50 protein-coding genes and 4 tRNA genes (1 of these 54 running past the window's edge) are annotated in these 57,671 nt (G+C 59.2%); 18 read left to right on the plus strand and 36 right to left on the minus strand.

Annotation, left to right across the window (positions count from 1 at the left end):
- The 5 genes from rplB to rpsJ all read right to left on the minus strand — a co-directional run.
- Positions 1–534: 50S ribosomal protein L2 (gene rplB / locus ABRP84_RS08245; protein WP_349853298.1), on the minus strand; the 534-nt coding region annotated here is incomplete at its 3' end.
- 35 nt (positions 535–569) lie between these two features.
- Complete coding sequence (gene rplW / locus ABRP84_RS08250) at positions 570–872, minus strand: 50S ribosomal protein L23 (protein WP_005276934.1); 303 nt, start codon at positions 870–872, stop codon at positions 570–572.
- Positions 872–1,525, minus strand: a complete 654-nt coding sequence (rplD, locus tag ABRP84_RS08255) for a 50S ribosomal protein L4 (protein ID WP_005281229.1) — start codon at positions 1,523–1,525, stop codon at positions 872–874. The genes rplW and rplD overlap by 1 nt, the downstream gene beginning before the upstream one ends.
- Entirely contained in the window at positions 1,522–2,178 is a 657-nt protein-coding gene (rplC, locus tag ABRP84_RS08260; protein ID WP_349853299.1) for a 50S ribosomal protein L3, read from the minus strand. The genes rplD and rplC overlap by 4 nt, the downstream gene beginning before the upstream one ends.
- A gap of 23 nt (positions 2,179–2,201) precedes the next feature.
- On the minus strand, positions 2,202–2,507 hold the full coding sequence (gene rpsJ / locus ABRP84_RS08265) for a 30S ribosomal protein S10 (RefSeq protein WP_003848085.1): 306 nt from the start codon (positions 2,505–2,507) through the stop codon (positions 2,202–2,204).
- Positions 2,508–3,218: 711 nt separating this feature from the next.
- On the opposite strand from rpsJ, the gene ABRP84_RS08270 reads away from it, so the two are divergent.
- The 6 genes from ABRP84_RS08270 to amaP are packed head-to-tail and all read left to right on the plus strand — an operon-like array spanning position 3,219 to position 6,505.
- Positions 3,219–3,698 carry an Asp23/Gls24 family envelope stress response protein gene (locus ABRP84_RS08270; protein WP_005276899.1) on the plus strand — a complete coding sequence of 160 codons (480 nt, stop codon included), beginning with the start codon at positions 3,219–3,221 and terminating at the stop codon, positions 3,696–3,698.
- A gap of 5 nt (positions 3,699–3,703) precedes the next feature.
- Positions 3,704–4,051 (plus strand): Rossmann-fold NAD(P)-binding domain-containing protein, encoded by a 348-nt coding sequence (locus ABRP84_RS08275; protein WP_023025177.1) that lies wholly within the window; start codon positions 3,704–3,706, stop codon positions 4,049–4,051.
- Positions 4,052–4,053: 2 nt separating this feature from the next.
- On the plus strand, positions 4,054–4,248 hold the full coding sequence (locus ABRP84_RS08280) for a hypothetical protein (protein WP_023025176.1): 195 nt from the start codon (positions 4,054–4,056) through the stop codon (positions 4,246–4,248).
- The gene (locus tag ABRP84_RS08285; protein ID WP_349853300.1) at positions 4,248–5,378 is read left to right on the plus strand and encodes an Asp23/Gls24 family envelope stress response protein; all 1,131 of its coding nucleotides are present in this window, start codon (positions 4,248–4,250) and stop codon (positions 5,376–5,378) included. Before ABRP84_RS08280 ends, ABRP84_RS08285 begins: the two co-directional genes overlap by 1 nt.
- Positions 5,371–5,937, plus strand: coding sequence for a DUF6286 domain-containing protein (locus ABRP84_RS08290; protein WP_023025174.1), 567 nt, complete (start codon positions 5,371–5,373; stop codon positions 5,935–5,937). The genes ABRP84_RS08285 and ABRP84_RS08290 overlap by 8 nt, the downstream gene beginning before the upstream one ends.
- Positions 5,930–6,505 carry an alkaline shock response membrane anchor protein AmaP gene (amaP, locus tag ABRP84_RS08295; RefSeq protein WP_023025173.1) on the plus strand — a complete coding sequence of 192 codons (576 nt, stop codon included), beginning with the start codon at positions 5,930–5,932 and terminating at the stop codon, positions 6,503–6,505. Before ABRP84_RS08290 ends, amaP begins: the two co-directional genes overlap by 8 nt.
- Here the strand turns inward: amaP and ABRP84_RS08300 are convergent.
- Positions 6,494–7,192, minus strand: a complete 699-nt coding sequence (locus ABRP84_RS08300) for a hypothetical protein (RefSeq protein ID WP_349853301.1) — start codon at positions 7,190–7,192, stop codon at positions 6,494–6,496. The genes amaP and ABRP84_RS08300 overlap by 12 nt on opposite strands.
- 347 nt (positions 7,193–7,539) lie before the next feature.
- Here ABRP84_RS08300 and ABRP84_RS08305 point away from each other — a divergent pair, with 347 nt between their 5' ends.
- The 4 genes from ABRP84_RS08305 (at position 7,540) to ABRP84_RS08320 (ending at position 13,244) form a co-directional block, all read left to right on the plus strand.
- On the plus strand, positions 7,540–8,523 hold the full coding sequence (locus tag ABRP84_RS08305; protein ID WP_005276890.1) for an ABC transporter permease: 984 nt from the start codon (positions 7,540–7,542) through the stop codon (positions 8,521–8,523).
- A complete protein-coding gene (locus ABRP84_RS08310) occupies positions 8,524–9,516 on the plus strand; it encodes an ABC transporter permease (RefSeq protein ID WP_349853302.1) in 993 nt (330 codons plus the stop codon).
- Complete coding sequence (locus ABRP84_RS08315) at positions 9,513–11,396, plus strand: ABC transporter ATP-binding protein (RefSeq protein ID WP_349853303.1); 1,884 nt, start codon at positions 9,513–9,515, stop codon at positions 11,394–11,396. The genes ABRP84_RS08310 and ABRP84_RS08315 overlap by 4 nt, the downstream gene beginning before the upstream one ends.
- 147 nt (positions 11,397–11,543) lie before the next feature.
- A complete protein-coding gene (locus tag ABRP84_RS08320; RefSeq protein WP_349853305.1) occupies positions 11,544–13,244 on the plus strand; it encodes an ABC transporter family substrate-binding protein in 1,701 nt (566 codons plus the stop codon).
- Positions 13,245–13,605: 361 nt separating this feature from the next.
- Here the strand turns inward: ABRP84_RS08320 and tuf are convergent, their stop codons facing one another.
- From tuf to rplJ, 14 genes are all read right to left on the minus strand, one after another.
- Positions 13,606–14,796 (minus strand): elongation factor Tu, encoded by a 1,191-nt coding sequence (gene tuf / locus ABRP84_RS08325; protein WP_023025170.1) that lies wholly within the window; start codon positions 14,794–14,796, stop codon positions 13,606–13,608.
- A gap of 389 nt (positions 14,797–15,185) precedes the next feature.
- Entirely contained in the window at positions 15,186–17,315 is a 2,130-nt protein-coding gene (fusA, locus tag ABRP84_RS08330) for an elongation factor G (RefSeq protein WP_023016729.1), read from the minus strand.
- Positions 17,316–17,634: 319 nt separating this feature from the next.
- On the minus strand, positions 17,635–18,102 hold the full coding sequence (gene rpsG / locus ABRP84_RS08335) for a 30S ribosomal protein S7 (protein ID WP_023025169.1): 468 nt from the start codon (positions 18,100–18,102) through the stop codon (positions 17,635–17,637).
- Between the two features lie 6 nt (positions 18,103–18,108).
- Positions 18,109–18,480 carry a 30S ribosomal protein S12 gene (gene rpsL, locus ABRP84_RS08340; RefSeq protein ID WP_005276879.1) on the minus strand — a complete coding sequence of 124 codons (372 nt, stop codon included), beginning with the start codon at positions 18,478–18,480 and terminating at the stop codon, positions 18,109–18,111.
- Positions 18,481–18,743: 263 nt separating this feature from the next.
- A complete protein-coding gene (locus ABRP84_RS08345; RefSeq protein WP_349853307.1) occupies positions 18,744–19,295 on the minus strand; it encodes a nucleoside/nucleotide kinase family protein in 552 nt (183 codons plus the stop codon).
- A 26-nt stretch (positions 19,296–19,321) separates the two neighbouring features.
- Positions 19,322–20,092: an energy-coupling factor transporter transmembrane component T family protein gene (locus ABRP84_RS08350; RefSeq protein WP_349853309.1), complete on the minus strand. Its 771-nt coding sequence runs from the start codon at positions 20,090–20,092 to the stop codon at positions 19,322–19,324.
- A complete protein-coding gene (locus ABRP84_RS08355; RefSeq protein WP_349853311.1) occupies positions 20,085–21,512 on the minus strand; it encodes an ABC transporter ATP-binding protein in 1,428 nt (475 codons plus the stop codon). Before ABRP84_RS08355 ends, ABRP84_RS08350 begins: the two co-directional genes overlap by 8 nt.
- 13 nt (positions 21,513–21,525) lie before the next feature.
- On the minus strand, positions 21,526–22,140 hold the full coding sequence (locus tag ABRP84_RS08360) for an ECF transporter S component (protein ID WP_023025165.1): 615 nt from the start codon (positions 22,138–22,140) through the stop codon (positions 21,526–21,528).
- A gap of 362 nt (positions 22,141–22,502) precedes the next feature.
- The gene (locus ABRP84_RS08365; RefSeq protein WP_349853313.1) at positions 22,503–26,498 is read right to left on the minus strand and encodes a DNA-directed RNA polymerase subunit beta'; all 3,996 of its coding nucleotides are present in this window, start codon (positions 26,496–26,498) and stop codon (positions 22,503–22,505) included.
- Between the two features lie 132 nt (positions 26,499–26,630).
- Positions 26,631–30,125 carry a DNA-directed RNA polymerase subunit beta gene (gene rpoB, locus ABRP84_RS08370; protein WP_005276870.1) on the minus strand — a complete coding sequence of 1,165 codons (3,495 nt, stop codon included), beginning with the start codon at positions 30,123–30,125 and terminating at the stop codon, positions 26,631–26,633.
- Between the two features lie 375 nt (positions 30,126–30,500).
- A complete protein-coding gene (gene pgfA / locus ABRP84_RS08375; RefSeq protein ID WP_349853315.1) occupies positions 30,501–31,514 on the minus strand; it encodes a cell envelope lipid trafficking protein PgfA in 1,014 nt (337 codons plus the stop codon).
- A 76-nt stretch (positions 31,515–31,590) separates the two neighbouring features.
- Complete coding sequence (locus tag ABRP84_RS08380; RefSeq protein ID WP_349853316.1) at positions 31,591–31,941, minus strand: HigA family addiction module antitoxin; 351 nt, start codon at positions 31,939–31,941, stop codon at positions 31,591–31,593.
- Between the two features lie 126 nt (positions 31,942–32,067).
- Positions 32,068–32,457, minus strand: coding sequence for a 50S ribosomal protein L7/L12 (rplL, locus tag ABRP84_RS08385; RefSeq protein WP_023025160.1), 390 nt, complete (start codon positions 32,455–32,457; stop codon positions 32,068–32,070).
- 88 nt (positions 32,458–32,545) lie between these two features.
- The gene (gene rplJ, locus ABRP84_RS08390) at positions 32,546–33,067 is read right to left on the minus strand and encodes a 50S ribosomal protein L10 (protein ID WP_349853317.1); all 522 of its coding nucleotides are present in this window, start codon (positions 33,065–33,067) and stop codon (positions 32,546–32,548) included.
- A 286-nt stretch (positions 33,068–33,353) separates the two neighbouring features.
- On the opposite strand from rplJ, the gene ABRP84_RS08395 reads away from it, so the two are divergent.
- Positions 33,354–34,694, plus strand: a complete 1,341-nt coding sequence (locus ABRP84_RS08395) for a cryptochrome/photolyase family protein (protein ID WP_349853318.1) — start codon at positions 33,354–33,356, stop codon at positions 34,692–34,694.
- Positions 34,695–34,804: 110 nt separating this feature from the next.
- Here ABRP84_RS08395 and rplA read toward each other — a convergent pair whose 3' ends face one another.
- The 7 genes from rplA to ABRP84_RS08430 form a co-directional block, all read right to left on the minus strand.
- Positions 34,805–35,509 (minus strand): 50S ribosomal protein L1, encoded by a 705-nt coding sequence (rplA, locus tag ABRP84_RS08400; protein ID WP_349853320.1) that lies wholly within the window; start codon positions 35,507–35,509, stop codon positions 34,805–34,807.
- Positions 35,510–35,577: 68 nt separating this feature from the next.
- Entirely contained in the window at positions 35,578–36,021 is a 444-nt protein-coding gene (gene rplK, locus ABRP84_RS08405; protein WP_023016714.1) for a 50S ribosomal protein L11, read from the minus strand.
- A gap of 170 nt (positions 36,022–36,191) precedes the next feature.
- Entirely contained in the window at positions 36,192–37,112 is a 921-nt protein-coding gene (gene nusG, locus ABRP84_RS08410) for a transcription termination/antitermination protein NusG (protein ID WP_023025156.1), read from the minus strand.
- 129 nt (positions 37,113–37,241) lie between these two features.
- A complete protein-coding gene (gene secE / locus ABRP84_RS08415) occupies positions 37,242–37,574 on the minus strand; it encodes a preprotein translocase subunit SecE (protein WP_284869936.1) in 333 nt (110 codons plus the stop codon).
- Positions 37,575–37,746: 172 nt separating this feature from the next.
- Positions 37,747–37,819: transfer RNA gene (locus ABRP84_RS08420), tRNA-Trp, on the minus strand.
- A 137-nt stretch (positions 37,820–37,956) separates the two neighbouring features.
- Positions 37,957–38,028 (minus strand) — tRNA-Met (locus ABRP84_RS08425).
- Between the two features lie 48 nt (positions 38,029–38,076).
- Positions 38,077–38,152: transfer RNA gene (locus ABRP84_RS08430), tRNA-Thr, on the minus strand.
- Between the two features lie 175 nt (positions 38,153–38,327).
- On the opposite strand from ABRP84_RS08430, the gene ABRP84_RS08435 reads away from it, so the two are divergent.
- From ABRP84_RS08435 to ABRP84_RS08455, 5 genes are all read left to right on the plus strand, one after another.
- Positions 38,328–39,284: a sugar-binding transcriptional regulator gene (locus ABRP84_RS08435; RefSeq protein WP_349853322.1), complete on the plus strand. Its 957-nt coding sequence runs from the start codon at positions 38,328–38,330 to the stop codon at positions 39,282–39,284.
- A gap of 92 nt (positions 39,285–39,376) precedes the next feature.
- Positions 39,377–40,102, plus strand: coding sequence for a purine-nucleoside phosphorylase (deoD, locus tag ABRP84_RS08440; RefSeq protein ID WP_023025153.1), 726 nt, complete (start codon positions 39,377–39,379; stop codon positions 40,100–40,102).
- 28 nt (positions 40,103–40,130) lie between these two features.
- Positions 40,131–41,486: an MFS transporter gene (locus ABRP84_RS08445; protein WP_349853324.1), complete on the plus strand. Its 1,356-nt coding sequence runs from the start codon at positions 40,131–40,133 to the stop codon at positions 41,484–41,486.
- Positions 41,487–41,497: 11 nt separating this feature from the next.
- A complete protein-coding gene (deoC, locus tag ABRP84_RS08450; RefSeq protein ID WP_349853326.1) occupies positions 41,498–42,157 on the plus strand; it encodes a deoxyribose-phosphate aldolase in 660 nt (219 codons plus the stop codon).
- Between the two features lie 3 nt (positions 42,158–42,160).
- On the plus strand, positions 42,161–43,738 hold the full coding sequence (locus ABRP84_RS08455; RefSeq protein WP_349853328.1) for a phospho-sugar mutase: 1,578 nt from the start codon (positions 42,161–42,163) through the stop codon (positions 43,736–43,738).
- A gap of 87 nt (positions 43,739–43,825) precedes the next feature.
- On the opposite strand, the gene ABRP84_RS08460 is transcribed toward ABRP84_RS08455, so the two are convergent.
- The 3 genes from ABRP84_RS08460 to ABRP84_RS08470 all read right to left on the minus strand — a co-directional run bounded on the left by ABRP84_RS08460 (position 43,826) and on the right by ABRP84_RS08470 (position 46,933).
- A complete protein-coding gene (locus ABRP84_RS08460; protein WP_349853329.1) occupies positions 43,826–45,466 on the minus strand; it encodes a hypothetical protein in 1,641 nt (546 codons plus the stop codon).
- Positions 45,467–45,737: 271 nt separating this feature from the next.
- Positions 45,738–45,819, minus strand: a tRNA-Tyr gene (locus ABRP84_RS08465).
- Positions 45,820–45,928: 109 nt separating this feature from the next.
- Positions 45,929–46,933, minus strand: coding sequence for a polyprenyl synthetase family protein (locus ABRP84_RS08470; protein WP_005281118.1), 1,005 nt, complete (start codon positions 46,931–46,933; stop codon positions 45,929–45,931).
- Positions 46,934–47,031: 98 nt separating this feature from the next.
- Here ABRP84_RS08470 and ABRP84_RS08475 point away from each other — a divergent pair, with 98 nt between their 5' ends.
- On the plus strand, positions 47,032–48,300 hold the full coding sequence (locus tag ABRP84_RS08475; RefSeq protein WP_349853330.1) for a geranylgeranyl reductase family protein: 1,269 nt from the start codon (positions 47,032–47,034) through the stop codon (positions 48,298–48,300).
- Positions 48,301–48,318: 18 nt separating this feature from the next.
- Here ABRP84_RS08475 and ABRP84_RS08480 read toward each other — a convergent pair whose 3' ends face one another.
- From ABRP84_RS08480 to ABRP84_RS08505, 6 genes are all read right to left on the minus strand, one after another.
- Positions 48,319–49,023, minus strand: coding sequence for a demethylmenaquinone methyltransferase (locus ABRP84_RS08480; RefSeq protein ID WP_349853331.1), 705 nt, complete (start codon positions 49,021–49,023; stop codon positions 48,319–48,321).
- An 11-nt stretch (positions 49,024–49,034) separates the two neighbouring features.
- On the minus strand, positions 49,035–50,234 hold the full coding sequence (locus ABRP84_RS08485) for a glycosyltransferase family 4 protein (protein WP_349853332.1): 1,200 nt from the start codon (positions 50,232–50,234) through the stop codon (positions 49,035–49,037).
- Between the two features lie 60 nt (positions 50,235–50,294).
- Entirely contained in the window at positions 50,295–50,744 is a 450-nt protein-coding gene (locus ABRP84_RS08490; protein WP_349853334.1) for a DUF3592 domain-containing protein, read from the minus strand.
- Entirely contained in the window at positions 50,745–52,367 is a 1,623-nt protein-coding gene (gene menD / locus ABRP84_RS08495) for a 2-succinyl-5-enolpyruvyl-6-hydroxy-3-cyclohexene-1-carboxylic-acid synthase (RefSeq protein WP_349853335.1), read from the minus strand. It abuts the gene before it with no gap.
- Positions 52,368–52,476: 109 nt separating this feature from the next.
- Positions 52,477–53,226 (minus strand): hypothetical protein, encoded by a 750-nt coding sequence (locus ABRP84_RS08500; RefSeq protein ID WP_349853336.1) that lies wholly within the window; start codon positions 53,224–53,226, stop codon positions 52,477–52,479.
- 76 nt (positions 53,227–53,302) lie between these two features.
- A complete protein-coding gene (locus ABRP84_RS08505) occupies positions 53,303–55,717 on the minus strand; it encodes an excinuclease ABC subunit UvrA (protein WP_349853337.1) in 2,415 nt (804 codons plus the stop codon).
- A 275-nt stretch (positions 55,718–55,992) separates the two neighbouring features.
- On the opposite strand from ABRP84_RS08505, the gene ABRP84_RS08510 reads away from it, so the two are divergent.
- Positions 55,993–57,671, plus strand: the 5' portion of a protein-coding gene (locus ABRP84_RS08510) for an FAD/NAD(P)-binding protein (protein ID WP_349853338.1). The gene runs 301 nt beyond the window's last position; 1,679 of the gene's 1,980 nt are visible here — the first part of the coding sequence; the start codon lies at positions 55,993–55,995; the stop codon falls past the right edge of the window.

Consider the following 57,671-nt stretch of genomic DNA (forward strand, 5'->3'; position numbering starts at 1 on the left):
CGGCATACGCAGAACGGCGTACTTGCCTTCCTTACCCAGCAGTTGGATGGAAGCACCAGCAGAACGAGCCAGCTTAGCGCCAGCGCCCGGCTTGAGCTCAACAGCGTGGATGATCGAACCGGTCGGGATGTTGCGCAGCGGCAGGTTGTTGCCCACCTTGATATCTGCGTTCGCGCCGGACTCGACAACAGCACCCTGCTTCAGGCCCTTCGGCGCAATGATGTAGCGCTTCTCGCCATCTACGTAGTGCAGCAATGCAATGTTTGCGGTGCGGTTCGGGTCGTACTCGATGTGAGCGACCTTTGCCGGAATGCCGTCCTTGTCGTTACGACGGAAGTCGATCAGACGGTAACGGCGCTTGTGTCCACCGCCGATGTGGCGGGTGGTGATGCGGCCGTAGTTATTACGACCACCGGTTTTGCTCAGCGGGCGCAGCAGGGACTTCTCCGGAGTCGAGCGAGTGATCTCGTCGAACTCAGATACGGAGGATGCGCGGCGACCCGGAGTTGTCGGCTTGTACTTACGAATAGCCATAATTCTTCCTTTTCCTTTCGGCTCTCCGGTGGCGCTTAAGCGCCTGCGCCGAAGACGTCGATGGAGTCGCTGCCTTCACGGAGCGTCACGTATGCGCGCTTGGTGGACTTACGCTGACCGAAGCCGGTGCGGGTGCGCTTGCGCTTACCTGCACGGTTTACGGTATTCACGGAGTCGACCTTCACGTCAAAGATCTGCTCGACGGCATCTTTAATCTGGGACTTGTTGGAGTCTGGGGAGACGAAGAACGTGTAGACGTTCTGCTCCATCAGACCGTAGGACTTCTCAGATACAACCGGGGCGATGATGACATCGCGCGGGTTAGAAATCTTAGCCATTAGTTCTCCTCCTTATCCGCGCCGGTAGCGCGAGTGATGAAGGTGTGTAGCGCCTCAACGGAGAACACAACGTCATCGGAGTAGAGAACGTCGTAGGTGTTGAGCTGACCGGCGTCCAAGATCTGAACGTTCGGCAGGTTATTAGCGCTACGACGGGCGTTGATGTCCTCGCGGCCGATAACCAGCAGCACGTTGTCGCGCTCGGTCAGGGACTCGAGGAAAGCCTTGGCCGCCTTGGTGGACGGCTTCTGGCCAGGAACCAACTCTTCGATGACATGGATGCGCTCGTTGCGAGCACGGTCAGACAACGCACCGAAGAGAGCAGCCTTGATCATCTTCTTAGGGGTGCGCTGTGCGTAGCTACGTGGCTGCGGGCCGTGGACGGTGCCACCGCCGGTGTAGTGCGGCGCACGGATGGAACCCTGGCGCGCACGACCGGTGCCCTTCTGGCGGAAAGGCTTGCGACCACCACCGCGGACGTCGCCGCGGGTCTTGGTGGCGTGGGTGCCCTGACGAGCAGCAGCAAGCTGTGCGTTGACTACCTGGTGCATCAGAGCAACGGATGCCTCGGTGTCAAAGATTTCAGCCGGCAGGTCCACGGAGCCATTGGTCTTACCTTCGGAGGTGTGGACGTCTAGCTTGAGGTTGCTCATGCGTGTGCACCGCCCTTCACTGCGGTCTTAACGGTGACGAGGCCACCGCGCGCACCAGGGATAGCACCCTTGATGAGCAGCAGGTTGGACTCGACATCGACTTTCTGAATCTTCAGGTTTTGGGTCGTCACGCGGTCGTGGCCCATGCGGCCAGCCATGCGCTTGCCCTTGAAGACGCGGCCCGGGGTAGCAGCGCCACCGATACCACCAACGCGGCGGTGAGCGGCCTGGTTACCGTGAGCTGCGCCCTGACCCTGGAAGCCGTGGCGCTTCATAGCACCAGCGTAGCCGTGGCCCTTAGTCTGGCCGGTGACGTCAACGAAAGTGATGTCTTCGAAGATGTCTACCTTGACCTCTTGGCCAACCTCGTATGCGGAGGTGTCGTCCATGCGGATTTCCGCAACGTGACGACGCGGGGTTACGCCAGCCTTTTTGAAGTGACCAGACTCAGGCTTGTTTGCCTTGCGTGGGTCAATCTCGCCAAAGGCGATTTGGATGGCGCTGTAGCCATCGATTTCGGGGGTGCGAATCTGGGTGACAACGCATGGCCCTGCTTCAACGACGGTAACCGGAACAACGCGGTTTTCGTCGTCGAAGACCTGGGTCATGCCGAGCTTCTTGCCCAGAATGCCCTTGATCTCGTTTTCACTCATTATTAGTTCTCCACCAAAGTCGCTTACTGGATGTTCACGTCGACGCTTGCCGGAAGATCGATGCGCATCAAAGCATCAACGGTCTTCGGGGTCGGGTCGAGAATATCGATCAGGCGCTTGTGCGTGCGCATCTCGAAGTGCTCGCGAGAGTCCTTGTACTTGTGCGGAGAACGAATAACTGCGTACACGTTCTTCTCGGTTGGGAGCGGCACTGGGCCAACTACACGAGCACCCGTACGGGTAACGGTCTCGACGATCTTCTTTGCAGAAGCGTCGATTGCCTCGTGGTCATAGGCCTTCAGCCGAATGCGGATCTTTTGTCCCGCCACGCTTATCCTCTTCCTCGCTTCCCCACTTTCACATTCCCGGCGTTTCCGGGGCGTGAAGCGGTGGGAAATTGCTTCTCGATTTCTCTATAACGTTGTCCGGGCTTGGGGCCTGACACAACGCCAGTGGTCTGACTGTCATGACAACCAAGAGATACAGCACATGGCAAATGCCAGTCTGCAGTGCTCCTGACGGGGCACAAGACCCGTAGTCAAAGTATTGTGAAGAGGACGGTTTTCACGCATTACACGTGGAGAGTGTCCTATTCGCTAACTGCCGCTGTTTATTTGCCATGCCCCTTCTCCGGTCCATCGTCTCGGGGTGTCTCTGCTCTAGCGCGGACCTAGCCCGATCGGATGACCTTCCAGTCTGTGTTTCAGGAAACTCCTGATCCACGGTGACAACGAAGGTGTCATGTTCGCTTTACCAGCTCAGCGTCTCGCCGATATGCACCGTGTCTAAGACGGTGCGTTACCGGTTCGCGCTGCCCTGTTAAAGCAACCTATGTATTTAAGCACGATGGGCTGGTGTTTTTCAAACCATCCCAGCAATAGTGCCAATAATCACGTTTTGGTAAATATTGTTGTCCCAGACCCCACGTGTGGTTAAGCGGTAGGTACGCTCAAGGAAGGATTTTGAACCGCTGGTTCTTGGTCCTTCAATTTCATATTGCGACCATGCAAGTCAATATTTAAGGAAAGGCCTTAAAGACCATGTCTGAGAACAACACTCCTGCAAAGCACTCTGAGAACAACGTTGCCGCTTCTGAAGAGCGCGAGGTAAACAACAACCTGGAGACTCAGTACGGCACCACCACCATTGATGACGTCGTTGTTTCCAAGATCGCTGGCATTGCAGCCCGCGAAGTTTCCGGCGTTGACTCCCTCGGTGGCGGCGGCGCTCGCATGATGGGCACCATCCGCGAGTCCTTCGGTGCATCCGAGGACGTACGCCAGGGTGTTGACGTAGAGGTAGAAAACGGCTCCGCAAAGATCGAGATCGCCATCACCGCTGAGTACGGTGTTGCTATCCACGAGCTGGCTGAGGCAATCCGCCGCAACATCATGAACGCTGTCGAGCGCATGACCGGCCTGACCGTAGAACGCGTTGATGTTGTTGTTCACAACGTCAAGCTGCCGAAGGAAGACTCCGAGTCTGAAGAGCAGGCTGCACTGAACCAGGGCCAGGCATAAGAACAATGCCTGAACCCCGAGCACAATTTGAGCTCGAGGTAAGCCACGCTCACGCAATTGCGGAAGCGGTGCAAAAGCTCAACGGTGTCGCGGGCCTTGACGGCGGACCCTACGGCTCGGTGAGCCTACTCTTCCCGGGCGAAAGGGTTACCGGCATGCGCCGGCCCGATCCCCGCGACGATCGCCACCTGCAAATCAACGTCCGTGTTGATATCAGTGCGCAGCCTGATCTGTACCGCCTAGCGGAAGAAATCCGCTCGGCCGCCCGCAAGGCATGTACGGAGCTGGAACGCGTCGACGTTGAGTTTTCTGACGCCGTAGATGGCTTATCCGCTGCTCCCTCGAAGGATTAGATATGAAGAATTACACCACATTGGGCATTGTTATCGGCCTACTACTTGCCTTCTTTTTGTACTTAGGTTGGGGTTGGACGCTGCTCGCCGTGCTGCTTGCTGCCGTCGGTGGCCTCTTGGGCTCCCACTTTGATGGCCGCATCGACCTCAGCGCTGTGTGGAATGGCCTCATTGGCAAGGAGAAAGGCCAAGGCTAATGTCAGAAGGTTCCACTAAGGGCCACACGCGTTTCTCGCTGCGGACCATGGAACGAATCGTGACCGCCGCAATTGCTAGCGTGCCTGGCACAAAAGATTTAGATGCCAAGCTTGCTGGCATTGGCGGACGCGGTTATCCACGGGTTTCGGTACAGATGGATCCAGAGCGTGAAGTCGCTGCCGTGAGCGCGACCATCGCTGTGGTGTGGCCGTCTCCGGTTACCGCAGTCGCGGAAAGTACGCGTGCCGCCATTTCAGAGGCTATTGCTGCCCATACCGGCTATTCCACCACCCGCGTTAATGTCACCGTCGGTGAGTCGGTTCCGGATACCCGGGTTACCGCAGAACAGCTTGCGCAGCGTCCTGCCGCTTCAGCTTTTACCCCGGAGGTCAGTCCTTCTACCGTGACCCAACCCGTTACTCAGGACTCGGTCGAAGTGCGAAGCATCGAGACTCCGGAAGAAGCCCCGGTTCGCAACGTCGACACCCCGCAAGAGGCGGAAATCCGCGAAATTTCTTCTGGAAAGGAAGTTGCTGTTCGCGGAGTATCGACACCCTCTGGTGACACGCCAGTGCGCTCCGTCGATACGCCGCGAGAAGCATCGGTGCGCAGCATTTCCGCTGCTCTTCCAGACCACCAGCTGCTAGAAATTAGCGCTCCAGAAGATCACGAACCGCGTCGCATCGTCGAACCACGCCCAGAGCAGGTACGCAGCGTTCGCGCTCCGCGCCCTGGCAGGTTGCTTCCGAGCGGACAGGTACGCCCCTTTGTCAAAAAGGCAAAGGTCTCTGTTCCCCGTCCGCAGCCTTTGCGCAAAATCGAGATCGACAATTCAGAACAGAAAAAGCGCGTTCGCATTGCCCGCCCGGCTCCCCTGCGCAAGGTGCAGCCACCGCGCCCGCAGCCGCTGCGCAAGATCGAGATCGACAATTCCCGAAGCGAGCAACGCGTGCGGACCGTTAGGCCCGCGTCCCTGCGCAAGGTTCAGGCCCCGCGTCAGGAACCGCTAAAGCGCATTGAGGTATCGCCAGCTAGCCAGCGCCCGTTGCACGTCTATGCGCCACGGCCTGAGCCGCTGCGTGCCATTTCCATTACCCCGTACCACGAGCAAGGAGGCAATAATGGCTGAAATGAATTTGCCTGAGCATTTCGGGCAGCGGCCCAAGGCGTCTCCTGCAGTGCGCACGTGGACCGTAATTCTGGGTTTCGTTCTGCTTGCCATTGGCATTGTGGGTGTCCGCGAAACCTGGCTTGTCGGAGCAGATGCCAATGCCCAATCGTGGGTTCAGCCGGTCCTTGATCTTATTGCCACCGAGCAATTAGAGACGTGGATGATCTGGGCTGGCGTGGCTTCCATCGTGGTTGGTCTCATCTTTGTATTCGCTGCGGTAAAGACCCGTCGCAATACCCACACCCAGGTCGCTTCCGAGTCCGCTTCCATGTGGATGCGGCCAGTCGATGTCGCGCGATTGAGCTCTGCTGCAGCACGCCGTGTTCCGGGAGTTGCTTCCGCGCAGACTTCGGCGGATACCAAGAGCGCGAAGGTCACCGTTAATGGCGATGAGCAAGACGCCGATTTGCCTGGGCGCGTGGAAAAGGCTGTCACCCGCGCTTTAGAGGTCCTTGCAGACCCACCCAAGGTCACCGTAGCCGTAGAGAAGATTCCGGAGATGGATAATCATGTCTAAAAAGCTTGCTACCTTTGACCGAATCCTCCTGGGCTTGCTTGGAATTATCCTCATCGCGCTAGGTGTATGGCCGATCCTCATTAACTTCAATGTGGAATTTGCTGAGTACTTGGCCGAGTGGGTAGACCACGATACGTGGCGCACTTTGGGCGATAATAATTGGTGGGTCTGGGTCTTGGCTGGCGCCTCTGCCCTGCTGCTCATCATTGGCTTGTGGCTCATCGTCGTGAACCTGCGTCACCGCCGCTTTAATAATGTGGAATCCGCAGCCTCCAATGAACAAGGAGCAATCTCTGCATCCATGAACGCCATCGCCACCGCGGTGGCCAAGGATCTGGACTCGCTCGATGGAGTGGAACGCGTAGACCGCTTGGTTGCATACGACCGCGCCCGCCCAACGCTGCAGTACACGGTGGTTGCTAACCCAGATACCCCGCTGGAGAGACTGACTGATGCTGTGGAGACCAATGAACGCGACTTCCGGGAGGCTTTCCCAAACGCTGACTTGGATACCAGCTATAAGCTGCACTTCACCAAGGTTAAGCCGATGAAGGATTTAGCTGAATAAGGGGTTTGGGGTCTCAGCAACAAGGACCTCAACCACCTTGCCCAATCGCGCATAATCGCCGCCCTCGAGGAGTACTTCCAGCTCCTCGCCGGGGCGGCATTTTTCTATCCTTTTCCACGCATAATCGCGGGCAACCACCCGCCGATTCTCCTTCTGAAAGAGATGCAGTCCGTGGTCTAGAACTGCAATCGCACTCTCGAAACGGAGGATATAAACAAAGTCTCCCAACTCGTAGCGCTTAAGCCCGCTGAGTTCTGGTAGCTGTTCAGACAGCCGCATGATGCTGGAGACGATCCCAAGGCGGTGTTCAAAGCCTTCAGCGTCCGTAACCACGAAGGGCCGGCCGGGCCCCGTTGGCCGAATCGCACTATATGACCACACCACCGGCTGCGTATTAGCGCGGCGAACAATGATACGGGAAGCATCGGCGGTGATGCGGCAGATGGGGGCATCGCTAAGCACGAGCCACTCACCTGTGCCCACGCGACCTTCCTCGAGGGGCAATAACGGCGGGTGAACTTCGGCCTGCCTCTCAAGTTCCGCGACCAACTCCGCGTCGCTCACGCCCCAGCCGATGCCCCGGTTGGCTAATAAGGCAAAAAGCGTAGGCAGGCTCAGATCAGGCTGCCCCTCCCACGCCTTGCGCAGCGCTGCCAAGGTCGGGTCAATGCGAGTGGGATCTTCCATAAGTGACTAGCCTACCGAGCCCTTCTGCCCTAATACAGCCACGGGGGAACACCCCGCATTGGTTGATTGGTTACCCCCGTTGTCACTTATTTTCAGGTAAGCAATTCTTATAGCTTTTGAACAATTCAGGTTTTTAAACTTGCAGCTGAATCCCATTTTTCTTTTTAGGACCCTAAACAACTACACTGTAAAAATACCTGTCGTTTGATTGGCGATGTACATCACGGGGTTACGTTAATTGTGCGCTCGCTTATATCTTATTAGATTGGTCACATACAACGACTCCATCGTTGGCTTCATATTTATTCGCACTGTTTCCTGCTTAACCGCGCACGGAGAATTTCCCCATGACAAAGTATTTGATCAAAAAGATCTTGGGCTGGTTACTCATGATCTTTTTAGCCACTAACTTGGCTTATTTCTTGGCGGCCTCGTTTTTGGACCCGCGTTCGAACTACACCGAGCGCCGTCCACCACTTTCAGATGAGGAAATCAACAACCTCCTCGAGCCCTATAACCTCAGCCCAGAAACCCCGCTCCTGGAGCGCTGGTGGACTTGGCTGACCAATATCCTCACGAAGTGGGACTGGGGACAATCTCCGGTCGGTGAGATGGTTAACGAAGAGATCAGCTACCGCATCTGGGTATCCGCACAGCTGCTCTTGCTGGCCACCATCCTGTCCATCGTCATCGGTGTGGCCGTTGGTGTATACACCGCCTCCCGCCAGTACAAGACCGGTGACCGCGTGTGGCAGGGAATTTCCATCATTGCAATGAATACCCACGTGGTTGTTGCCTCCATCGCCGTCGTCTGGGCCGCCCTGGAGATCAACGATTTGACCGGCAAGAAGATTTTCTACGTCGTCGGCTCTAAGTCCTTGGGGGTCGAGGGATTCTTCCCCAAGCTCCTGGACTCCGCGCAGCACCTCGTCTTGCCCACGATTTCCCTGGTGATCATCAGCTACGCCAGCTACCACATGACTCAGCGCACGCTGCTGCTCGATAACCTCGATGCGGATTATGTCCGCACCGCACGTGCAAAGGGACTTACCCGCCAGCAGGCCATCCGCAAGCACGCGCTGCGCACCTCCATCATTCCGGTGGCAACGTCCGTCGCCTTCTCTGTGCCCGGCATCTTCACCGGTGCCGTGATGACGGAGCGCATCTTCGGCTGGAACGGTATGGGCCAGTACTTCATCCAGACCATCAGTAAGAACGACATCAATGGCGCGGTAGCCGTGGCGGCATTCGGTGCCGCAATGACGGCCGTGTCCGCCGTCTTGGCAGACCTCGTTGTTGTCGCCTTGGATCCACGAGTAAGGGTGAGCTAAATGACAAATCCCAAAGAACCAAAGATGTCCAAGAAACAGGCCCGTGGCGAGGTTTCTACGCGCACCGAGGTCGTCTCCGAGGATCCTTTAAGCAATGAGGAAGCCGAGCGCATGGCCACGCTGCCGGAGGTTCCCCGCGGTACTTCCCGGTACAAGCTGTACGTCCGCCGCTTCTTCCGCAACAAGCTAGCCACCGTCGGTGTTTTCATCCTGGGCTTTCTCATCTTCGCCGCCCTTTTTGGCAATTTCTTTGCCCAGTGGGACTACACGGAACCGGACTTCCTCGCCCTGTCTGAGCCACCGAGCTCCGAGCACTGGTTCGGTACCAACGATTCCGGCAATGACCTCTATGCCCAAACCATCCACGGTCTTGGCAGGTCCCTGACTATCGCCATCGTGGTGTCCTTTGCCACGTTGGTCATTTCGGCATTCATCGGCTGTGGCGCGGCACTGTGGGGCGGTTTTGCAGAAAAGGCCGTTCTCGCCGTTATTCACTTCCTACTTTCCATCCCGACCTTCCTGCTCATCGCCCTTGTGGTGGCAGACTCCGGCGGTGACTGGAAGCTTTTGATGATCGTCCTTATCGCCTTCGGCTGGATGTACCAGGCCCGCGTGATTTGGTCCCTGGCTCTTACCGTTCGCGAGCAGGATTATGTCCGCGCCGCAAGCTACATGGGCGTATCCAAGATGCGTACCATCGTCCGCCACGTCATTCCTAATATTGGTTCGCTGCTTATCATCCAGTTCGTCTTCGGCGTGGTGGGTACCGTGGGCTCTGAGACCGCACTGTCCTTCCTGGGCTTGGGCGTAAAGCTTCCCGATGTCTCCCTCGGTACCTTGCTGCAGGGCGGCACCGCCTCCTTGCAATCTGCCCCGTGGCAGTTCTACTTCCCCGCCGCTACCTTGACGCTGCTGACCGTCTCCATGGCATTTATTGGCGATGACCTGCGCGACGCACTCGACCCCAACTCCAATTCCGGAGGTAAACTATGACTTCGCCTATCTTGTCCGTCAATGACTTACGCGTCAGCTTCCCCTCTGAAGCGGGTACCGTCTCTGCGGTGCGTGGTGTCAGCTTTGACCTGCACCCCGGCCGCACCCTGGGCATCGTCGGCGAATCCGGCTCCGGTAAGTCCGTGACTTCCATGTCCATCATGGGTCTGCTGCCGGAATACGCCAAGGTTGAAGGCTCCGTGAAATTCGATGGCCGCGAGCTCCTCGGGCTTTCTGATAAGGAAATGTCCCGCATCCGCGGCAATGGCATCGGCATGATCTTCCAGGATCCGCTCTCCGCGCTGACTCCAGTCTTCGATATTGGGTCCCAGCTGGTAGAGGCTATCCAGGCCCACCAGGACATCGGCAAGAAAAAGGCCCTGAAGCAAGCCACCGAGCTACTAGATCTGGTGGGCATCCCCGAGCCGCACCTGCGCCTAAAGTCCTTCCCGCACGAATTTTCCGGCGGTATGCGCCAGCGCGTGGTCATCGCGATTGCTATTGCAAATAACCCGCGCGTGCTCATCGCCGATGAGCCGACGACGGCCCTCGACGTCACCATCCAGGCCCAAATCCTGGACGTCATCCGGGTGGCGCAGCGCGAAACCGGCGCCGCCACCATCATGATTACCCACGATATGGGCGTGGTGGCAGAAACCGCCGATGATGTCATGGTCATGTACGCCGGCCAACCGGTAGAACACGGCGACGTCGACACCATTTTTTCTAACCCCCGCATGCCCTATACCGTAGGCCTGCTCGGTTCCACGCCGCGCCCTGATTCCTCGGCCTCGGAGCCCCTGACCCCCATCGAGGGCAACCCTCCGGTCTTGGTGAACTTGAAGGATCGCTGCCAATTCGCTCCGCGCTGCCCCGTAGCGCAGGAGGCTTGCCTGACCGGCGAGCCGGAGCTGCTTCCACTCAAGGACGAATCCGTATCCCACCGCAGCGCCTGCCTGCGTGCGCCGGAAATTCACAACCGCAAGATCGACGGTGAGCTGATGTTCAAGCCGCCGCAGCTTGCCGATGACGTCTTGGCCGACGTTCCCCGCGAGGATCGCAAGACCACCCTCGCCGTGAACGATCTGCGCAAGCAGTTCCCGCTAACCAAGGGCGCTCTAATTAAGCGCAAGGTGGGGACCGTGAAGGCCGTAGACGGCCTCACCTTCGATATCCGGGAGGGCGAGTGCATGGCCATCGTTGGCGAGTCTGGCTGTGGTAAGACCACCACGTTGCTGGAGATCATGGATCTGGACCCAGAAAAAGGGGCCGTTGTGCTCAACGGCAAGGACGCCAATGGCATGAGCGGCTCCGAGCGCCGCGAGGCCCGCAAAGACATCCAGATCGTCTTCCAGGATCCGATGAGCTCGCTCAACCCACGCCTGACCGTGCGCGAGGTCATTGCGGAACCGCTCAACTCGCTGGGCTTTGATGGCGATGTTGATGCCCGCGTGAATGAGCTCATGGGCCTAGTCGGCCTCGACTCCTCGCAGTTGGACCGCTTCCCTAGCCACTTCTCCGGCGGCCAGCGCCAGCGCATCGGCTTGGCACGCGCCCTAGCCACGCGCCCTTCGGTCCTCGTGCTGGATGAGCCAGTCTCCGCCTTGGACGTGTCCATCCAAGCGGGTGTCATTAACCTCCTCGAGGACCTCAAGCGAAAGCTGGGCCTGTCCTATCTCTTCGTCGCCCACGATCTTTCCGTCGTGCGCCACCTTTCGGACCGCGTTGCGGTGATGTACAAGGGCCAGTTCGTCGAGTCCGGCTCGACGGATGAGATTTTCGATAACCCGCAGGATGACTACACCAAGAAGCTTCTGGATGCCATCCCGAATCCGGATCCCAAGGTTGCCCGCGCACGCAGGGAAAAGTCCCGAGCATAGCCCTCCCATAGCCCCGCACCCTTTCCAGAAAGTGATTGCGGACACAAATATAAATATTGTAAAGTACGCCACATAGTTGCAGTGGGCGGTTACCAAATCGACCGTCTATGCCAACTTCGTCTTCACCTCACGCAAGGAGTAATCCCCATGAAAAAGTTCGGTCGCTTCCGCATAGCAACGGTTGCCACTCTCTCCGCCACCGCACTCGCCCTCACCGCATGCTCGGGTTCTGGTGACGGTGGCGACTCCTCCAACAAGGCTGTCGGCGGTCTCGAGATCGACGTCAAGCCCACCGGTGACTACAACGAGAAAGAACGCGATGAGATTAAGGACGGCGGTGAGCTCACCCTCTCCCTTTCCGAGCTAACTGAGCAGCAGAACCAGTTCCACGCCAACATGACCACGGATACCAGCACCGTATGGAGCTGGTATAACCCGCAAATGGCGCTCTATGACGGCGAGGGTCACTACACCCCAAACCCTGCCTACCTGGATTCGGTAGACGAATCTACCGAAGGCGACAAGACCGTCGTGACCTACGACATCAACGATGACGCCACCTTCAACGATGGCACCCCCATTGACTGGACCGCTTTCGAGAACACCTGGCGCTTCAACAATGGCAAGGACATGGACGTCCAGGTCAACTCCACCGACGGTTACGAGCTGATCGAATCCGTGGAGAAGGGTGAGAACGATAAGGAAGCCGTGGTCACCTTCGAGGGTCCATATCCATGGTGGCAGGGACTGTTTAACGACATCCTGCACCCCGCGATTGATACCGCCGAGAAGTTTGACAAGGAGTACCTGGGCAAGCTCAACCCGCAGTACGGTGCGGGCCCATTCAAGGTCGAAAACTCCGATTTCCGCGGCGGCACCGTGTCCTTCGTTCCTAACGAGAAGTGGTGGGGCGATGAGCCGAAGCTGGACAAGGTCAGCTACCGCGTGATGGAGGACCAGGCAACCATCAACGCTTTCCAGGCTGGCGAAATCGACGCCGCCGGCGTGGGTACCAAGAATAACCTCACCATCGCCGCAGACATGGGCGATTCCATCGACGTCCGCGCAGCCACCCGCCCGGCTAGCATCCTGTTCACTTTGAACTCCAAGGCCCCACAGTTGGCTGATAAGGATGTTCGCCACGCAGTATTTGCAGCCATCGACCGCGACCAGCTCGCAGAAATCCGTTATAACGGCCTTGGCTATGAAGAGGAAATGCCTGGCTCCCTGACGCTTTACCCAACCCAGGAAGATTACAAGGACAACCTTTCTGAGGTACTCGAGTACGACGTTGAAGAAGCCAAGAGCCTGCTGGAGGACGCCGGCTACTCTCAAGGCGATGACGGTTACTACGCCAAGGACGGCGAGAAGCTTTCGCTTCGCTACGTGCTTATCGGCGATGACGAGGTCGACAAGTCCACCGCTGCTGCTGTCCAGAAGATGCTGAAGGACGCAGGCATCGAGCTGAAGATTGAGGAGCGCCCAAGCTCTGACTTCTCCAAGATCGCCAGCGAGCGCGACTTTGACCTCTTCCTCTCCGGTATCGCCGCAAGTGACCCATTCGGCCCAGCATTCTTTGGTCAGACCTACGCCAGCGACTCCACCCTCAACATGTCCGGCACTGGTACCGAGGAATTCGACAAGAAGATCGAAAAGATGCAGAAGCTGCCGACCCGCGATGAGCAGATCAAGCGCATCAATGAGCTCGAATCCGAGGCTTTCTCAGAGTATGGCATGCTTCCGTACGCCAACGGCCCACAGATGGTCGGTCTGAAGAAGGGCATCGCCAACATGGGCGCCCCCGGATTCGCCGTCGTTCCTAAGGAAAACATCGGCTGGGAGAAATAATAACTACTTCCCTCACTAGATAAAGGCCTTCCCTGCCCGCAGGCACGGAAGGCTTTTTCCGTTTTGGGGCTCGCCTCCGACTAAGCCAGTTAGCCAAGCGACATAAGATACCGCCCAGACCGAGCCGGATCTGGAACTATCACCTCGCTCGTCTCCTGCACAGCATTCTCGCCACCGACGAAGGCTTAAAGGCATAATGCAAGTTGTAAATGGTCCAACCAGCTTCGAGCTACAGCACCCACCCGCTCGAGTGCCGGCTGACACCGCGCGGGGAACGCGTCTAGGGATCAAAAAAGTCCGCCACACCGACATGCGGTGCAGCGGACTCTTAAAGCTCTACTGAGCGGTTACGAAGCCTCGATTAGTCGAGAACCTTGGTAACGCGGCCAGCGCCGACGGTGCGGGAACCCTCGCGGATAGCGAAGCGCAGGCCCTCGTCCATAGCAACAGGCTGGATGAGCTCAACGGACATCTCAACGTTGTCGCCAGGCATAACCATCTCGGTGCCCTCAGGCAGGTTCACAACACCGGTAACGTCGGTGGTGCGGAAGTAGAACTGAGGACGGTAGTTGTTCATGAACGGGGTGTGGCGGCCGCCCTCGTCCTTCTTCAGGACGTAGACGGAACCCTCGAACTTGGTGTGAGGAGTGTAAGCGCCAGGCTTGATAACAACCTGGCCACGCTCAACGTCCTCACGCTTGGTACCACGCAAAAGCAGACCACAGTTGTCGCCAGCCTCGGTGTAGTCCATCATCTTGCGGAACATCTCGATACCGGTAACGGTGGTGTTCTGGGACTTCTCCTGGATACCGATGATCTCAACGTCCTCGTTGACGTTCAGACGACCGCGCTCAACACGGCCGGTAACAACGGTGCCGCGGCCGGTAATGGTGAAGATGTCCTCGATAGGCATCAGGAACGGCTGGTCGGTAGCGCGTTCCGGGTCTGGGATGGAGTTATCGCAGGCCTCCATCAGGTCAACGATGGACTGCACCCACTTCTCGTCACCCTCGAGTGCCTTCAGAGCGGAGATGTGAACGATAGGAGCTTCCTCATCGTAGTCCTGCTCTGCGAGCAGCTCGGAGATTTCCATCTCCACGAGCTCGATGATTTCCTCATCGTCAACCATGTCGCACTTGTTCAGTGCAACGAGGATGTAAGGAACGCCAACCTGGCGAGCAAGCAGAACGTGCTCGCGGGTCTGCGGCATCGGGCCATCGGTTGCAGCAACAACCAAGATAGCGCCGTCCATCTGAGCTGCGCCGGTAATCATGTTCTTGATGTAGTCGGCGTGGCCCGGGGCGTCAACGTGTGCGTAGTGACGCTTCGGGGTGGAGTACTCCACGTGGGAGATGTTAATGGTAATACCGCGCTCCTTCTCCTCAGGAGCCTTGTCGATCATGTCGAACGCGAATGCCTGGTTCTCCTCAGGGTACTGGTCAGCCAGAACCTTGGTGATCGCTGCGGTGGTGGTGGTCTTGCCGTGGTCGACGTGTCCGATGGTGCCGATGTTCACATGCGGCTTCGTACGCTCGAACTTCTCCTTTGCCACTGTATGTCCTCCTGGACTATATGGTGGCTACGACCTTCGCAGCCACGTGGTTGACAGTTGTCATTGGCACCTGACCCATTGTCTGGGACAAAGCGCTAATGACGCTTTCTTTACGTGCCAGTTACACGATCCTAGATTTATCCCGCGGTTTTTTCAAACCGCCATTATAGGAGGTAACCCCGCGTATTTTCGCGGCCATTTCCCTCAACAAGAGTCTCAAATAAAGGATCCTGGGAGGGTAACGGCCGGCTCAATTCACAACCAATGGTTTTAGCTGCAAACTCAGCCCGCCGCTACCCGGCCCAGTTGCCGCATTTAGCGGTGAGGCTGGCATCTACTGGCAGAGACTACCAGCCCTTAGCCACCGCTTAATGGGCGGGGCGTCGTTATTAGTTAGCGCCGCCGGTGCGCTCTTCGATGATCTCCTGTGCCACGGAGGAAGGAACCTCAGCGTAGGAGTCGAAGACCATGGTGAAGTTAGCGCGGCCTGCGGTGGAAGAACGCAGGTCACCGATGTAGCCGAACATTTCAGACAGCGGAACCTTAGCCTTGACAACCTTGGCGCCGGAACGGTCTTCCATGGCGAAGACCTGGCCACGACGGGAGGAGATATCACCGTTAACGGTGCCCATGTACTCCTCAGGGGTAACAACCTCAACGGCCATCATTGGCTCCAGCAGAACCGGCTTTGCCTTGGCCATAGCTTCCTTGAATACCTGGGAGCCGGCCAGCTTGAAAGCCATCTCGGAGGAGTCAACGTCGTGGTAAGCGCCGTCTTCCAGCGTTGCCTTGATGTTGACCATCGGGAAGCCAGCCAGGTAGCCGTACTGCATTGCATCCTGGATACCAGCATCGACGGAAGGGATGTATTCCTTCGGCACGCGGCCACCGGTCACGGCGTTCTCGAAGGCGTAGGTTGCAGACTCGCCCTCTTCCAAGGTCTCTGGGTCCGGGTTGTACGGCTCGATGGTGCAGATAACCTTTGCGAACTGGCCGGAACCACCGGTCTGCTTCTTGTGGGTGTAGTCGATGGACTCCACCTTGCGGCGAATGGTCTCGCGGTAAGCAACCTGTGGGTTACCGATGTTCGCCTCGACCTTGAACTCGCGCTTCATGCGGTCAACAAGAACGTCGAGGTGGAGCTCGCCCATACCGCCGATAACGGTTTGGCCGGTCTCATCGTCCAACTCAACGGTGAAGGTTGGGTCCTCGGCAGCGAGCTTCTGGATGGCGTTACCCAGCTTCTCCTGGTCGGCCTTGGTCTTCGGCTCGATGGAGACCTTGATAACCGGGTCCGGGAAGTCCATGGACTCAAGAATGATCTGGTCATTCTTGTCACACAGGGTGTCACCGGTGGTGGTTTCCTTCAGACCAACAACGGCGTAGATGTTGCCGGCGTCAGCCTGCTCCACCGGGTTCTCCTTGTTGGCGTGCATCTGGAAGAGCTTACCGATGCGCTCCTTCTTGCCCTTGGTGGAGTTCATGACCTCGGTACCAGGGGTGACCTGGCCGGAGTAAACGCGCACGAAGTTGAGCTGACCGAAGAATGGGTGAGCTGCAATCTTGAAGGACAGTGCGGAGAAGGAAGACTCAACGGAAGGCTTACGGGTAAGCTGCTGGTCCTCATCGCCCACAGCGTGGCCGATAACCTCGCCCACGTCGAGCGGGTTAGGCAGGAAGTCCACAACAGCATCCAGCAGCGGCTGGACACCCTTGTTGCGGTAAGCGGTACCACAGTAGACCGGGTAAATCTCAGAGTTGATGGTCAGCTTGCGGATACCGGCCTTCAGCTCGTCAATGGAGAGCTCTTCGCCGCCGAAGTACTTCTCCATGAGTTCTTCGTCAGACTCTGCAACGGCCTCAACCAGCTGCTCGCGGTACTGCTCAGCCTTTTCCTTGAGGTCCTCAGGGATCTCCTCGTAGGTTGGCTCAGCACCGGTCTCGACCTTGCCGCGCCAGGTGATGGCCTGCATGTTCAGCAGGTCAACAACGCCGTCGAAGTCATCCTCAGCGCCGATAGGCAGCTGCATAACGAGCGGCTTAGCACCCAAGCGCTCAACGATGGTGTCAACGGTGTAGTAGAAGTCTGCGCCCAGCTTGTCCATCTTGTTGACGAAGCAAATGCGCGGAACGTCATACTTGGCAGCCTGGCGCCACACCTGCTCGGACTGCGGCTCCACACCTTCCTTACCGTCGAAGACGGCGACGGCGCCATCGAGGACGCGCAGGGAGCGCTCAACCTCAACGGTGAAGTCAACGTGACCCGGGGTGTCAATGATGTTGATCTGGTTGTTGTTCCAGAAACAGGTCACGGCAGCCGAGGTAATGGTGATGCCGCGTTCCTTTTCCTGTGCCATCCAGTCAGTGGTGGATGCACCGTCGTGCGTCTCGCCCACCTTACGGTTGATACCGGTGTAGAAGAGAATACGCTCGGTGGTGGTCGTCTTACCAGCATCGATGTGGGCCATGATGCCAATGTTGCGGACCTTGTTCAGATCCTTGAGCACTTCTTGTGCCACGTTTATACCCCAACTTAATAGTCGTCGACGCCGTGACCAGAAACCTGGCTAAGACGCCTGCATGGATAAGTTCTTGAAAAGTTTGCCATTGTGTGGCCGTGCTAGGTGCCCAGCGGCTCCTAGACTTCCATCGCTTCAGTGTACTGGACACAAAGCGAATGCGCTGGACTGGGCCAGCTGTGCTGGACTAAATCACACCACGCGCCACCAAAATGGCCTAAGCAAGAGATATGAAGTTTTAATTCGCCGCCGGGAAACCCGGAAATCAGCGCGAAACTCGTTTCTCGTTGCTTAGGCCATTGATGAAGGTGCTTAAAAATTACCAGCGGTAGTGAGCGAAGGCGCGGTTAGCCTCAGCCATCTTGTGGGTATCCTCACGGCGCTTCACGGAAGCACCGAGGCCGTTGGAGGCATCCAGGATCTCGTTGGAGAGACGCTCGATCATGGAGTTCTCGCGACGCTGGCGGGTGAAGGTCACCATCCAGCGCAGTGCCAGGGTGTTGGCACGGTCTGGGCGGACCTCAACCGGCACCTGGTAGGTAGCGCCACCCACACGGCGGGAGCGAACCTCGAGGTCCGGGCGGATGTTGCCCAGGGCCTTTTCCAGGGTGCCAACCGGGTCGGTGCCGGTCTTCTCACGGCAAGCCTCAAGCGCGCCGTAGACGATGCGCTCTGCGGTGGACTTCTTGCCATCCTGGAGAATCTTGTTGACGAGCATGGTTACCTGCTCGGAGTTGTATACCGGGTCCTTTACTACAGGACGCTTCGGAGCAGCATTCTTACGCATTGTTTATTACTGTCCCTTCTTTGCGCCGTAACGGGAACGAGCCTGCTTACGGTCCTTGACGCCCTGGGCATCCAGGGAGCCGCGGATGATCTTGTAACGAACACCTGGAAGGTCCTTCACACGGCCGCCGCGAACGAGGACCATGGAGTGCTCCTGCAGGTTGTGGCCCTCACCTGGGATGTAGGCCGAAACCTCGATACCGCTGGTAAGGCGCACACGGGCAACCTTACGAAGAGCGGAGTTCGGCTTCTTCGGGGTGGTGGTGTACACGCGGGTGCACACGCCACGACGCTGCGGGGAACCCTTCAGCGCAGCGGTAGAGACCTCTTTGCGCTTGGTCTGGCGGCCCTTGCGGACCAGCTGTTGAATAGTTGGCATTAAACAGTCTTTCTGTCGAATTGCACCACTTCTTAAGAAGGGAACCAAACATGCAAAAATAGGCGCTCTTTCCCGGGGCGCTGCCGCATGTCCAGAACTCTTCCCAAGGCGGGTGCCTTGTTAAGGATCAGACTTTTCACCATGTTCTTTGCGCGCCATATTCACACAGGGTGCGCGGTACATAGTGAACTAGAGATAAGACTAGCAAAGCCAGCGCTACGAACACAAAACAGCTAGGCCATCCTGCCGGCTGCGCGGAAGGGTTACTCCCACTCCCACGTCAGGTCTGGCTCTGCAGCCTTGTCGGAAAAGTAGGATTTCTCCTGCTCTTCCCAGGTGGTAAACCACTTCTCATAGGCCGGCTCGCGCGCAATCGCGCGCTCATAGCGCTGCTCGCGGGGGCCATCGATGCACACGGTCACCACCGCGCCGCGCTTTTTCGCGGCCGCAATGTTGTCAGCGGTGACGGAGCCAACGCCCTCGACGATGAGATCATCGCGCACATCGAGGCTGGCCCAGTCACCGGGGCAGTTGGCTTCCCAATCCCAGCGCCAATAGCCGGGATTCATGGTGCGCAAGACCTGTTCGCCCACCATCTCGGAGCCCTTTTCCAGGCCATGCCAGCCGGGATAGAATTCATCAAGGTGAACCACCCGCCAATTGGTACGATCTGCCAAGGCGGCGGAGGTCCAGGTTTTGCCGGAGCCCGAGGGACCATCGATAAGCACCGTGACGGGTTTAAACGCACGCTTTCGCGAGGCTGCTAGCTTAACGATGTCCTCCAAGAGGCGCTCTTGTTCGGCATCAATGTCCATAGTGCTTGAATCACTGCTTTCGCGGATTAAAGGCCAAAGAATCTCCAGGCCCCAGTAAGTACCGAAGTTACCACCGGTACACAAGCAAGGGCGAGGCCGCAGACCATCACCCACCCATCGTGGGCGTGCAGCCTGGATTCTCGGGCCCAGGTCCGCTCCCCTCCTCCGGGTGGGGTGCGCCCGAAACCGCGTGCTTCCATCGCGGTCGCAAGCTTGCCGCCGCGGCGCAGGGCAATGACCAACAGACCAAAGGACATCGTAAGCAAGTGCTTGAAGCGCCCTTCATCCGTGAGCCCGCGGGCCCTGCGCGCCATGCCGAGCGATTGCCAATCGGATTTCAGGAGCGTCATCATCCGCACGCCGGCCACGGCGCCGATAACGAAGCGGGAGGGAAGGCGGAGGATCTGCGAGAGGGCATCGCCAAGCTCGGTGGGATCGATATCGCGTGCGAGCACCACCGTTGGTAGTGCGACCGCAAGCACACGCAGCGTGATCGCAATGGCCAAGGTGAGCGAATTTTCCGTCACCGTAATCAGCCACCAGCTGAAGTACTCCTCTCCCCCGGGCGCGCCATAGAGCAGCATGGAAATCCCCGATAGCGGGGCGATAAGGAATAAGAACCAACCGGCCTTCCACAAGCGCACCCAGGAGACGCCACATAACGGCGCCAAGATGAGTGTCAGGCTTAGCGATATCGCCGCCGAAACCCAGTCGATGGAGGCAAGCAGCGGCGTAACCCAGACGAACATCAAGAAGATACGGGTTAGCGGGTTGACGTTGCGCAAGAGATTAGGCACCGCGCACCTCCACCTGGTAATCGCCCAAGGACGCCATGAACAGCGGGTCATGGGTAATGGACGCAATCGTCGTGCCTTCATCGGCCAATTGGCGCAACAAGCCCACCAATTCCACGAAGGTGCCGGGATCCTGGCCAAAGGTCGGCTCGTCCAATAGCAGCACCTCCGGCGCGGTCACCAGAGCCGTTGCTACCGAAAGCCGGCGCTTTTCGCCGCCGGATAGCGTAAACGGATTGGCCTTGAGCAAGTGCCCCAAGCGCAGCGATTCCACCAACTGGGCGATGCGTTTCTCTGGGGGATCGACGCGCATGACCTTGGGCGCGACCCGCAATTCCTCGTCCACGCTGCGGGAGACAAATTGGTGTTCGGGATTTTGGAAGACGAAGCCAATGCGGTCCGCCAATTCGCGGGATTTCCACCGGGAAGGAGGGCCCTTCACACCGCGGCGGATGAAGTCAGCGACCCCGATTTCCCCGGACTCGGCCGGAAGTAGCCCCGCCATCGTCATCAGCCACGTGGATTTTCCCACGCCATTGCGCCCGGTAATGACGGTCGAGGCCCCCGCCGGCAGGGAGATGGATCGCGGCGGCCCATAGCGGGTTACCAAATCCTTGCTCCACAGCGCCGCGTTGGACTCATCGAGGGCATCGCTTGCCCGTGACCGCGCCTGCGGGAGACCGGTGACCTGGCGCTTGCGGGCGACGTCAGCAAAGGGGGCATCAGAGATAATGCGCCCATCCTTCAGCTCTACTGCGCGGTCCAGCACGCTTTCCCACGCCGCATGCTGATGCTCGACCACCACCAAAGTGGCACCCGTGTGCTTCACCAGCTTGCCGACGGCCCGCACCACGTCCTGCGCCCCTTCCGGATCCAGGTTGGCGGTGGGCTCGTCCAATAGGACCACGCCCGCGCCCATGGCGATGACCCCGGCAAGCGCCAGGCGTTGCTTCTGCCCGCCGGAGAGGTGCTCGGTAGGAAAATCCAGGTCCACGTAGGGGCCAACCAGCTCCTGAGCCTGTTGCACCCTGCGCCAGATCTCCTCGCGCGGATATGCCAGGTTCTCGCAGCCAAAGGCGATATCGTCGCCCACGCGCGCGGAGATGACCTGCGAATCCGGATCCTGCAGAACCAACCCCACCGGAATGGTCCGACCCGGCTCTTCGACCGTGCCCGCAGAATCCTCCAAGGTAATCTCGCCGGTGCGCGTGCCTTCCTCATCGGAACCCAAGACACCTGCCATCGCCGCCAATAGCGTCGACTTTCCGGAACCGGAATCCCCGCACAGCAAGACTTTCTCACCGGGTTCGATGACGAGGTCTATGTCCTGCAGCGCCGGTTGGGAGCGCCCAGCGTGGGTCCAGCCGTAGCCGCGGGCCGCAATTTTTGTGGCGTTTCCTGCTAAGCGTGAAAAATCAGTCACAGCGGTCTAAGCCCTAAGCGCGCTGTTCGCGGCCTACTGCAAAGCGGTCAAGGGCACCGGTCTTTGCCAATGCCTTCACCACATAAAAGCCCAGGGCTCCGGCCAAGATAGCACCGGAAATGGTCAACGTGACCAAGTAGATCATATTGAACTCGAAGGACTTCGCGAGGTTACCGGAGGTAAACAGCTCTAGGACAAAGGCGCCCCAGCCTGCTGCCATACCGGCCAGGATGGTCACCCCAAGGTTGAACTGGCGGTACATGAAGATGGCGAGAATGATCTCCACACCAATACCCTGCGCCAGGCCCGAGTACAGGGTGCTAATGCCCCACTGTGAACCCAAGACGGCCGATACCGTCGCGGCAAGGACCTCCACGTACACCGCCGCACCCGGCTTACGGATAACCAAGCCACCCAGGATGCCGCCCAGCAGCCAGATGCCGGTGGCCAAGCCACCAAGACCCGGCGTAAGAGCATCCATGGCCTCGTACCAGGCATAGCCCACGGCATTCCAGCCCAAGAACACGAAACCACAGGCAACACCCAAGACTGATGCCACCACGATGTCCACCACGCGCCAGTCCAAGCTGCGCTTTGGTGCTGCGGCCCCAGTAGTATTAGCAGTCATTATTTTCTCCCTCTCGCCGGAATTACCCGGATCAGGTTCAACGGTTCACCGCGTCATATCGCAGTATCTCAGCCTTCATTTCTGTGCCGGTGCGGCCTGTGCGCCCCACGGGCCCACAGATTCTGAAAGCTCCCGTGTAATGGTTTAAATCAAATAGCCCAAGGCCCACATTTTACTTATCTGGGCACAGGCTTTACTCATACTAGCAGGCACGCATACGGGTCCCCACAACCAATTCGGCGGCCGAATTGGCGTGCTCAACCGCGCCAACAGACTCCAACGGCAAGAGCCCCCGTTACCGTTTAACACGGAAGCGGGGGCTCTGACTGGACGCGGTGCCGAGGGGCACGAGCGCCTAGGACTTAGAAGGTGAAGTCCTCATCCAGCGGGACGGAGGCGCCGGTGAATTCACCGAAGCCATCGTCACCGTAGATGGAATCGCCGTAAGTCGGAATCGAGTATGCGGCGTTGCGCGCAGCCTCGGTCGGCTTGACGGAGATATTGCGGTAACGGGAGATACCGGTACCGGCCGGGATCAGCTTACCGATGATGACGTTCTCCTTGAGGCCGATGAGCTTATCGGAGCGCTTGTTAATAGCGGCATCGGTAAGCACACGCGTGGTCTCCTGGAACGAAGCGGCGGATAGCCAGGACTCGGTAGCCAAGGACGCCTTGGTAATACCCATGATCTCCGAGCGCAGCTGAGCCGGCTCGCCGCCTTCTGCGACCTGAGCAGCGTTCATCTGCTTGGCCTCAGAAAGGTCGATCAGGTTACCCGGCAGCAGCTCCGTGGTACCGGCGTCGATGACGGTACCGCGGCGCAGCATCTGGCGGATGATGATCTCAATGTGCTTGTCGTGGATGGCCACACCCTGGGTGCGGTACACGGCCTGCACCTCGTTGATGAGGTGCTGCTCCACGCCGCGACGACCCAGGACCTCGAGCACGTCGTGCGGGTCAGCCGCACCACGCATCAAGCGGTCACCGGTCTCAACGTGGTCGCCGTCCTTCAAGGAACGCTCGATCATCGCATCCGGGTTGGACTCCATCGGGCGACGCACCTGGGCCAGGCCCTGGCGCTTGGAGAGCTTCTCGTAGACCACGTCATCAGAACCGTCATCCGGGGTGATGGTCATGGTCCAGAAGTTGCCCTCATCGGACAGGGACACGGTGCCGTCAACGGAGGCAATCGGTGCGCGGTTCTTCGGGTTACGGGCCTCGAAGAGCTCCTGCACACGCGGCAGACCACCGGTAATGTCGCCACCGACACCACCCTGGTGGAAGGTACGCATGGTCAGCTGGGTACCAGGCTCACCAATGGACTGTGCGGCCACGATGCCGACGGCCTCGCCGATGTCGACCAACTGGCCGGATGCCATGGACTTGCCGTAGCACTTCGCACAGACACCGGCCGGGGTCTGGCAGGTCAGCACGGAGCGGACCTTGACGTCGGTGACCTTGGCATCGAGAAGCTTCTGCGTGAGCTCCTCGGTCAGGTCTGCACCGGCCTCTGCGACGACCTCGCCGTTCTCGTCCTTGACGTCGGTGGCAAGCACGCGACCGGAAGCGGAGGTCTCCCACAGCTCGGAGAGGACGACCTTGTCGCCGGAGACCTCGCCGATAGGAACGCGCACGCCCTGGCGGGTGCCACAGTCCTCTTCACGGACGATGACATCCTGGGCGACGTCCACCAGACGACGGGTAAGGTAACCGGAGTCAGCGGTACGCAGCGCGGTATCGGCCAGACCCTTACGGGAACCGTGGGAGTTGTTGAAGTACTCCAGCACGGACAGGCCTTCGCGGAAGGAGGTCTTAATCGGACGGGTGATGTAATCACCGTGCGAGTTCACAACCATGCCCTTCATACCGGCCAGCGTCCAGATCTGACGCATGTTACCGGCAGCACCCGACTTCACAATCATTGGAATCGGGTTGTAATCCGGGTAGATGTTCTCGACGGCCTCACCAACGGTGTCGGTCGCGTCCTTCCACAGCTCAACCAGGCGGTCATAACGCTCGCGCTCCGTCAGAGCACCCTGCTCCCAGTACTTACGCTCGATGCGCTCTGCTTCCTTCTCATAAGACTCAAGGATCTCGGTCTTATTCGGCAGCACCAGCACGTCAGACATCGTAATGGTCACACCGGAACGGGTTGCCCAGTAGAAGCCAGCGTCCTTCATGTTGTCCAGAACCTGGGCCACGGTGATCATTGGGTACTTGGTGGCCAAGTCATTGACCACGTCACCAATGAGCACCTTGCCGTCCGTGCCGCCGCCCTTGCGGACCATGATGCCCTCAAGGTACGGGTAGTTCCACGGCAGCAGCTCGTTGAACATGATGCGGCCGATGGTGGTGTAGCCCAACCATGCCTGGCCCTTGGACCAGCCATCGGGGAAGAGCTCTGCCTCGATGTCCTCTGGTGGGCGCAGGTGATCGATGCGCACCTTGATAGGTGCCTGCAGGCCAACCGTGCCGCGGTCGTAGGCCATGAGGGCCTCGGCGTAGGAGGAGTACACGCCAGTTGCCGGGTACTCCTCGCCAGCCTCGCGGTAGCGGCCATTGCCACCAATCTCGTCCTCTGCCTTGTCCATGGTGAGGTAGTACAGGCCGGTCACCATATCCAGGCGCGGCATAGCCAGTGGCTTACCGGATGCCGGGGACAGAATGTTATTGGAAGCCAGCATCAGCACACGAGCCTCTGCCTGAGCCTCTGCGGACAGTGGCAGGTGAACTGCCATCTGGTCACCGTCGAAGTCGGCGTTGAAGGCCTCACAGGCCAGCGGGTGCAACTGAATAGCCTTACCCTCAACCAACTTCGGCTCGAAGGCCTGGATACCCAGGCGGTGCAGCGTAGGCGCACGGTTGAGCATCACTGGATGCTCAGAAATGGCCTGCTCCAGCACGTCCCACACCTCTGGGCGCTGGCGCTCCACCATGCGCTTCGCGGACTTGATGTTCTGGGCGTAGTCGTTTTCGACCAATCGCTTCATAACGAAAGGCTTGAACAGCTCCAGCGCCATCAGCTTCGGCAAACCACACTCGTGCAGCTTCAGCTGCGGGCCGACGATAATAACGGAACGACCGGAGTAGTCAACGCGCTTACCCAGCAGGTTCTGGCGGAAACGTCCCTGCTTGCCCTTGAGCAAGTCAGACAGGGACTTCAACGGGCGGTTGCCCGGGCCGGTAACCGGACGGCCACGGCGGCCGTTATCGAAGAGCGCGTCCACAGACTCCTGCAGCATGCGCTTCTCGTTATTCACGATGATCTCTGGAGCGCCCAGGTCGATCATGCGCTTAAGGCGGTTATTGCGGTTGATAACACGGCGGTACAGATCATTCAGGTCCGAGGTGGCGAAACGGCCACCGTCCAGCTGCACCATCGGGCGCAGCTCAGGCGGGATAACCGGAATAGCGTCCAGCACCATGCCTGCCGGGTCATTGCCGGAGTTCAGGAATGCGGCAACAACCTTGAGGCGCTTAAGCGCGCGCATCTTCTTCTGGCCCTTGCCATTGTTGATGATCTCACGCAGCTCCTCGGCCTCTGCCTCGAGGTCGAAGTTGCGTACCAAGGTCTGGATGGCTTCTGCACCCATGCCACCGGTGAAGTAATCCTCGTAGCGGTCAACCAGCTCTTCGTAGATGGTCTCATCGATGACCATCTGCTTCGGAGCAAGCTTCAGGAAGGTGTTCCAGATTTCATCCAGGCGTGCGACTTCGCGCTCGCCGCGCTCGCGGATGTGCTGCATTTCCTTATCGGCAGCGTTTTGTACCTTCTTGCGGGCATCGGCACGCGCACCGGCTGCCTCCAGCTCCGCCAAGTCGGACTCGAGCTTGGAAGCGCGCTCTGCGATCTCGGACTCGGTATCGTCCTCAACGTCCTTCTTCTCCAGCAACATTTCTGCTTCCAGAGTGGACTGATCGTTGTGGCGAGCCTCTTCATCAACGGAGGTGATGATGTTGGCAGCGAAGTAAATGATGCGCTCAAGGTCCTTCGGAGCCAGGTCCAGCAAGTAACCCAAGCGGGAAGGAACGCCCTTGAAGTACCAGATGTGGGTTACCGGAGCGGCCAGTTCGATGTGGCCCATGCGCTCACGGCGCACCTTGGACTTGGTGACCTCAACGCCGCAGCGCTCACAGATGATGCCCTTGTAACGGACGCGCTTGTACTTACCGCAAGCACACTCCCAGTCACGGGTAGGTCCGAAAATGCGCTCGCAGAACAGGCCGTCCTTTTCCGGCTTCAGCGTGCGGTAGTTAATGGTCTCGGGCTTTTTAACCTCGCCCTTAGACCAGCGACGGATATCGTCAGCAGTGGCCAGACCGATGCGGAGCTCGTCGAAGAGATTTACGTCAAACACGTAATGTCTCCCTTTCATCCTCGTTTTATGAGGAATTGATGGCTTTTAATGAATTAATCTTTATTGCCCGCCCGCGGCGGTCCCGGTGGTAAACACCGGAACCGTACATTCCGCGGTGGACCGAGAATCTATTTAGGCGATGTCAGCGGAAGAACCTTCATCGCGGGACAAGTTAATGCCAAGCGATGGGCTATCCATGTCATCGTCATCAGAGCCAGACAGCTCCATCGGGGTGCCGTCGGTGGAAAGAACCTCCACGTTCAGGCACAGGGACTGCAGCTCCTTGAGCAACACCTTGAAGGACTCAGGGATGCCCGGATCTGGAATGTTGTCGCCCTTCACGATGGCCTCGTAGACCTTCACGCGGCCTACCACGTCATCGGACTTGATGGTCAACAGCTCCTGCAGGGTGTAGGCAGCGCCATAAGCCTGCATTGCCCACACCTCCATCTCGCCGAAGCGCTGGCCACCGAACTGAGCCTTACCACCCAGTGGCTGCTGGGTAATCATGGAGTAAGGACCAGTGGAGCGGGCATGGATCTTCTCATCGACCAAGTGGTGCAGCTTGAGCATGTACATGTAGCCCACGGAGATGGGGTACTTGTACGGCTCGCCCGAGCGGCCATCGAAAAGCGTGGCCTTGCCGTGCTCGTTGACCAAGACGTCGCCGTCGCGGTTCGGGCGGGACGATGCCAACAGGCGCTCGATCTCGTGGTTGGTAGCACCATCGAAGACCGGGGTGGCGGTCAGGGAGTCCGCTGGGACATCGTAAAGCTCTTCCGGCAAGGTCTTGAGCAGCTCGGCGTTAGCCGGATCCTCAGTGTCGACCTTCCAACCAGCGTGAGCCAACCAACCCAAGTGCAGCTCAAGCACCTGACCGATGTTCATACGACGCGGCACACCGTGGGTGTTCAGCAGGATGTCCACCGGGGTACCGTCCTCCATGAACGGCATATCCTCTGGCGGCAGAATCTTGCCCACAACACCCTTGTTGCCGTGGCGGCCGGCCATCTTATCGCCGTCCTGGATCTTGCGCTTTTGCGCAACGTAGACGCGGATCATCTCGTTGACGCCAGGTGCCAGGTCGTCATCATCATCGCGGGAGAAGCGAGCAACGCCAATGACCTTGCCCACCTCACCGTGCGGAACCTTCATCGAGGTATCGCGCACCTCGCGGGCCTTCTCACCGAAGATGGCGCGCAGCAGGCGCTCTTCCGGAGTCAGCTCGGTCTCACCCTTCGGGGTGACCTTACCCACCAGGATATCGCCGGCGCGAACGTCAGCACCGATGCGGATGATGCCGCGCTCATCGAGGTCGCTCAAGACGTCCTCGGAGACGTTTGGAATCTCGCGGGTGATTTCCTCGGCGCCCAGCTTGGTGTCACGAGCATCGATCTCGTGCTCCTCGATGTGGACGGAGGTCAGGATGTCCTCTTCCACGATGCGCTGGTTGAGGATGATGGCGTCCTCGTAGTTGTGGCCTTCCCACGGCATAAACGCAACCAGCAGGTTACGGCCAAGCGACATCTCACCGTTGTGGGTACCTGGGCCATCGGCCAAAACCTGGCCGGCCTCTACGCGCTGACCCATGGACACCAGCGGGGTCTGGTTGTAGTTGGTGCCCTGGTTGGTGCGCTCGAACTTGCGCAGGATGTAGGTATCGCGCTGGCCCTCATCGTCCATGATGGTGATGACGTCAGCGGTGACGTTTTCCACCACACCGGCCTTTGGCGTGATGACCACGTCGCCAGCGTCATATGCGGCGCGCTGCTCCATACCGGTACCCACCAGTGGGGCCTCAGAACGAACCAGCGGGACGGCCTGCTTCTGCATGTTCGCACCCATCAAGGCACGGTTAGCATCGTCGTGCTCCAAGAACGGAATCATCGCGGTACCAACGGAGACCATCTGGCGTGGGGAAACGTCAACGTAGTCCACACCGGAGGCATCGGTCACTCCGATGTCGCCCTCCTTCAGGCGGACCTCGATGCGCTCACCGATCAGACGGCCTTCCTCGTCCTGCTCGACCTCAGCCTGAGCAATGGCGAAGCGGTCCTCCTCATCAGCGGTGAGGTACTCAACCTGATCCGTAACCTTGCCGTCAACGACCTTGCGGTACGGGGTCTCGATGAAACCGAAGGGGTTCACGCGGGCGTAGGACGCCAGCGCACCAATCAGGCCAATGTTCGGACCCTCAGGGGTCTCAATCGGGCACATGCGGCCGTAGTGCGAAGCGTGCACGTCTCGCACCTCAATGCCAGCGCGCTCACGGGACAAACCGCCTGGGCCCAGCGCGGACAGGCGGCGCTTGTGGGTCAGTCCGGACAGGGAGTTGTTGTGGTCCATGAACTGCGAGAGCTGCGAGGTACCAAAGAACTCGCGGATAGCAGCGGAAACCGGACGCACGTTAATCAGGGACGTCGGAGTGATGGACTCTGCGTCCTGGGTGGTCATGCGCTCGCGCACGACGCGCTCCATGCGGGACAGGCCCACGCGGACCTGGTTCTGGATGAGCTCACCCACGGTGCGCAGACGACGGTTACCAAAGTGGTCGATGTCGTCGGTGTTCAGCGAGATCATCTCACCGTTTGGTGCCTTCATCTCACGCTCGCCAACGTGCAGGCGTACCAGGTACTCCAGGGTGACGGCGATGTCTTCTTCAGTCAGGGTCATCAGACCGTCGTGGTCGCCGCCAAGGCCCAGCTTGCGGTTGGCCTTGTAGCGGCCGACCTTGGCAAGGTCATAGCGCTTAGCGCGGAAGAAGGAATTATCCAACAGGGACTGCGCCAGCTCACGGGTAGGCTGCTCGCCCGGGCGCTGCTTACGGTAGATCTCCAGCAGCGCTTCATCGGTATTGGAAACACCGTCAGATTCCAGGGTGGACATCATGAGCTCAGAGAAGCTGAAGCGCTCCCTGATCTGCTCCTCGGTCCAGCCCAGGGCCTTCAACAGGACGGTCACCGGCTGGCGGCGCTTGCGGTCAATGCGCACGCCGACGGTGTCGCGCTTGTCCACGTCGAACTCCAGCCAAGCACCGCGGGAAGGAATAATCTTCACGGAGTGCAGCGGGCGTTCGGTGGACTTATCGATGGAACGATCGAAGTACACGCCCGGGGAACGCACCAGCTGGGAGACGATGACGCGCTCGGTACCGTTCACGATGAAGGTACCCATATCCGTCATGATCGGGAAGTCACCGATGAAGACGGTCTGCGACTTAATCTCTTGGGTGTCGTTATTAATGAACTCTGCGGTCACGTACAGCGGCGCGGAGTAGTTGATGTCCTTTTCTTTACACTCGTCGACGGTGTTTTTCACCGGCTCAAAGCGAGGCTCCGACAAGGACAGGGACATATTGCCCGAGTAGTCCTGAATCGGCGAGAGCTCTTCGAGGATATCCTCAAGGCCACTCGTCACGCGTGCGTTATCGCCGCGCTCAGCCTGCTCACGCTCGCGCCATTCCGGCGAGCCGACGAGCCAAGCAAAGGAATCGAGTTGTACGTCAAGGAGGCCCGGCAGGGCGATAGGCTCGCTAATCTTTGCAAACGAGTATCGCTTCGGGGCTCCGGGGATATTGGCCACTGACTTGGTCTGGCGGGAGACTGCCAAGATGGGTCCTTCCAGCACCTCACGCGGATTGCTACTCGCCCTGGCCGACGAGCAGCAAAACCGCTGGTAATTTTAGCATTCGGTCTGCTGTGGAGTGTCTGGGTTCAGAATGCACAAAATCACCTTGTCAAGTCGGTTTTGCCATCACCAACCCGAAAGGCTAAATGTGCACCGAAGATCCAGATTCCAGCGCAACGAATTAGTGTATAGGAAAAACTCAGGTATGTAAAGACACACCACTCTTAAGGCTTTTTCTTTCCGCGCTAGGGGGCAAGCTCTCGCTCGCCGCTGCGCCAACGCGGCGGAAATGTTGCGCCGTATCTATCGGGGCAACCACAAGCACCGTACCACTAAAAAGTCATTCCACCGCAACCCGAACCGCGCTTAAGGCCTTTAGCTGGCATTTTCGCTATTAACTTTGGCTTTGTTCTTCTTGCCCCGCCGGCGAACATGCTTGTTTTTACGGTCCCATATTCCAAGCGCCCCAATTACCCCAATAAAGGTAAGTACGATGCCGATGCCTAGGGCGGCCCAGCGCGCAAGCTCCGCCACGTGGTTGCGTGGGAACGATTTCGCTTCCGCGATGAGTGCCGCACGGCTCTCCTCTGAGGTAGCACCATTAAAGACAAAGGCTCGCTCGCGCCCTACCCCCTCGCGGTCCGCGTAGTAGTCATCGATATCCATATCCATGCCCACCACTAGGCCCGTGGCTTGGTCGACGTAGAAGTCTCGACTGCCCGAGTGCATCAAATAACCAGGTTCCTGGCCCCCATCTTCCTTGGGAAAAGAGGTGGTATTGCCATCGGCGGCATAAAGTTGCGCTACGTTCGTTGGCTCGATTTCCTGGTGATAGCGATACACCGTGCGGCCATCTATTTCAGTCTCTTCTTCAAAGACCGCGTCCACCGCCTTGCGCAGGGTGGGGTCAAAGACCGGGTAATTCGTTTTCTCCGCATCCGCCGGGAATTTCAGCCAGTAGCCATCGATGGCCACCTGATCTTCGGGGCTGGCCAACGTGTGGCTCAGGCTGGCCTCTGCCTCTGCCTCACCGCTCAGGCGGTCAATGGGATAGGTCCAGACCTGTGCCTGGCTTAAATCATCGAGTCCTTGGCCATCGCCGCGCAGGCGCGTCTCCCCTATGCGCAGCGTCGCGGTATCTTCATCCGAAGGCTCTTGGATGCCCGCGTTAATCTGATAGGTCATCGGCCCAGAATAGGGCGACGTTCCATCCTTGTTCACAAGCTGGGAATCCGCGGAGTCATCCTTGAGTGTCCACGTGGTTTTCTTGAGTTCCAACGGCAACCGCGGTGAGAAATCCAAAAACGCCGGCGCCGCTATTCCGGCGGCCACCAGCGCTACGCCGAGACCTAGTAAAAGGACGGAAAAGATGCGGGACTTGGGCAGCATGGGGGCTAATTCTACAGCGCTAACTCCCAGATCCTAGTTTCTACAGGCGGGCTCGAGCGGACTAAGCCAAAGATTCCTACGCCGTGTGCTTATTCCACGGGATAATACCGCTCGTATCCGTCGTGCGCCGAGCACACCAAAGGTCATATTCTTCTTGCAATCCCAACCAGAATTCGCCGGAATTGCCAAAATACGCCGAAAGACGCAAAGCCATATCCGCGCTCAATCCAATTCGCCCTCGGACAAGCTTCGAAATCTGGGACTTGCTACTAAAAACGTCCTGCGCCAAGCGATATTGAGTAATGCCTAAAGGCGCCAAGAACTCTTCGCTTAATACCTCACCTGGGTGCGGCACGGGCACATTGCCCGAAGAAGCCACTAAGTCCTGAGAGGAACCCATCAACGCTTCGCCCTCCTCAATTTTCAAGCCGATAGTTTCATATAGTGAAACCACAGTCTATCGCGGCGACCGCTAAAACGGGAGAAACCCCCATCTCCCACCGCGTATAGCGCGGTAAGAGTGGGGGCTTCGAAAGCGTGAAGCTCAGTAAAATTACTTGAGCTCGACGGAAGCGCCAGCCTCTTCCAGCTTGGTCTTAGCCGCCTCAGCGTCGTCCTTGGAAGCGCCTTCGATGATGGCCTTAGGTGCACCCTCAACCATTTCCTTAGCTTCCTTCAGGCCCAGGCCGGAGACGAGCTCGCGGACAGCCTTAATAACGCCAATCTTCTTAGCGCCAGCGTCGGTCAGAACGACGTCGAACTCGGTCTGCTCCTCAGCAGCGGCAGCGCCGCCCTCAGCCGGAGCGCCCGGTGCAGCAGCAGCAACCGGTGCAGCAGCCTCAACGTCGAAGACGTCCTCGAATTCCTTAACGAACTCAGACAGTTCGATGAGGGTCATTTCCTTGAAAGCTTCAATGAGCTCGTCCTTGGTGAGCTTAGCCATGATGGCAAGTCCTTTCTGTGTTGTGTGCTTGTTCCCCGGTGATGAGGTAGCAAGCACGGTGTTTTATGTGTGCGTCTGTTGTGACGACTTAAGCTTCTGCTTCCTTCTTGTCCTGCAGAGCAACAACGGTGCGAACCGCCTTGGTTGCAGGAGCGTTGAAGACAGCGGCTGCCTTCGCCATAGAACCCTTCATAGCGCCAGCCAGCTTTGCGAGGGTGGTCTCGCGGTTGTCCAGCTTGGCGATGGCCTGAACCTGCTCCGCAGACAATGCGTCGCCGTCCATGTAGCCACCCTTGATGACGAGTGCCTTGTTGTCATCAGCAAACTTGGTGATGACCTTCGCAGCATCTACTGCCTCGCCCTTGATGAACGCAATTGCGGTCGGGCCAGTCAGCAAATCATCAAGACCTTCGATGCCAGGTTCGTTGGGCGCGATCGTGAAGAGGGTGTTCTTGGCGACGGAGTAGTCAACGTCAAAGCCCAGGTTGTTACGCAGCTCCTGCAGCTGGGATACGGTCAGGCCGCGGTACTCAGTCAAAACGACGGAGCTAGAATCGGCCAGCTTCTCCTTCAGCTCTGCCAAGTCTGCAGTGTTCTTTGGGTTTGCCATTGTCTCTCGCCTCCTTCCAAAACATCTCTTTTATTTTCCGCCGGGGCCTTCCAAAAAGAAAAGCCCCGTGCAAGAGCACAGGGCGTGCGACATGAGAAATGCCACGGAATGCGCAAAGTGTCTCCTGCGTGGGCCGCCTCCATGGTGGAGAACTTTCAATCCTTATTGGATGACCAACGGTCTTCGGTGAACTTTGACTCGGCCACAAGGCCGTTCAAACTTCACAAGCCATACTACCGTACTTTCCTCGTATTCCCAAATTACCCAGCCGCGTAGGCTATCTACTATGACTTCCCTCATGTGGTTTCGCGATGACCTGCGCTTATCCGATAACCAGGCTCTCACCCGCGCAGCGCAAGCCGCCACCGATGATAAAGACGGTTCAAAGCCAGAGTTAGTGGCCATAGTTCTCGATGAGCCCGCCTACCCCGGGACCCGACCACTCGGTGGTGCCAGCAATTGGTGGCGGGAGCGCTCGCTTTATGCCCTTGCGCAGGACCTCGCAACCTGCGGGGTGAAGCTCCTCCGCGCTACCGGGGATGCCCGCGCCGTCATTCCCCGCACCGCCCGGGAGATTGGCGCCGATACCGTCACCTGGACCCGCCGCTACCACGGCCCGCTGCGCGAAGTCGACGCCACAGTAAAAGCAGCGCTCGCAGATTCCGGAATTAACGCCACCTCCTACCCCGGTTTCACGCTCGTGGAGCCATGGGAGATCACTAATGGCCAGGGCAAGCCTTATAAGGTCTTTACTCCCTTTGGGGCCGCCGCGCGGTCCCAACTCGCTGATGACGAACCGCTGCCCGTGCCGGAATTGCTGTCGCGGCGGGAGATGGGGGCATCGGCAAGCAGCAGCTGGCCCGATCCCAGCGCCGATGAACCGCAGTGGGCTGCGTCGCTCGCCCAGTATTGGACTCCCGGAGAGGCCGGTGCGCGCGAACGCCTAGCCCAGCTCGACTTAACTCACTATGCCAGAGAACGCGATATACCCGCGCACAACGCCACCTCTCTGCTATCGCCGCACCTGCGCTTTGGCGAGGTATCCCCACGCGAAGTTTGGCTGGCCGCCGCCGAGGAACCCGACGCGGAGAAGTTCCACTCCGAGTTGCTGTGGCGCGACTTTGCCTGGCACCGGCTCTACCACCTGCCCGATCTGGCCACCCGCAACGTGCGGCAACAGTTCGACCGCTTCGACTGGTCCTGGGATGACCCGCGGCTGAGGGATTGGCAGGACGGGACAACGGGTATACCGCTTGTCGATGCCGGTATGCGCGAACTCTGGAAAACCGGATACATGCACAATCGCGTGCGCATGGTGGTGGGATCGTTTCTCACCAAGAACCTGGGAATCCATTGGCGCCTAGGCGAGGAATGGTTTTGGGACACCCTGGTGGATGCCGATGCCGCGTCCAACCCATTTAACTGGCAATGGGTAGCCGGCTGCGGCGATGATGCCGCACCCTTTTTCCGCATCTTCAACCCTGAAACCCAGGCACAGCGCTTCGACCCCGAAGGCGCCTATATCCGCCGCTGGGCTCCCACGCTATCCGCCCCACCCATCGTGGATCTCAGGCAGTCGCGCCAGGCGGACCTAGATGCCTACGCCGAGGTCAAAGGCGCAGACTAACGCTCAATACCTAGACTTTTCGTTCACACCGCAAGGCCTGTTGAACGATGCAAAAGACCCCAAGGAAAATCCTCGGGGTCTTCATTCACGCGCTATGCGCTATCACCGTCTTAGTCGGTGTAGCCCTTCTGTACGGAGCCGTCCACAGGAATGCCTGGGCCGGAGGTGGTGGAGATGGTGGCGCGCTTGATGTAGATGCCCTTAGCGGAAGCAGGCTTCAGGCGCTGGATCTCATCCATGAGGGCGCCGTAGTTCTCAGCGAGCTTCTCAGCATCGAAGGAAGCCTTACCAAGGATGGCGTGCAGGTTTGCAGCCTTGTCCACGCGGAAGGAGATCTTACCGCCCTTAACCTCGCTAATTGCCTTAGCAACGTCATTGGTCACGGTACCGGTCTTCGGGTTAGGCATCAGACCACGTGGGCCCAAGACGCGGGCGACGCGGCCAACCTTGGCCATTTGGTCCGGGGTAGCGATGGCAACGTCGAAGTCCAGGTTGCCCTCGTTGATCTGCTCGATCAGCTCGGAAGTACCGACGATGTCAGCGCCAGCTTCATGGGCTGCGGTTGCCTTCTCGCCCTCAGCGAAGACGGCGACGCGAACGTCCTTACCGGTGCCGTTAGGCAGGGACACGGTGCCGCGCACCAGCTGATCAGCCTTGCGTGGGTCAACGCCCAAGCGGAAGACGACATCAACGGTGGCGTCAAAGTTCTTGGAGGAGGTCTCCTTGGCCAGCTTTGCAGCCTCGATCGGACGGTACAGGCGGGACTTATCTACCAGTTCCGCAGCGGCCTTATAAGCCTTAGACTTGGTGCTCATTTAACAATTCCTTTTCTGGATTGGCGTGGTATTTGGCGGGCCGAAGCTGGCCCTACCACATAAAGTTTTTACTTCTCCGGTGCGCCATCAATGTTAAGGCCCATGGAGCGGGCGGTACCAGCGATGATGTGTGCGCCGGCCTCGATGTCGCGGGCGTTGAGGTCCTCGAACTTGGTCTGTGCAATTTCCTTGCACTGATCCCAGGTGACAGTGCCGACCTTATCGGTGTGCGGGACACCGGAGCCCTTCTGGACGCCTGCGGCCTTCAGCAGCAGCTTGGCTGCCGGCGGGGTCTTCAGCTTGAAGTCGAAGGAGCGGTCTTCGTAGACGGTGATCTCAACAGGGACCACGTTGCCACGCTGGTTTTCGGTAGCGGCGTTATAAGCCTTGCAGAATTCCATGATGTTGACGCCGTGGGCACCCAGTGCCGGGCCAACTGGCGGTGCCGGGTTAGCGGCGCCAGCCTCGATCTGCAGCTTGATGAAGCCGGAAACCTTCTTCTTTGGAGCCATCGAATTACCTCTTTCCTGTGGTACCGGGACCTGCGTCACGATGAATAACGCGGCCCGTCCGGATGCTCACCTCAGTGGGCCACCGGAGGATGAAACGATTTACGCGTGCGCACAGAAAAGGCGCACGGCGTTCCAGTCTAGAACACCGTGCGCCCTGCACAAAATCATTTTTAAGAAATGCGCTCGATTTCCGTCGGCGACAATTCCACTGGGGTTTCGCGGCCAAAGATGGAGACCAAGCCCTGCATCTTGCCTGTCTCCGGGTCGATTTCAGAAATGGTGGCGGACACGGCAGCCAACGGGCCGGACAGGATAGTGACGGCCTCGCCCACCTCGAAGTCGTGGGCGTACTTCTTGGCCACCTCCTTCTCCGGCAAGTCAACGACCTGCTCGCCCTCTTGCTCGTTTGGAGCGGCCTCGCCCTTGGTGGCGGGCGCTTCATTCGGCATGAGGAACTTGGCCACGTCGCGGGTCTTCACCGGCGTCGCGTTGCCCTCATTGCCCACGAAGGAGGTAACGCCTGGGGTTTCGCGGATGACCGACCAGGCGGCATCGTTAAGCTCAGCGCGCACTAGGACGTAGCCCGGCAGCAGCTTGCGCTTGACAATCTTTTTCTTGCCGTCCTTGTTTTCCATGATCTGCTCGATGGGGACGACGACCTCGAAGATGGAATCTTCCACCTCAAGGGTCTGCGCACGCATGTCGAGGTTGGTGCGCACCTTGTTCTCGTAACCGGAGTAGCACTGGATGATGTACCACTGGCCTGGCTGCTTCTTCAGCTCGCGGGTGAATTCACGCAAGCGCTTGCGGTAAGCGGCGTCCTCGGCCTCTTCCTCGGTTTCGGCGGAAGCCCCTGCAGCGTCCTCTTCTGCGGCGGGCTCGGCCTCTGCCGAGGGCTCGGACTCTGCTGCGGGGGCATCGGCAAGCGCAGCGTCTTCTGCGTCACCTGCGCCAGCCTCAGCAGGCGCTGCGGCCTCCTCTTGGGCGTCCTCGACTGCGCTGGCGTGCTCTGCCGCCTGCTCTTGCACGTTGGACTGCATGGCCTCCTCTAGGGAGGTTCCTGGGTTTTCGACGTTATTCTCGTCGCTCATGAGTGGTACTCCAAAATGTCATCGGCGCGTGTTGTAGAACCAGCCTACCCGCGGCGCGCGTGGGCAAAAAGTATCCCGCCGTTCCGGAGTGCGGAAACAGCGGGATAAAAGTTTATGGAGTTATTCTAACTAATTGGTCAGAATCTTCTCAACTCCGAGGCCAGCCAGGGTGTCAACGCCCCAGACCAAGGCGGTGATGACGATCAAGAAGGCGAACGTGATGAGGGTGTACTGCAGCATCTCTCCACGGGTGGGCCACACCACCTTCTTCATTTCAGAAACAACCTCGCCAGGGAATGCGGCGACGCCGCCACCCGGGCTGTCGGTGCGGTTTTTATCCTCAACGCGGACGACGTTCTTGTTCGCCGAGTCCGTGGAGGTCGTGGAAGCCGCACCAGAAAGCTGGCGCTTACCGGTGGGACGCGGGGCCGCCGAGTCCTTCGGCTGCTGCTCATCGCTCACAGCTAACCCTCCTTGGGAAATGAATTCTTTTTCCGAGCGCGATATTCCGCCCAGACATAACTTTGTCAACCCTAGCAAAAGGTGCACGGGCAGGAAAGCACGCCGGGGCGGATGCGCGCCGCTGTGACAAAAATATCCCCGCCATCTGGAAAGCAGATGGCGGGGATCCTTGCAGGGGCGACAGGACTCGAACCTGCAACCTACGGTTTTGGAGACCGTTGCGCTACCAATTGCGCCACGCCCCTATTTTGTTATCCGTGACGCTTGAGCGCCACGCGCCGATGACCTTACCAGATCCCTAATTCCGCACGGAAACCAGTACGCCGCTAAGGCCATAGGCACGGTAGTAAAAAAGCGCCGCAATGGCGCTTTTCTTTCCCGGTAGCGATGGCGAGAATTGAACTCGCGACACAGCGATTATGAGTCGCTTGCTCTACCACTGAGCTACACCGCCATGGTGAACACCTTCATCCTGCAGGAAGATATTTCCTCCAGACATGAATGGAGCCCCCTGACAGAATCGAACTGTCGACCTTTTCCTTACCATGGAAACGCTCTGCCGACTGAGCTAAGGGGGCACATCCCAGCATCAAGCACATCTATATTTCGTTGTGCTCTCCGTTGCGGACTTCAATAATGTAACCTGGCACCTCCACTTTGCACAAATCGCCACGTCAGCGCCCCATAAGCGAGGAAATTTCTGGGGCTTATTCGATGCTGGCCCTCCCCGCCCGGTGTGCTTGAATGAAAGGCATGCTGGATCATAAAGACTGTCTTTCTATCGACGCCGCGAAGCTCTACTACAACTCCGGGTTTTCGCAGGCGGAGGTGGCGGCACACCTGGGGATTTCCCGGCCGACGGTCTCCAAATTGCTCACCCATGCCGCCGAGCGCGGCTTTGTCACCATGAGTATTACCGATCCCCGCGAGCAGTCCGATGAGCTGGTTTCTGCACTCTGCGAGCGCTTTTCGCTTGCCGATGCCCGCGTCACCGCCACCCCTCCCGGCGGATCCCTGCTTGCAGATCTAGGCAGCGCCGGCGCCGCCCTACTGGAAGAACTCATTACCGATCACACCTCGGTGGGCCTTTCCTGGGGCGAAACCATGTCCGCGGTGGCCTCCCATTTGCGCAAGCGGCCACTGGATGGCGTGGACATCATCCAGCTCAAGGGCGGGCATTCCCACTCGGATCGCTCCACTAAGGATCTGCAGACTATGCAGGCGTTTACCCAAGCCTTTAATGCCGAGGCACACCTGCTTCCCCTCCCGGTCATCTTCGATTCCGTTGAAGCCAAGGAATGGGTCTCCCGCGATAGGCATATTGCCAAGATTTTGCAGATGGGGGCATCAGTAAGCGTGGCAGTATTTACCGTCGGCGCCATGGAAAAAGAATCGCTCGCGCTTAACTTAGGATATCTCACCGAAAGCGAAGAGGAAGAATTGCTCACCAATGCGGTGGGAGATGTATGCTCGCGCTTTTTCACCGCCCAAGGCGATGTTGCCAGTCAGGCGGTGGATGAGCGCACCGTTGGCATTAGCCTGAGCGATTTAACAACACGCCCCACCCGCGTCTTAGTAGCCGGCGGTGCCCATAAGGCCGAGGCACTACAGGTCGCTTTGGATATGGGCCTTGCCACCCACCTAGTCACGGATCGAACTACGGCACACAAACTGGTGAACTCTACAGAGAGGCGCCTTCCTCACCATTAATGCACATTTGTTAATTATTTCATTGACATTGGTGCCACGGGGGCTAAACTGACTGGTGACACAGTCCACCAGTCAACGTTGAGGAGTACTCCATGTCTCAGACCGAGATTTCCACCCCGCACATCAATCCGCATGGCGCCCCCATCGCAGAGACCGTTTTGCTGCCCGGCGATCCCCTCCGCGCCAAATTCATCGCGGATACCTTCCTGGAAGATGTCGTCCAATTCAATGAAATCCGCAACATGCTGGGCTTTACCGGCACCTACAACGGCAAGCCCATCTCCGTTATGGGCACGGGTATGGGAATTCCCTCTATCGGTATCTACTCCTGGGAATTGATCCATAAGTTCGGTGCGAAGAAGCTCATCCGCGTCGGCTCCATCGGTGCTATGCAGGAAGACATCGAATTGCACGACGTCATCGTGGCAGCTTCTGCTTCTACCGATTCCAACTTCCTGTCACAGTATGACCTGCCTGGTACCTACGCCCCCACCGCATCCTGGAAGCTGCTCAAGGCGCTGGTAGATGAGGCCGAGCGCCAGGAGACCCCGATTCACGTGGGCAATATCCTAAGCACCGACACGTTCTACCACATGGACCAGACCGTCAACGGCCGCTGGGCACACATGGGCGTGCTTGGCGTGGAGATGGAATCCGCCGCGCTCTATGCCACCGCCGCCGAGGCCGGCGTCGACGCCTTGGGTCTATTCACCGTCTCAGACAATGTGGTCAACGGCACCCAGCTTTCTGCCGAGGACCGCCAGAGCGCATTCCACACCATGATGAAACTCGCCTTGCCGCTTAACGCAGTCGACTAAGCTCCTCCTGCCACAAAGGACTACTTCCATGCTGAAAAAAGTTAAGGCCATGCCGGAGGATCGCACCCAGGTTAACCCCAAGGCGGCCGTCCCTATCCTTCTTTTCGTCTTCGTCTTCTCTCTCATCATTGACAATGGATTCAAGACGATGACCATGCCGATCGCGCAAGCGCTGGAGATCTCCGATAAGACCGCTTCGCTGCAGGCCTCGCTGGCCGGCGTCATTATTGGTATCGGTGCCGTCGTCTACGCCGCCTTGGCGGACTCCATCTCTATTCGGAAGCTCATGCTTACCGGTATCGGGTTTGTGGCCGTGGGTTCCATCCTGGCCTTCATCTTCTCCGGTTCATGGGCCATGGTACTGACCGGGCGTTTGATTCAAACCACCGGTTTGGCCGCCGCTGAGACGCTTTATGTCATCTACGTGACCAAGCACTTGAGCGAGGATGATCAAAAGACCTACCTCGGTTTTTCCACCGCCGCCTTCCAGGCCGGCCTGCTCATTGGTGCGCTGACCTCCGGGTTCATCTCCACCTACGTGTCCTGGACGGCGATATTCCTCATCCCACTTATCCTCCTGCTCACCATTCCGACCATCATTAAAAATGTGCCGGAAGATGAGGCTGTGGAGGGCCACCTGGACGCAATAGGCTTGTTCTTTGTCGCCATCTTCGCCAGCGCCCTCATCCTGTTTATGCAGGACTACGTCTGGTACTGGCTCGTCTTGGCGGCCATTGGCCTGGTCCTTTTCATCGTGCACATCAAGAACGCAAAGAACCCCGTGGTCACCCCGGAATTCTTCACCAACGGACGCTACGTGTGGACCATCGTCATGGTGCTCTTTGTCTATTCCACTCAGCTGGGCTTTATCTTCTTGCTTCCCTATGCAGCCCAGGACATGCATGGCATGAGCCTCGACCGCGCTTCATTGTTGCTCATTCCGGGCTATGCCTGCGCCGTGCTCGTCGGTATTTTGTCCGGCAAGATCGGCACGGTGCTCTCGTCTCGATCCACCATCTATACCGCTTTTGCTTTGGTTGCAGGTTCCTTATTCATTGCCGCGCTCTTTGCACAGGTTCACGTGGCCGTGCTTGTTATCACCATCATTGCCTTTGCCAGCGGCTTTTCCCTGATGTACGCACCACTGGTCAATACTGCGCTGCGCAATATCACCGCGGCCAAGTCCGGTATCGCCATCGGCTTTTATAACCTCACCATCAATATCGCCATCCCACTGGGCATTGCGTACACCGCCAAGCTGATGGAGTCCACCAGCTACACCACCACCCTGTTCATTCTCACCGTCATCGCCCTCTTCGGTTCCGCGCTGTACATCATTTCGGATCTGAAGATGGCTAAAAACGAACCCGCCGCAGTTTCCTAAAGGAGAAAATCATGACTTCCCAGAATCTCACCCGCTCAGACGTTGCTTCCTATATCGACCACACCCTGCTCAAGCCGGAGGCCACCCCGGAGCAATTCCGCGCCCTGGTAGAAGAGGCCACCAAGCTTGGTACCTACGCCGTGTGCGTCTCCCCTTCCGCCCTGCCGCTCGAGACCCCGGAGTCCCTCCATGTCGCCACGGTCGTGGGCTTTCCCTCCGGCGCCGTCAAGCCGGAAATCAAGGCCGCTGAGGCCGCCCGCGCGGTTGCCGATGGCGCCGAGGAAGTAGACATGGTCATCAACATCCCGCTGGCCATCGAGGGCCGCGCCGAGGAGCTGCAGGCAGAAATCCAGGCCGTGCGCGATGCCATCCCAGGCAAGGTGCTCAAGGTCATCATCGAGTCTGCCGCGCTTTCCGATGCCGCCATCGTCCTCGCCTGCCAGGCCTCCGCTGCCGCCCAGGCGGACTTTGTCAAGACCTCCACCGGCTTCCACCCCGCCGGCGGCGCCTCCACCCACGCGGTAAAGCTCATGCGCGAGACCGTAGGCGACAAGCTGGGTGTGAAGGCCTCCGGCGGCATCCGCACCGCCAAGGATGCCCTCGCCATGATCGAGGCCGGCGCCAGCCGCCTGGGGCTGTCCTCCTCCGCCAAGATCCTCGAGGAGCTTTAAGCCATGTCTGTGGATACGAGCTTCGATTTCGACTACGCCCGCACCTGGGCCGAACACGATCCGGATGCGGACACCGCCCGCCAGGTGCTGACGTGGATCGAGGAAGATAATTCCGAAGAACTCGCCGCCGCCTTCGCTGGCCCCCTGAACTTTGGTACCGCAGGCCTGCGCGCTGCCGTGGGCGCGGGCGAATCCCGCATGAACCGCGCGGTGGTTATTCGCACCACCTACGGGCTTATCACCTGGCTCAAGCAGCAGGTGGATACCCCAGTCGTGGTCATTGGCTGCGATGCCCGTCACGGCTCTGCGCAGTTCCAGCGTGATGCCGCGCAGGTCATCTCCGCCGCAGGTGGCAAGGCCCTGGTCCTGCCCGCGCAGGACCCTACCCCACTGACCGCTTTCACGGTCCGTTCCCTGGGCGCGGATGCCGGCATTATGGTCACCGCCTCCCACAACCCGCCTGCCGATAATGGCTACAAGGTCTACCTGGGCGGCCGCGTTGCCACCGGCCCGGGCGAGGGCGTGCAGCTTATCTCCCCAGCCGATAAGGAGATCGCCGCCGCCATTGCTGAAGCCCCCTATGCCGACGAGATCCCGCTCACCTCCGATCACATCGAGGACGTCGATACCCGTGCGGAGTACCTCGAGCGCGCCGCCGCGTTGGTCGGTGAAAATACCGATATCACCATCGCGCTGACCGCCATGCACGGCGTAGGTGCCGAACTGGGCAAGGAACTGCTGTCTCGCTGCGGCTTTAACGTCTCGCTGGTGTCAGAGCAGGCCGCTCCTGACCCAGATTTCCCTACGGTCTCCTTCCCCAACCCGGAGGAGCCCGGCGCGCTGGATCTTGGCATTCAGCATGCCGAGAAAATCGGCGCCGATATCCTTATCGCTTATGACCCTGACGCCGATCGCTGCGCCGCCGCCGTGCCTACCGATGGCACCTGGCGCCAGCTCAGTGGCGATGAGACCGGCGCCTTGCTTGGCGATTATCTCGCCCGCCGCGGCGCTACCGGCAACTTCGCCAACTCCCTCGTATCGTCCCGCCTGCTCGGGCGCATCGCCGCGCACTACGGCCTCGGCCACGAGGAAACCCTGACCGGTTTCAAGTGGATCGCCCGCACCCCGGAGCTCGCCTTCGGCTATGAAGAAGCCATTGGTTTCTGCCCCGATCCCAACGCAGTGCGCGACAAGGACGGCATCTCCACCTCCGTGGTGCTCGCCAGCCTCGCCGCCGAATGCAAGGCAGCCGGAAGCAGCCTCCTAGGCCGCTTGGACGACATCTACGCCACGGTCGGCGCCCTGCACACGCAGCCGCTGACCTTCCGCGTCGAGGACCTGAGCCTGATTACCCAAGCAATGGAAAAAGTTTCTACCACCCCACCGACCGAGCTCGCCGGCTCCCCGGTGTCCAAGGGGGAAAAGTTTGCCCAAGGCTCGAAGTTCTTCACCGATAACGATGACCGCGTTATCGTTCGCCCCTCCGGCACCGAGCCCAAGCTCAAGTGCTACCTGGAGTCCCCCGACGCCGGTCGCCTCGATGCCATCGCGGCCGATCTGCGCGATTACTTCGGGCTCTAAGCCCTCAAAGCCGGGTTATGCCCTGTGCACCTATTGAGGCCCGCTGTTTCCACTACTTGGACAGCAGCGAGCCTGTAAAGCAGACTTTCATTGCAGCTGCACTGGCTTATGCAGGTTGGGCCCTATGATCTCGTCAACCTCCAACAAATCCAGTATGGAATAGTTTCTCGAGTTCCCAGCCTGGCCAAGATGAAGAGATTTAAAGGCAACTGACGCTGCTAAATTCTTGGGATCCAGGTCATGTTGGATGCTCGCGATAAGCAATTGATCGATCCCATTTACTAAAAGTGGGATAACTTTATCCGCGACGGATTCGATCCCGTTACCTACAACCCGTCCGCTGTGGACGATCAAATTTCGCTTCCGGTATAGACGCTGAAATTCCCTTTGCAGAATACCGGAAGTGCGTTCGAAGATTTCGCTTGGATTATTAAAAGCTTCTTGCATCTTGCCGATAGCTAGTTGATCGACGGGATCGAGAAGATAAAAATCATTCCGCTCTAGGATTACACTCTCCATTAGCTTTGCTCTCTCTATGCTAGCTTCCGCATTTTTGATCTGCGCTGCTACCGAGCACTCGCCTTTGTAACGATCTGCATAATTCTTAGCTAACCACGTCATTTCGGTACGAAAATAACTCGCCGCGACTACGCGCGCCATTCTTTCGGCACCAATTCGATCATCCTCGCCCGAATCCACTAAAAGGGATTCGATGGCAACCCATCCATTGACAAGAGCCACGTGGGGATTGTTCGTCTGAAGAGGTTCTATAATAGCCAGAATATTTCTGGGTTTATTTCCGATTTCCAAATGGTGGAGAGTGTCCGCCCTCTGGAATGCACGGAGTTTCAAAGGTTGGATTCCCCGCCGAGTGGGAAAGGAGTTCCCTTTTTCTTTAGACCACATGACAGGAAGAATGGAGAACCGGTTTTCGGATCCAGATTCAAACTTAAAAGATAGCTGCGACAGTAATTGTTGTGCTTGACTGGCAGCTTCGTTTACGTCACGTGCTTGCACATTAAGTATGAAACCGCCATGATGACGCTCGGTCTTTGCCTGAGGAGCGTGCTTGTGTTTCCACTGCTTCAGTTGTTTTGCACTAAGCCACTCAGAGGGTGGCGTAGATGAATGAAGAAAGTCAGGAGCGCGGTCGACAGGAACTGCAAAGCTAAAGTTCTTAGCCTTATATTTTATCCTCTTGTCTAATTCACGCAGGAGGGTGGAGAATTCGCAGTGGTCATCCGCAGTTTTGTAGTCATGTATAACGCTATAGATGCTTGGTGCAGGCACGCCACAGTAAAGCAAGTGCGACACGATACGCTTCGCAGTTCCCTCTACATCTAGATTTCCAGCTTTACTTGGAGACTCGAATACATCTGCCCAATTTTGTAGATAGGTCTGCTTCAAATCTTGTGCGTGCTTCTCAGCTAGCTGGACATCGTGACTATTCGCATTGCTAGCGGAACCGATATTATCCACAATGCTATTAAGGTTCTTTTGGATAGAGGATACTCCCAAATCATTTCCAAGAGCCTTACGCATATGCCCACGCAGCTCCTTTAATGCTGCTGAGCTGGTCCCAGGGATCCTCGATTCGTTTAAGGCCTCATCGACCAACTCGAGAGTGCCAGCGCGCCAATCCCTCCGGTGCCAAGGGGTGGTGCGGGAGGTCAATTCAAGCATACGAGGCACTATGCCTTCTAGCTTTTCTGGTTTGATGATGATCATCGGTGTGCTAACCTAAAAGTTGCAAATGGGAATCACGTAAAAGATATGTCATTACCTTTGTACATTGACATTCTTTTGCCTGTACTCCCATTCTAGCTTCAGAGGCGCTCCCCTTCTTATGGGTTGAGCGCCTCTTTTTATGTGCACCTGCCCCGGATGGCTTAAACCGCGGCCTAAACACACATTTTGTCGTTTAAGCCAAGGCTGAGGCACTCCATCGCACTAACCGCGAAGAAGCCCCACAAGCTTGTGCTTGTGGGGCTCTGTGTTGTGCCAGGTAGAAGATTCGAACTTCTGAAGGCAATGCCGGCGGATTTACAGTCCGCTCCCTTTGGCCGCTCGGGCAACCTGGCATGCACTCTGTGGTGCGTGTATGTACTTTACTATGAAGCACCCACCTACCTCCAAATCGCCAGCGCAGCGGGGAGAAATGGGGTGTGTAGGAGGGGTGCAGGCAAGCAGCTAGCCCACGCGGCGAACGGTGTAGTCCGCGAGCTGGCGCAGCGCTTGGCTAGCGGAATTTTCCGGCAGTACGGAAAGCTGTTCTTCTACAGTGCGTAGGTAGGCGTTGATGTCCTCTAGCGCCCTCTGACGGCCGCCAGACTGGCGCAGGAGCTCGATGGCACGCTCGACCTCAGCATCGGTTTCTAGGGGGCCTGTCAGCAGCTCACGCAGCTGGTCGCCCACTTCCCCGTCCTCTTCCAAGGCGTAGAGGACCGGGAGGGTAAACACGCCCTCGCGCAGGTCCGTGCCCGGGGTCTTTCCGGAGTCCTTCGGATCGGAGAAGATATCGATGACATCGTCCACGATCTGGAAGATCATGCCGATGGCACCGCCAATGCGGTACAGGGCCGCAGCGTGATCGGCCGAAGCGCCGGAGTGGTAAGCGCCAAGGTAGCCGGCCGAGGCGATAAGCACCGCGGTCTTTTCCTGAATAACGGCCATGTAGTGGTCCACGGGGTTGGCTTCACCGGCACCGATGGTCTCGCGCATCTGGCCGGTCACCAGCTCTTCAAAGGTATCCGCGAAGTGGCCCACGGTATGGGTATCTAGTTGGCTCATCAGACGAGAGGCGTGCGCGAGGAGGGCATCGCCGGCAAGGATGGCTACGGAGTTATTCCACCGAGAGTTGGCGGATTCCACGCCGCGGCGGCGGTCCGCCTCATCCATCACATCATCGTGGTACAGGGTGGCAACGTGCACCATCTCCACAACGGTGGCAGACTTAATAACCTCTTCACAGCCCGGTTTGGCGCCGTACTCAGAGGCAAGCAGTGCCATCATCGGGCGGAAGCGCTTGCCGCCTGCCTTGGACAGATGGCTTACCTTGTCCTTCAAGAAGTCCTGGCCGCGGTCAGTTTCACTGCGCAGCTTTTCTTCTACTGCTTCCATGCCCGCGCCAATGCGTTCATTAAGCTGTGGATCACCAAGATCCACGTGAGTGGCATGCGAGTGGCCGTGAGTCATTAAATAGCGTTCCTTGCAATTAAAAGCCAGAGATAATCGTTTATCTACCGTAGTCCAAACCAGCCCCCTTAACACACTTGAGGGGTTGAACTAGTGCAATGATAGTCCCTATGTCGGAACAGATCGATTCCCCCCGCCCTGTCGAAGTCGCCATTATCGGTGCAGGACCCGCAGGAAGTGCCGCGGCCATCCACGCCGCCCGCGCTGGTTATGAGACTGTCCTCATTGATTCAGCCACCTTCCCCCGCGATAAAACCTGCGGCGATGGGCTCACCCCACGGGCAATGCACCAGCTAGACAAGCTCGGCATCACCGTTAACGCCTTCTACCGCACCCGAGGGCTTAAACTGCACGGCTACGGCGGGAACGTTACCGCCCCGTGGCCGCAGACCTATCCTTCCCAGGTGGGCACTGCCCTGCCGCGCTTTAGGCTCGATACCCAGTTGGCAGAGGCCGCCACTGCCGCAGGCGCGACGCTTATCTCTGGTACCCCCGCGAGCGCCCCAGTCATGGAGGGCAACCGGGTGACCTCGTTTCGCATTGGCGAGCTGATTATTCAGCCGAAATGGCTCATCGTGGCCGATGGCGTGCGTTCTACCTTTGGCAAGCAACTGGGCCGCACCTGGCACCGGGATGAGGTCTATGGCATCGCCGCGCGCTCCTATGCCGCCTCCCCTCAAGCAACCGAGCCATGGATGCACTCGCACGTGGAATTAAAAGATGAAGATGATGCAGTCCAGCCCGGCTACGGGTGGATTTTCCCGTTGGGTGCAGAGCTTGGGCAGGTCAATATCGGCGTCGGCGCGCTGTCGACCGCGCAGCGGCCGGCCAAGATTAATACCAAAAAGTTGCTGGAGTTCTACGCCGCCCAGCAGCGCGCGGAGTGGGGCCTTGGGGACATCGAACACGTCACCTCTGCCCTGCTGCCCATGGGCGGGGCGGTCTCTAATGTAGCGGGGGCCAACTGGATGCTCATTGGCGATGCCGCCGCTTGCGTGAATCCTTTAAACGGCGAGGGCATCGACTACGGCCTCGAGACCGCAGCGCTCGCGGTGGGCATGCTCGGGCCGAAGGATTTCACCCTCGCGTGGCCAGCTACCCTGCGCGAGCACTACGGCGAATCCTTCCTGCTTGCGCGCACCGCCGCCCGCCTGTTGACCTACCCGCAATTCCTGCCCGTGGCGGGCCCATTAGCACTGCGCGGGCCGGTGGGCCGCTTGCTGATGCCCGCCGCAGCCCGCCTCATGGGCAACCTCATCACGGAGGAGGACCGCGACCTTATCGCCCGCCTGTGGCGCACGGCCGGCCGCAGCGTAGGCGCCATCCGGCGCGATACGCCCCTGTGGGCCTCCACCGCGGCGGTCTAGGAGGGCTGCAGGAGGGGTTTACTTCGGGGCATCCGCAAGCGGCTTCGTTGCCGAGTGCAAGGCAACGATGCCCAAGGTGAGGTTTTGCCAGCCCGCGTCGGTCCAGCCGTTGCGGTTGATGGCCGCCGCCAACTCCTCTTGTCCAGGCCAAGCGCGGATGGATTCCGCGAGGTAAATATAGGCATCCGGGTTGGAGGAGACCACGCGCGCTACCGGGGGCAGCAGGCGCATGAGGTATTCCTTGTACACGGTGCCGAATACCGGGACGATGGGCGTGGAAAATTCCGCCACCGCCAGGCGCCCGCCCGGCTTGGTCACGCGCGCCATTTCCCGCAGCCCCAGCTCGTAATCGTGGATATTGCGCAGGCCATAGGAGATGGTGACGGCGTCAAACGTATTATCCGCAAAGGGCAATTTCATGCCATCGCCGGCCACCTTGGGCACGTCGCGCTCGCTTCCGGCGGCAAGCATGCCGCGCGAAAAATCGCAGGCTACGCACCACGCGCCGGATTTGGACAGCTCTTCTGTAGACACCGCGGTTCCGGCCGCGAGGTCAAGAACCTTTTCCCCCGGCTGCAGGTTAAGGCGCTCGCGGGTGCGCTTGCGCCAGCGCTTGTCCTGCCCAAAGGACAGGATGGTATTGGTGAGGTCGTATTTTTCGCCGACGGCGTCAAACATGCGCGCGACGTCGAAGGGCTTTTTATCCAGATCTGCCTTAGACACAAATGCCTAGTCTAGGCTACGCGTGCGCCGAGGGCACGAGCCGCCCACCGCGGTAGCTCCGGGCGCTGCCCCAAAATGGTCAGCGGCACCCGGCGGGTATCTTCTAACACCTCTTCGTAGTAGCCCACCAGCTGCTCGCACAGCGCGGTCCACGTCTTAGAAGAAATGGAGGCGCGGGCATTATCCCGCAACTCCGCATGGATCTCTGGGTTTAAAAGCGCATCGACGGCATTGGGCAGATCCTCGACAAAGCTATCCACGTCTAAGAGCAGGCCGTTATAGCCTTCCTGGATAAGGTCCACGGGCCCGCCTGCCCGCGGGCCGATGGTGGGCACGCCAGAGGCTTGGGCCTCCTGGATGGACTGGCAGAAGGTTTCAAATTCGCCGGCGTGCACAAATACATCGAGCGAGGCATAGGCCTGGGCCAGTTCCTCACCGCTGAGCGCGCCGGTGAACACGGCGCTGGGAAGCTGCGCCTCCAGCAGAGGGCGCTCTGGACCGTCACCGACGATGACCAGCTGAATATCCTCGCGACCATTGAGGGCGGACAGGCGGTGCACGCCCTTTTCCGCGGCCAAGCGGCCGACGAAGCCGACGATGTTTTTCTTTCCGCTCCGATCCCAGCTGCGGCGCAGCACAGCAGAGCGTTTTTCGGGATGGAATAGCTCGGCATTGACGCCGCGGCCCCAGTGGCGCACGTGCTTGATGTGGTGTTTTTCCAAATCCCGGATGGTCAGCGAGGATGGCGCCAAGGTCATCTGGCAGGAGTTGTGGATCGTGCGCAGCCACTCCCACACGGCGTAAGCCAAGGCGGAGGCGTGGTACTTGGTGGCGAAGCCTGCGACATCGGTTTGGTAGAGCGCCACTGCCGGAATGCGCTGTTGGCGGGCCGAAAATGCGCCCGCCGCACCCAGCACAAACGGGCTAGCTAGGTGGATAATATCAGGCTTAAACTTCCGCAGCGCATCATCCACGGCCGTGGTCGGCACGCCCACCGGCAACGAATCCACCAGCGGCACGCGCACGGTGGGCACGCGGTAGATGGGAAAGCCCAAGTAATCGGGGATTTCTTCTTGGCCCTCGCGGGCACCGGGGGCGATGACAATCGCATCGTGTCCGGTTTCGTGCAGGTGCTCCAAAACGCGCAGCACCGAGTTTGTCACGCCATTGACATTGGGGAGGAACGATTCGGCCACGATTGCAACTCGCATGCCACCATAATGGCCTATTTTTCTTGGCCTTTGGTGAATCCAATGAAAAATCTAGGTAAATTATTTTTCAGCGCGACTTTCAGCCCGGCGGGTGGTCACAGTAATAAGCCGCCACAAACCCACGGCGGCAAGCGTAGACACAACCGCCACGGATAGCGCCGGTATGACCGCCAAGGTCCACTCGCGGCCTTCTACCTTTACCAGGTCCGGGTTATCTTCAGCATACTGCACCCATACCTGCTGGCCCTCGCCCAGATCCGTGGGGTAGAGCAATCCTTGCCGCGGGGAATGATAGATCCCGTCGCTATCTTGAAAATCCACGGTGGTGCGCAGCACGCCAACGTCTTTGACCGTTGCCAAGGCCCGGCTAGGCTGCGCGGAAATGGCGCGATCATTGAGGAAGGGCCCTACCACCAGGCCCACCGACCCCACGATCAGCGCCACATAGATGGCCAGCACAAGCTGGTGCAGCCGGCGCCGAAAAACCGCGGGCCTATAGCGCGGGGCCACTTACTGGCCCACCTTCTGCGTGAGCTTATCCTGCAGCGCCCGGCGCGTGGCACGGGTGGTCTGCGCCTCCACGATAGTGATGCCCGTGGAGTATTCCTTGAGCTCTGCCAGGGTATCCAGCAGCTCCTGCGGGGTGGTCACCAAGCGGTAGTCGGCGCCATACGCCTCAGCCAGCTTGCCGATGCCCACCCCATGCGGCGTGCCAAAGGCCGGCTCGAAGGCATCGCGAAGCGCGGGCGCGCCTTGCTCCAGGGTCTCGAAGATGCCGCCGCCATTGTCATTGGCCACCACGATGGTGAGGTTCTCTGGCCGCGGCTGGTCCTCCGGGATCAGCAGCCCATTGGCATCGTGCAAAAAGGTCACATCCCCTACCAGGGCCATCACGCGTGGGGCGCGCCAATTGGTGGGATCCAGCGATTGCGTGGCCAGGGCGACGCCGATGGCTTGGGAGACGGTGCCATCGATGCCGGCCACCCCGCGCGGGGCGTAGGTATCCACGCCATCGAAGGGCATACCGATGAGGGAGGCATCGCGCACCGGATTCGAGGCGCCGAGTATCACCGTGTCATTGACCGCGAGCGTATCGCCTACCGCCGCCGCTACGTGCAGGCCGGTGAACCCGAGTTCTTCATCCTCCAGGGTTGTGCGCACGGCTTCGCCGGCCATGTCGGTCGCGCCCTGGCAAATCTTGAGCCACTCGCGGCTTGGCTCCCCTATGGTCTTGACGGTGGTGCCAAGGCGCGCGTTATCCCCGCGCTGGTTGGTAAAATCCGCCGTGCGCGAGAGCACCACCAGCTCGATATCCGGGTCATTCATCAGCGCGAGCACGCCGCGATGCAGCGTGGGATGGCCCACCACGATGACCTGCTCGACCTTGGTATTGACCACGTAGTCATTCGCGGAGACCTGCGCCTTGCGGAAAATATGCGCCGCGGCCGGGTGCACGGGGTGGAACGGCCCCGGCGCGGAGGGCTCCGCGATGGTCGGCACGTCTTCTAAGCCGTCAACCTCCCAGGCCTCATCGCCGGCGATGACGAGGGTATTTTTGCTCAAGTCCACCGCGACCTCGCCGTGGTCATAAAACCGCGGGGTGGCCGCGCGGGTACCGTCGCCGCCTACCCGCTCCGGCAGGCTATCTCCTACTAGCGGCGCGTCAAAGGCGATATTGATATGCACCTGGAGATCGCGCTCAAACCGCTCCGCAAGAGCGGCGATATCCTCTGCCGCATTGACCTGGGTGGTATCCGCATAGACGCCGAAGATGCCATCTTGCACGATGGTTTGGGAAGCGCCGGTGCCGATCAACCGCTCCGGGCGGTCCGCGCTGATTATGGCGAGCGGGGTATGCGAATAGTGCGCCTCAACCACCGCGGGCAGCGTATTGGCCACGGCCGTGCCGGAAGTCATCACCACCCCGACGTGGCGGTGCTGCACGCGCGCCATGCCCAAGGCGGTAAACGCAGCGCCGCGCTCATCAATGCGCGTATGCACCCGGATATCCTCGCGCGCGAGGAGCGCGAGCGACAGCGGTGCGTTGCGGGAACCCGGGCACAGCACCACATCGGTAAGGTGGCGCGCCAATTGGGCGGCCACCTGTTCAGCCAGCTGCATCGATTCATTCATGCTGCCAGATTTTACCTACTGCGCCGCAGCGGCCGGCAATCGGCAAATGGCAATCCCGCCGCGCCTTGCCGTGCCGCGCCGCCGCCCTGCCTATATCCGGTACCGCTGGTTAGCCCTGCTGCTGGTCGCCGCTATTGCCAAAGAGATCCCGCAAGAGGCGCTCCACGTCGAGGTCATCGCCTTCTTCCAGGCGGTCCTGGATTTCCGGTGGCAGCTCGGTAGGAATATCTTCGGGGAGATCGTCTTGCAGGTTCGGCAGATTGCGCAGGCGCTCAGAAATGTCTGGGCCCGCATCCTCGGTTTCGGTCACCGTGGTGGGCACCTGCGTGGTCGTGGTTTCCGTCACCGGTTCTGGCGCGGGCTTATCGGCATCGCTCGCGGCATTGCGCCACAAGAAGAACAGGGCGCCCGCCGCCAGGATGGCAACCACGGCGATGGCGGCAAAGACCCCGGCCATCCCGCCGTTTTTCTTTCCCCTGCCACGCTGGTCCGGGTCATAGTCCGACGGCACCGGCTCATACTGCTGCTGGGCGTATTGTTGCTGGCCATACTGTTGTTGACCGTACTGCTGGCCATACTGCCCACCGGGCTGCTGGTAGTTTTGTTGGTAATTCTGCTGGTAATCGGCGTTCGCGTCGAATTGCCGCGTCTCATTCTGCGGCTGCTGCGCACCCGGGAAATACTGCTGTGGGTGCTGGCTGCGGGCATTACCGGCCGCGTTATCTGGGACGCGGCCTATCTGGCGCGTGGCATCCTCGGCCGGGCCAGACCACTGGCGGGTCTCGTCAGTGCCGCGCCCATCATCATGAGAGCCTTTTCGGCCATTGGAACCGTTTTCACCAAAGCCATTATTTGTCATGCCTACCAGCTGTACATCATTTTCCTGTGAGTTCCCAGGGAATCTCCCAGACGCCAGCGTTGAACCGAGGGGAATGCTAGCCCTGCAGCTGCCGCGCCCGCAGCGCCCGACCGGTCGCGGTATCTTCTACGGCCAGCTGGCTTGGGGTGGCATCGGCGATGATCTGCCCGCCGTCCGCACCGGCGCCAGGGCCCATCTCAATGATGCGGTCCGCGCTCGCCAGAACGTTGAGATCGTGTTCGATGACGATCACGGTATGCCCGGAATTGACAAGCTTGTGCAGCTCCGCATTGAGCAAGGCAACATCGGCCGGGTGCAGGCCGGTGGTGGGCTCATCCAGCATGTAGACCGTGTGCCCGCGCCGCGAGTTGCGGGAGCGTTGCAGCTCCGTGGCGAGCTTGATGCGCTGCGCCTCACCGCCGGAAAGCTCCGGCGCGCCTTGTCCCAAGCGGAGGTAGCCCAGGCCCACGGCCTGCAGCGTGGCGATGGCGCGGTGGATCTTTAGTTCCTCGGCAAAGAATTCGGCGGCCTCATCCACGGTAAGCTCCAGCACCTCTGCGATGCTGCGCCCATGCCAGGTCACCTCGAGGGTCTCATCGTTGAATCGGGCACCGCCGCATTGCGGGCAGGTGGTATAGGAACCCGGCAAAAAGACCAGCTCTACCTCGATTTTTCCGGCGCCACCACAGGTGGGGCACTGGCCCTGCTTCACGTTGTAAGAAAAGCGCGAGACCGTCCACTTGCGCTCCTTGGCCTCCGGGGTGGAGGCAAAGAGCTTGCGTACGTTATCGAAAAGACCGGTATAGGTGGCCAGCGTGGAACGCGGGGTGCGGCCAATGGGCTTTTGGGAAATCTGCACCAGACGGGAGACCTTATCCAGGCCCTCTACCCCGGCAAGCGAGAACTCGTGGCCGCCCTCGTCCGCATCGTCTTTATCCTCATCGGCCACGGCGGTGGCAGATTCCTTGAGGGTTTCTGCCAGCACGGTGCTTACCAGCGTCGACTTACCGGAGCCCGAAACCCCGGCCACAGCGGTAAATTGCCCCAAGCCAAAGTCCACATCGAGCCCGTCTATACTGCGCGCGGAAATGCCGCGGAGGCGGAGGTGGTCGGAGGGGGTACGGGGGGCATCGGCAAGCGCGAGCTCACGCTGCGCCAAGGCGCGGGCGGTGGGGGTATCGGCGTCGTAGTCCTCGACCGGCCCGGAATAAACCACCTTGCCGCCGCCCTCACCGGCGTAGGGGCCAACGTCCACGAGCCAATCCGCCTGGGCCACCAGATCCATATCGTGTTCTACCAGCAGCACCGAATTGCCTGCGTCAATAAACCGGCGGCACATCTCCAGCACCGCCCCGCGCTCATCGGGATGCAGGCCGGCGGACGGCTCATCGAGCACATAGGCCACGCCAAAGAGGCCGGAACGCAGTTGGGCGGCGAGCCGGATGCGCTGCAATTCACCCGCCGAGAGGCTCTGGGTGGGCCGGTCTAGGCTCAGGTGCGCCAGCCCCAGCTCCTGGGCGGAGGTCAGCGCCGGCAGCACCTGCTTGAGCAGCAGATCCTCAGCGGAGTTTTCCTCCGGTTCCTGCGCGCTGAGTACCTCATAGACCCGGTCCAGTGGCAGGGCACCCAGCTTGTCGATGCTCATTCCCGCATACGTCACCTTGAGCGCCCGCGGGTTCAACCGTCGGCCGTGGCAGGTATCGCACTCGCGGGATTCCATGAAGGACAACGTGCGCTTGCGCAGCGATTCCGATTGGGTCTCCTGCAGCGTCTTGGTGAGGTAGCTGGCCACCGAGCGCCACGTGCCCTCATAATTGCGCTGGATCTGGTCCGCACCACGCAGCGGTTTTACGGTGACCACGGGGCGTTCTTCGGTAAATAGGATCCAGTCGCGATCTTCCTGCGGCAGGTCTTGCCAGGGCGAATCCAGGTCATAGCCTAAGTTCATGAGGATATCGTGGAAATTCTTCCCGGCCCACGCACCGGGCCAGGCCTTAATGGCGCCTTCCTCAATGGACAAGGTGGGATCGGGCACCATCGATTGCTCGGTGGGCTCGTGCACCACGCCCGCGCCCTGGCACTGCGGGCACATGCCCTCTGGGGTATTTGGGGAAAAGGCATCCGAGTAGAGGCCCTCAGGATTATCCCCGGCGCGCGAGTACAACAGGCGCACGCTATTAGATAGCGCGGAGACCGTGCCCACCGTGGAGCGCGCCCCGCCACCAGAGGTGGATTGCTGCAGCGCCACCGTGGGCGGCAGCCCCTCCACCTGGCTTACCTGCGGGTCCACCGCGGAGCTAATGAGCCGGCGCGCAAACGGCGCCACCGATTCCAGGTAGCGGCGCTGCCCTTCCCCGTGGATGGTGCCAAAGGCCAGGGAGGACTTTCCGGAACCGGAGACTCCCGTCACCGCGACGAGTTGGCCGCGCGGCATATCCACATCGACATTGCGCAGGTTGTATAAGTGGGCATCGCGAACCTTGATTGTCATGTCCGCGATCTTACCCGCGCACCAGCTTCCTAAGGCAACGCCTCAGCCCGACACCCCCGCACCCCTCCACACGCCACTTCGCCTACCGATCTGTCTACCAATCTGCCTAGCCAAGAATTAATTTCACACCTGCTCGGGGCGTTCCGGCTGGCGAGCGCGCCCTGCCAGCGCCAAGCCACTGCCAGTGAATATTTTCCCACCACGCTTATTGCTAGACTTCATTGTCTATTATGGCAATTCCACTTGGTCTATCAGCTAAAAGGTAGGGTTCCGCGTTGACCGATAACACTTCATCCATCGCGCTCATAGGACTAGGCCCCCGCGGGATTTCCGTCCTGGAGCGCCTCGTGGCACAACTCAATACTGTGTCTAACCCACCAGAAAAGCTGACGCTGCACCTTATCGATGATGCGCAGCACGGCGGCGGCAAAATTTGGGATATCAACCAGCCCAAGTACCTGTGCATGAATACCTTCGCGCACGGCATGACGCTGTTTTCTGAGCCCGGATCCACGGTGGAGGCCCCGGTGGTAGAAGGCCCCACCATCTACGAGTGGATCCGCCTGACGCTTGGCGATGCCACTGTTCCCGCCGGCGCTCGCAATTACGTCGCCGCCCACCCGCTCGATCCGCAGGTGCTTGAGGAGTTTGGCCGGGCAGAGCTGGAGAAATTGCGCCCCGAATCCTATTTGCCGCGTGCGCTCTACGGCCACTACATCCTGTGGGTTTTCCACTCGGTCTTGCAGGATGTACCAGAGTGGGTAGAGGTCAAGCAACACCACGCCCGCGTGGTGGATATTGCTTCCCGCGATGGCGCGGATATTTTGCACCTTAACAACGACACCACCGTTGAAGCAGGCTCCACCTTGGCGGTTACGGGCTGGCAGAACCAGGGCTATACCGAAAACGAACGGTGGATTCTCAGGACCTTGGAAGAAAACCCCAACCTGCGTTGGATCCGCGCCGATAACCCCATTGACCAGGGAGTTGACTCCATTAAGGACAATGAGAAGGTCCTCGTGCGCGGGCTTGGCATGGGCTTTTTCGATATCCTCATCTTGGCCACCGTGAGCCGCGGCGGTAAGTTCGTCGAAGATTCCTCCAAGCCTTGGGGGATGCGCTATGCGGCCACCGGCACCGAGCCCACTTTTGCGGCCGCCTCCCGGCGCGGCTATCCCTTCCTGCCACAATCCGATGAAGGATCGCTGCCACCTGCAGCGGAAATCCCGCGCCTGAAAAAGGTCGTAGCCGAGCTGTCCCACCGCACAGGCCCGCGCTCCATCAACTACGACACTGAGGTGTGGCCTGCAGTCGCCCGCGATGCCTACCAGGCCTATATCGATACCCTCGCCCGCGTCGAGCCGGAGAGCCTGCGCGCCACCCGCGAGGAAATCATCGCCGCCCTCGATGCCACCCCGGTAGATGCAGGCGTGGCCTATAACGGCCTGGCCCAGCTCGATGAGGTCATTGCGCGCCATACCACCAAGGATTTCAGCCTGCTGCGCTGGATGCACCTGCTTACAGAGGATTTTTCCAGCCAGCAGGAGCTCACCGAGCACATCGTGCAGAGCCTGTGCGAGGACCTGGCAGAGGCCCAAAAAGGCCCGGATAGTCCGGTGCGCGCCGCCCTGTGGTCGGTCGGTTTCTCCCGCAAACCCACCCAGGTCCTCGGCGCCGAGGGTCGCTATACCTTGGAGTCGCGCCACCACATGTTTGATAAGGCCATTACCTTGGGCCAAACCACGTGCTCCGGCCCGCCGCCCTTCCGCACGCAGCAATTGCTGGCGCTTGTTGATGCCGGCATCGTCAGCTTCGTCGGCGGCAACCCCGTCTTGGGTACGAATGCCGATGCCGGCGAATGGACCATGAGCTCCAGCGCATCCGGCGGCAAGCGCATCCCGGGCACGACGCTTCTCGATGCCTGGGTGCACAAGCCCGATATCCGCCGCACCCC

This window comes from Corynebacterium sp. KPL2861 (genome assembly GCF_040225475.1).
Classification (GTDB): domain Bacteria; phylum Actinomycetota; class Actinomycetes; order Mycobacteriales; family Mycobacteriaceae; genus Corynebacterium.

Coding starts and splice junctions, on each gene's coding strand:
- rplW (WP_005276934.1), bottom strand. CDS start 872: ATGGCTAAGATTTCTAACCCGCGCGATGTCATCATCGCCCCGGTTGTA.
- rplD (WP_005281229.1), bottom strand. CDS start 1,525: ATGAGCAACCTCAAGCTAGACGTCCACACCTCCGAAGGTAAGACCAAT.
- rplC (WP_349853299.1), bottom strand. CDS start 2,178: ATGAGTGAAAACGAGATCAAGGGCATTCTGGGCAAGAAGCTCGGCATG.
- ABRP84_RS08270 (WP_005276899.1), top strand. CDS start 3,219: ATGTCTGAGAACAACACTCCTGCAAAGCACTCTGAGAACAACGTTGCC.
- ABRP84_RS08275 (WP_023025177.1), top strand. CDS start 3,704: ATGCCTGAACCCCGAGCACAATTTGAGCTCGAGGTAAGCCACGCTCAC.
- ABRP84_RS08280 (WP_023025176.1), top strand. CDS start 4,054: ATGAAGAATTACACCACATTGGGCATTGTTATCGGCCTACTACTTGCC.
- ABRP84_RS08285 (WP_349853300.1), top strand. CDS start 4,248: ATGTCAGAAGGTTCCACTAAGGGCCACACGCGTTTCTCGCTGCGGACC.
- ABRP84_RS08290 (WP_023025174.1), top strand. CDS start 5,371: ATGGCTGAAATGAATTTGCCTGAGCATTTCGGGCAGCGGCCCAAGGCG.
- amaP (WP_023025173.1), top strand. CDS start 5,930: ATGTCTAAAAAGCTTGCTACCTTTGACCGAATCCTCCTGGGCTTGCTT.
- ABRP84_RS08300 (WP_349853301.1), bottom strand. CDS start 7,192: ATGGAAGATCCCACTCGCATTGACCCGACCTTGGCAGCGCTGCGCAAG.
- ABRP84_RS08305 (WP_005276890.1), top strand. CDS start 7,540: ATGACAAAGTATTTGATCAAAAAGATCTTGGGCTGGTTACTCATGATC.
- ABRP84_RS08310 (WP_349853302.1), top strand. CDS start 8,524: ATGACAAATCCCAAAGAACCAAAGATGTCCAAGAAACAGGCCCGTGGC.
- ABRP84_RS08315 (WP_349853303.1), top strand. CDS start 9,513: ATGACTTCGCCTATCTTGTCCGTCAATGACTTACGCGTCAGCTTCCCC.
- ABRP84_RS08320 (WP_349853305.1), top strand. CDS start 11,544: ATGAAAAAGTTCGGTCGCTTCCGCATAGCAACGGTTGCCACTCTCTCC.
- rpsG (WP_023025169.1), bottom strand. CDS start 18,102: ATGCGTAAGAATGCTGCTCCGAAGCGTCCTGTAGTAAAGGACCCGGTA.
- rpsL (WP_005276879.1), bottom strand. CDS start 18,480: ATGCCAACTATTCAACAGCTGGTCCGCAAGGGCCGCCAGACCAAGCGC.
- ABRP84_RS08345 (WP_349853307.1), bottom strand. CDS start 19,295: ATGGACATTGATGCCGAACAAGAGCGCCTCTTGGAGGACATCGTTAAG.
- ABRP84_RS08360 (WP_023025165.1), bottom strand. CDS start 22,140: ATGACTGCTAATACTACTGGGGCCGCAGCACCAAAGCGCAGCTTGGAC.
- pgfA (WP_349853315.1), bottom strand. CDS start 31,514: ATGCTGCCCAAGTCCCGCATCTTTTCCGTCCTTTTACTAGGTCTCGGC.
- rplL (WP_023025160.1), bottom strand. CDS start 32,457: ATGGCTAAGCTCACCAAGGACGAGCTCATTGAAGCTTTCAAGGAAATG.
- rplJ (WP_349853317.1), bottom strand. CDS start 33,067: ATGGCAAACCCAAAGAACACTGCAGACTTGGCAGAGCTGAAGGAGAAG.
- ABRP84_RS08395 (WP_349853318.1), top strand. CDS start 33,354: ATGACTTCCCTCATGTGGTTTCGCGATGACCTGCGCTTATCCGATAAC.
- rplA (WP_349853320.1), bottom strand. CDS start 35,509: ATGAGCACCAAGTCTAAGGCTTATAAGGCCGCTGCGGAACTGGTAGAT.
- rplK (WP_023016714.1), bottom strand. CDS start 36,021: ATGGCTCCAAAGAAGAAGGTTTCCGGCTTCATCAAGCTGCAGATCGAG.
- nusG (WP_023025156.1), bottom strand. CDS start 37,112: ATGAGCGACGAGAATAACGTCGAAAACCCAGGAACCTCCCTAGAGGAG.
- ABRP84_RS08435 (WP_349853322.1), top strand. CDS start 38,328: ATGCTGGATCATAAAGACTGTCTTTCTATCGACGCCGCGAAGCTCTAC.
- deoD (WP_023025153.1), top strand. CDS start 39,377: ATGTCTCAGACCGAGATTTCCACCCCGCACATCAATCCGCATGGCGCC.
- ABRP84_RS08445 (WP_349853324.1), top strand. CDS start 40,131: ATGCTGAAAAAAGTTAAGGCCATGCCGGAGGATCGCACCCAGGTTAAC.
- deoC (WP_349853326.1), top strand. CDS start 41,498: ATGACTTCCCAGAATCTCACCCGCTCAGACGTTGCTTCCTATATCGAC.
- ABRP84_RS08455 (WP_349853328.1), top strand. CDS start 42,161: ATGTCTGTGGATACGAGCTTCGATTTCGACTACGCCCGCACCTGGGCC.
- ABRP84_RS08460 (WP_349853329.1), bottom strand. CDS start 45,466: ATGATCATCATCAAACCAGAAAAGCTAGAAGGCATAGTGCCTCGTATG.
- ABRP84_RS08470 (WP_005281118.1), bottom strand. CDS start 46,933: ATGACTCACGGCCACTCGCATGCCACTCACGTGGATCTTGGTGATCCA.
- ABRP84_RS08475 (WP_349853330.1), top strand. CDS start 47,032: ATGATAGTCCCTATGTCGGAACAGATCGATTCCCCCCGCCCTGTCGAA.
- ABRP84_RS08485 (WP_349853332.1), bottom strand. CDS start 50,234: ATGCGAGTTGCAATCGTGGCCGAATCGTTCCTCCCCAATGTCAATGGC.
- menD (WP_349853335.1), bottom strand. CDS start 52,367: ATGAATGAATCGATGCAGCTGGCTGAACAGGTGGCCGCCCAATTGGCG.
- ABRP84_RS08500 (WP_349853336.1), bottom strand. CDS start 53,226: ATGACAAATAATGGCTTTGGTGAAAACGGTTCCAATGGCCGAAAAGGC.
- ABRP84_RS08505 (WP_349853337.1), bottom strand. CDS start 55,717: ATGACAATCAAGGTTCGCGATGCCCACTTATACAACCTGCGCAATGTC.